Annotated in this window: 46 protein-coding genes and 2 tRNA genes; 27 read left to right on the top strand and 21 right to left on the bottom strand. The window is 55.4% G+C overall.

Annotation, left to right across the window (positions count from 1 at the left end; genetic code table 11):
* Nucleotides 1–2,851: PAS domain S-box protein (locus VMC84_RS03820; protein ID WP_325378301.1), on the bottom strand; the 2,851-nt coding region annotated here is incomplete at its 3' end.
* 176 nt (nt 2,852–3,027) lie between these two features.
* On the opposite strand from VMC84_RS03820, the gene msrB reads away from it, so the two are divergent.
* Together msrB and VMC84_RS03810 are read left to right on the top strand one after the other, a co-directional pair.
* Nucleotides 3,028–3,465, top strand: coding sequence for a peptide-methionine (R)-S-oxide reductase MsrB (gene msrB / locus VMC84_RS03815; protein ID WP_325378299.1), 438 nt, complete (start codon nt 3,028–3,030; stop codon nt 3,463–3,465).
* Nucleotides 3,466–3,514: 49 nt separating this feature from the next.
* Complete coding sequence (locus VMC84_RS03810) at nt 3,515–5,239, top strand: ATP-dependent DNA ligase (RefSeq protein WP_325378297.1); 1,725 nt, start codon at nt 3,515–3,517, stop codon at nt 5,237–5,239.
* Nucleotides 5,240–5,318: 79 nt separating this feature from the next.
* On the opposite strand, the gene VMC84_RS03805 is transcribed toward VMC84_RS03810, so the two are convergent.
* Nucleotides 5,319–5,909 (bottom strand): Lrp/AsnC family transcriptional regulator, encoded by a 591-nt coding sequence (locus VMC84_RS03805; RefSeq protein ID WP_325378296.1) that lies wholly within the window; start codon nt 5,907–5,909, stop codon nt 5,319–5,321.
* A 182-nt stretch (nt 5,910–6,091) separates the two neighbouring features.
* Between VMC84_RS03805 and VMC84_RS03800 the strand changes: the two genes are divergently transcribed.
* Nucleotides 6,092–6,169, top strand: a tRNA-Pro gene (locus VMC84_RS03800).
* A 95-nt stretch (nt 6,170–6,264) separates the two neighbouring features.
* Entirely contained in the window at nt 6,265–6,996 is a 732-nt protein-coding gene (locus tag VMC84_RS03795) for a peptidase MA family metallohydrolase (protein ID WP_325378294.1), read from the top strand.
* Nucleotides 6,997–7,021: 25 nt separating this feature from the next.
* On the opposite strand, the gene VMC84_RS03790 is transcribed toward VMC84_RS03795, so the two are convergent.
* Nucleotides 7,022–7,537 (bottom strand): protease inhibitor I42 family protein, encoded by a 516-nt coding sequence (locus VMC84_RS03790; protein ID WP_325378292.1) that lies wholly within the window; start codon nt 7,535–7,537, stop codon nt 7,022–7,024.
* Between the two features lie 679 nt (nt 7,538–8,216).
* Between VMC84_RS03790 and VMC84_RS03785 the strand changes: the two genes are divergently transcribed.
* The 4 genes from VMC84_RS03785 to VMC84_RS03770 all read left to right on the top strand — a co-directional run bounded on the left by VMC84_RS03785 (nt 8,217) and on the right by VMC84_RS03770 (nt 11,251).
* Nucleotides 8,217–8,663 (top strand): hypothetical protein, encoded by a 447-nt coding sequence (locus tag VMC84_RS03785; protein WP_325378291.1) that lies wholly within the window; start codon nt 8,217–8,219, stop codon nt 8,661–8,663.
* Nucleotides 8,664–8,880: 217 nt separating this feature from the next.
* Nucleotides 8,881–9,204 carry a translation initiation factor eIF-1A gene (gene eif1A / locus VMC84_RS03780; protein ID WP_325378303.1) on the top strand — a complete coding sequence of 108 codons (324 nt, stop codon included), beginning with the start codon at nt 8,881–8,883 and terminating at the stop codon, nt 9,202–9,204.
* 68 nt (nt 9,205–9,272) lie between these two features.
* Complete coding sequence (locus tag VMC84_RS03775; protein ID WP_325378289.1) at nt 9,273–9,434, top strand: hypothetical protein; 162 nt, start codon at nt 9,273–9,275, stop codon at nt 9,432–9,434.
* Between the two features lie 305 nt (nt 9,435–9,739).
* Entirely contained in the window at nt 9,740–11,251 is a 1,512-nt protein-coding gene (locus VMC84_RS03770) for a PAS domain S-box protein (protein WP_325378288.1), read from the top strand.
* A gap of 6 nt (nt 11,252–11,257) precedes the next feature.
* Here the strand turns inward: VMC84_RS03770 and VMC84_RS03765 are convergent, their stop codons facing one another.
* Nucleotides 11,258–11,503 carry a KGG domain-containing protein gene (locus tag VMC84_RS03765; RefSeq protein ID WP_325378286.1) on the bottom strand — a complete coding sequence of 82 codons (246 nt, stop codon included), beginning with the start codon at nt 11,501–11,503 and terminating at the stop codon, nt 11,258–11,260.
* 160 nt (nt 11,504–11,663) lie between these two features.
* On the opposite strand from VMC84_RS03765, the gene VMC84_RS03760 reads away from it, so the two are divergent.
* Nucleotides 11,664–12,476: a flavodoxin family protein gene (locus VMC84_RS03760; RefSeq protein WP_325378285.1), complete on the top strand. Its 813-nt coding sequence runs from the start codon at nt 11,664–11,666 to the stop codon at nt 12,474–12,476.
* A 49-nt stretch (nt 12,477–12,525) separates the two neighbouring features.
* On the opposite strand, the gene VMC84_RS03755 is transcribed toward VMC84_RS03760, so the two are convergent.
* The 5 genes from VMC84_RS03755 to VMC84_RS03735 form a co-directional block, all read right to left on the bottom strand.
* Nucleotides 12,526–13,155, bottom strand: coding sequence for a hypothetical protein (locus tag VMC84_RS03755; RefSeq protein ID WP_325378284.1), 630 nt, complete (start codon nt 13,153–13,155; stop codon nt 12,526–12,528).
* Between the two features lie 180 nt (nt 13,156–13,335).
* Nucleotides 13,336–13,938, bottom strand: a complete 603-nt coding sequence (locus tag VMC84_RS03750) for a hypothetical protein (RefSeq protein ID WP_325378282.1) — start codon at nt 13,936–13,938, stop codon at nt 13,336–13,338.
* A gap of 183 nt (nt 13,939–14,121) precedes the next feature.
* Nucleotides 14,122–15,315 (bottom strand): DUF362 domain-containing protein, encoded by a 1,194-nt coding sequence (locus tag VMC84_RS03745; protein WP_325378280.1) that lies wholly within the window; start codon nt 15,313–15,315, stop codon nt 14,122–14,124.
* A 16-nt stretch (nt 15,316–15,331) separates the two neighbouring features.
* Nucleotides 15,332–15,970, bottom strand: a complete 639-nt coding sequence (locus tag VMC84_RS03740; RefSeq protein WP_325378278.1) for an MBL fold metallo-hydrolase — start codon at nt 15,968–15,970, stop codon at nt 15,332–15,334.
* A gap of 55 nt (nt 15,971–16,025) precedes the next feature.
* Nucleotides 16,026–16,691 (bottom strand): TMEM175 family protein, encoded by a 666-nt coding sequence (locus VMC84_RS03735; protein WP_325378276.1) that lies wholly within the window; start codon nt 16,689–16,691, stop codon nt 16,026–16,028.
* A gap of 85 nt (nt 16,692–16,776) precedes the next feature.
* On the opposite strand from VMC84_RS03735, the gene VMC84_RS03730 reads away from it, so the two are divergent.
* The 3 genes from VMC84_RS03730 (at nt 16,777) to VMC84_RS03720 (ending at nt 20,265) form a co-directional block, all read left to right on the top strand.
* On the top strand, nt 16,777–18,096 hold the full coding sequence (locus VMC84_RS03730; RefSeq protein WP_325378274.1) for an MFS transporter: 1,320 nt from the start codon (nt 16,777–16,779) through the stop codon (nt 18,094–18,096).
* A 42-nt stretch (nt 18,097–18,138) separates the two neighbouring features.
* Nucleotides 18,139–18,618, top strand: coding sequence for a MarR family winged helix-turn-helix transcriptional regulator (locus tag VMC84_RS03725; protein WP_325378272.1), 480 nt, complete (start codon nt 18,139–18,141; stop codon nt 18,616–18,618).
* Between the two features lie 195 nt (nt 18,619–18,813).
* The gene (locus tag VMC84_RS03720; RefSeq protein ID WP_325378270.1) at nt 18,814–20,265 is read left to right on the top strand and encodes an MFS transporter; all 1,452 of its coding nucleotides are present in this window, start codon (nt 18,814–18,816) and stop codon (nt 20,263–20,265) included.
* Nucleotides 20,266–20,269: 4 nt separating this feature from the next.
* On the opposite strand, the gene VMC84_RS03715 is transcribed toward VMC84_RS03720, so the two are convergent.
* Nucleotides 20,270–20,452: a hypothetical protein gene (locus VMC84_RS03715; RefSeq protein ID WP_325378268.1), complete on the bottom strand. Its 183-nt coding sequence runs from the start codon at nt 20,450–20,452 to the stop codon at nt 20,270–20,272.
* 154 nt (nt 20,453–20,606) lie between these two features.
* On the opposite strand from VMC84_RS03715, the gene VMC84_RS03710 reads away from it, so the two are divergent.
* From VMC84_RS03710 to VMC84_RS03685, 6 genes are all read left to right on the top strand, one after another.
* Entirely contained in the window at nt 20,607–21,248 is a 642-nt protein-coding gene (locus VMC84_RS03710; RefSeq protein ID WP_325378266.1) for a TetR/AcrR family transcriptional regulator, read from the top strand.
* A 110-nt stretch (nt 21,249–21,358) separates the two neighbouring features.
* Entirely contained in the window at nt 21,359–22,432 is a 1,074-nt protein-coding gene (locus VMC84_RS03705; protein ID WP_325378264.1) for a radical SAM protein, read from the top strand.
* A gap of 613 nt (nt 22,433–23,045) precedes the next feature.
* The gene (locus tag VMC84_RS03700) at nt 23,046–23,693 is read left to right on the top strand and encodes a TetR/AcrR family transcriptional regulator (protein ID WP_325378262.1); all 648 of its coding nucleotides are present in this window, start codon (nt 23,046–23,048) and stop codon (nt 23,691–23,693) included.
* A gap of 52 nt (nt 23,694–23,745) precedes the next feature.
* Nucleotides 23,746–24,324 carry a hypothetical protein gene (locus VMC84_RS03695; protein ID WP_325378260.1) on the top strand — a complete coding sequence of 193 codons (579 nt, stop codon included), beginning with the start codon at nt 23,746–23,748 and terminating at the stop codon, nt 24,322–24,324.
* Nucleotides 24,325–24,339: 15 nt separating this feature from the next.
* Nucleotides 24,340–24,831, top strand: coding sequence for a methyltransferase family protein (locus VMC84_RS03690; RefSeq protein WP_325378258.1), 492 nt, complete (start codon nt 24,340–24,342; stop codon nt 24,829–24,831).
* Nucleotides 24,832–24,848: 17 nt separating this feature from the next.
* Entirely contained in the window at nt 24,849–25,430 is a 582-nt protein-coding gene (locus tag VMC84_RS03685) for a CDP-alcohol phosphatidyltransferase family protein (RefSeq protein ID WP_325378256.1), read from the top strand.
* Between the two features lie 88 nt (nt 25,431–25,518).
* Here the strand turns inward: VMC84_RS03685 and VMC84_RS03680 are convergent, their stop codons facing one another.
* The 7 genes from VMC84_RS03680 to VMC84_RS03650 form a co-directional block, all read right to left on the bottom strand.
* Complete coding sequence (locus VMC84_RS03680; protein ID WP_325378254.1) at nt 25,519–26,790, bottom strand: TIGR00300 family protein; 1,272 nt, start codon at nt 26,788–26,790, stop codon at nt 25,519–25,521.
* A 116-nt stretch (nt 26,791–26,906) separates the two neighbouring features.
* Nucleotides 26,907–27,263 carry a P-II family nitrogen regulator gene (locus tag VMC84_RS03675; protein ID WP_325378252.1) on the bottom strand — a complete coding sequence of 119 codons (357 nt, stop codon included), beginning with the start codon at nt 27,261–27,263 and terminating at the stop codon, nt 26,907–26,909.
* A gap of 163 nt (nt 27,264–27,426) precedes the next feature.
* Nucleotides 27,427–28,317, bottom strand: a complete 891-nt coding sequence (locus VMC84_RS03670) for a CPBP family intramembrane glutamic endopeptidase (RefSeq protein ID WP_325378250.1) — start codon at nt 28,315–28,317, stop codon at nt 27,427–27,429.
* A 191-nt stretch (nt 28,318–28,508) separates the two neighbouring features.
* A complete protein-coding gene (locus VMC84_RS03665; RefSeq protein ID WP_325378248.1) occupies nt 28,509–28,838 on the bottom strand; it encodes a P-II family nitrogen regulator in 330 nt (109 codons plus the stop codon).
* Nucleotides 28,839–28,848: 10 nt separating this feature from the next.
* Nucleotides 28,849–30,090 carry an ammonium transporter gene (locus VMC84_RS03660; protein WP_325378246.1) on the bottom strand — a complete coding sequence of 414 codons (1,242 nt, stop codon included), beginning with the start codon at nt 30,088–30,090 and terminating at the stop codon, nt 28,849–28,851.
* A gap of 199 nt (nt 30,091–30,289) precedes the next feature.
* The gene (locus VMC84_RS03655; RefSeq protein WP_325378244.1) at nt 30,290–30,610 is read right to left on the bottom strand and encodes a P-II family nitrogen regulator; all 321 of its coding nucleotides are present in this window, start codon (nt 30,608–30,610) and stop codon (nt 30,290–30,292) included.
* 9 nt (nt 30,611–30,619) lie between these two features.
* Nucleotides 30,620–31,825 carry an ammonium transporter gene (locus tag VMC84_RS03650; RefSeq protein ID WP_325378242.1) on the bottom strand — a complete coding sequence of 402 codons (1,206 nt, stop codon included), beginning with the start codon at nt 31,823–31,825 and terminating at the stop codon, nt 30,620–30,622.
* A gap of 280 nt (nt 31,826–32,105) precedes the next feature.
* Between VMC84_RS03650 and VMC84_RS03645 the strand changes: the two genes are divergently transcribed.
* Nucleotides 32,106–32,669, top strand: a complete 564-nt coding sequence (locus VMC84_RS03645) for a ribbon-helix-helix protein, CopG family (RefSeq protein ID WP_325378240.1) — start codon at nt 32,106–32,108, stop codon at nt 32,667–32,669.
* A gap of 341 nt (nt 32,670–33,010) precedes the next feature.
* Here the strand turns inward: VMC84_RS03645 and VMC84_RS03640 are convergent, their stop codons facing one another.
* Nucleotides 33,011–34,822: a hypothetical protein gene (locus VMC84_RS03640; RefSeq protein WP_325378238.1), complete on the bottom strand. Its 1,812-nt coding sequence runs from the start codon at nt 34,820–34,822 to the stop codon at nt 33,011–33,013.
* 194 nt (nt 34,823–35,016) lie between these two features.
* On the opposite strand from VMC84_RS03640, the gene VMC84_RS03635 reads away from it, so the two are divergent.
* The 5 genes from VMC84_RS03635 to argS all read left to right on the top strand — a co-directional run bounded on the left by VMC84_RS03635 (nt 35,017) and on the right by argS (nt 41,436).
* Nucleotides 35,017–35,856, top strand: a complete 840-nt coding sequence (locus tag VMC84_RS03635) for a hypothetical protein (RefSeq protein ID WP_325378236.1) — start codon at nt 35,017–35,019, stop codon at nt 35,854–35,856.
* Between the two features lie 545 nt (nt 35,857–36,401).
* The gene (deoC, locus tag VMC84_RS03630) at nt 36,402–37,055 is read left to right on the top strand and encodes a deoxyribose-phosphate aldolase (protein ID WP_325378234.1); all 654 of its coding nucleotides are present in this window, start codon (nt 36,402–36,404) and stop codon (nt 37,053–37,055) included.
* 189 nt (nt 37,056–37,244) lie between these two features.
* Nucleotides 37,245–38,219, top strand: a complete 975-nt coding sequence (locus VMC84_RS03625) for a 5,10-methylenetetrahydromethanopterin reductase (protein WP_325378232.1) — start codon at nt 37,245–37,247, stop codon at nt 38,217–38,219.
* A gap of 261 nt (nt 38,220–38,480) precedes the next feature.
* A complete protein-coding gene (gene prf1 / locus VMC84_RS03620) occupies nt 38,481–39,728 on the top strand; it encodes a peptide chain release factor aRF-1 (RefSeq protein ID WP_325378230.1) in 1,248 nt (415 codons plus the stop codon).
* Nucleotides 39,729–39,741: 13 nt separating this feature from the next.
* Nucleotides 39,742–41,436 (top strand): arginine--tRNA ligase, encoded by a 1,695-nt coding sequence (argS, locus tag VMC84_RS03615; RefSeq protein ID WP_325378228.1) that lies wholly within the window; start codon nt 39,742–39,744, stop codon nt 41,434–41,436.
* A 7-nt stretch (nt 41,437–41,443) separates the two neighbouring features.
* Here argS and VMC84_RS03610 read toward each other — a convergent pair whose 3' ends face one another.
* Nucleotides 41,444–42,409 (bottom strand): DUF4349 domain-containing protein, encoded by a 966-nt coding sequence (locus VMC84_RS03610; protein ID WP_325378226.1) that lies wholly within the window; start codon nt 42,407–42,409, stop codon nt 41,444–41,446.
* Between the two features lie 118 nt (nt 42,410–42,527).
* On the opposite strand from VMC84_RS03610, the gene VMC84_RS03605 reads away from it, so the two are divergent.
* A tRNA-Arg gene (locus VMC84_RS03605) sits at nt 42,528–42,601 on the top strand.
* A gap of 4 nt (nt 42,602–42,605) precedes the next feature.
* Here VMC84_RS03605 and VMC84_RS03600 read toward each other — a convergent pair.
* On the bottom strand, nt 42,606–43,436 hold the full coding sequence (locus VMC84_RS03600; protein ID WP_325378224.1) for a pantoate kinase: 831 nt from the start codon (nt 43,434–43,436) through the stop codon (nt 42,606–42,608).
* On the bottom strand, nt 43,433–44,647 hold the full coding sequence (gene coaBC, locus VMC84_RS03595) for a bifunctional phosphopantothenoylcysteine decarboxylase/phosphopantothenate--cysteine ligase CoaBC (protein WP_325378222.1): 1,215 nt from the start codon (nt 44,645–44,647) through the stop codon (nt 43,433–43,435). Before coaBC ends, VMC84_RS03600 begins: the two co-directional genes overlap by 4 nt.
* A 134-nt stretch (nt 44,648–44,781) precedes the next feature.
* Here coaBC and spt4 point away from each other — a divergent pair, with 134 nt between their 5' ends.
* Together spt4 and VMC84_RS03585 are read left to right on the top strand one after the other, a co-directional pair.
* The gene (gene spt4 / locus VMC84_RS03590) at nt 44,782–45,006 is read left to right on the top strand and encodes a transcription elongation factor subunit Spt4 (RefSeq protein ID WP_325378220.1); all 225 of its coding nucleotides are present in this window, start codon (nt 44,782–44,784) and stop codon (nt 45,004–45,006) included.
* 2 nt (nt 45,007–45,008) lie between these two features.
* Nucleotides 45,009–45,533 (top strand): GTP-dependent dephospho-CoA kinase family protein, encoded by a 525-nt coding sequence (locus tag VMC84_RS03585; RefSeq protein ID WP_325378219.1) that lies wholly within the window; start codon nt 45,009–45,011, stop codon nt 45,531–45,533.
* Nucleotides 45,534–45,732 lie beyond the last annotated feature (199 nt).

Below are 45,732 nucleotides of genomic sequence, written 5' to 3'. Positions count from 1 at the left end.
TATCTTCTACGGCTATCCGGCAGTATTTTTCCCCGCGCTCTTCCGCTATCCTGGCATCGATGCTGACGGCGAGCGGGCCTGTCGAATGCTTGACGGAGTTGCCCAGGAGGTTGATGAATACGTCCTTGAGTAGTGCGTTCGCCCTGACCCGGTACGTCTCCGGCGGCCGGTAATCGATGCGGATGTCCCGGCCCGGCACATCGCGGAACTGCACGGCCACATCCTCAAGCAGGGCTGTCACGTCCAGGATCTCGGGCTCGTACTGCCCCATCTTCTCCCGCTGCATCTTCCGCACGTTGTCGATGAGCTGAGAACTATTCTTCAACGAATCCATCGCCTTATCCAGCAGAACAATGTTGTCCTCACCGAGCCTGCCATTCATCTCGATAATATCATGGGCCAGCTCCAGGAAACCCATGCTGACCTGGTTCATGTTGTTAATGTCATGGCCCATCAAATCCACATAGAGCTCAGCCTGCAGCTTAGCGGCTTTTAACTCTTCCTCAACTCGCTTACGCTCGGTGATATCGCGGACAAAAGCGAAGCAATATTCCTTTCCCTCATATTCGAAATAATTGGATGTTATTTCCACCGGGAATACCACTCCGTCCCGGGTCCTGTGCTTTGTTTCAAAGGTAAGAAAGCCGTTCTTCTTCAGATCACTAAAAGAAGCGAGCCATATTTCAGGGGAATAAGTAGGATCGAAATCCCAGACGCACATGCCCAGCAGCTCATCCCTCGAATAGCCGAGAATATTGCAGGTGACATCATTAACATAGATGACCAGGCCATTCGAGTCCATCCAGAATATCTCGTCCGAGGCCTTATCGACGGAAAACTGGGTAAGCTGTAATGCTCGTTCTATCCGCTTACGCTCGGATACGTCGAGGGCCATTGCCAGCCCTGCCGGTTTTCCCCCGTACTCGATGATGCCCGTCGTGAAGTCCACCCAGCCCTCCCGGCCGTCCTTTGCACGGTACTTCACCTCGTATTGGCCGGGTAATCGATCGCCCTGCTGCCTTCTCTTCGACCTATCCTTCACCAGCTCTTGAAACTCGGGGTGGACCCACCCCCAAGAGTCCCCAGCTAAAAGTTCGTCCCTCGAATAGCCGGTCAATGCCTCGGCCATGGGGTTCACGTAAATGTACTTATCGCCCTGGTAGAGGAAGATCGAGGCGGGGGATGTTTCCGCCACCACCCGGAACTTGTTTTCGCTCTCCCGCAACGCCTCCTCTGCCCGTCTGCGCTCTGTAATGTCTAAGAAGAGTCCCACCATGACCTCCTGGCCGTTGATCGTTAGCTTCACCGCATTGATTATCACGGGAATGCGCCGGCCATCCCGGTGCTGCACCACCGTCTCGAAATTGGCGGCTTTGCCTTCACGTGCGTTGCGAGCAAATGCCTCATGGCGCTCTGCCGCCATCTCTGCCGGGTGCAATTGCGTCTGGTTCAGGCCCAGGATCTCCTCGTGGGTCCTACCGATCAGTTCTTGGGCCTTCGAGTTGCAATCGATGATCTCCCCGGTCGCAGCGTCTGCGATAAAGATCGCCGTGCCGGCGCTGTCAAACAAGGCTTTGAACTTTGCCACGGAAGCCATTAACTCCTCTTCGGCCAGCTTGCGCTCGGTGATGTCGCGCACGGCTCCTCGCGAGATCAGGTCGTTGTCTTCGAGGCTATACGTCGCTGTGACCATGAGCCAGAGGACCTTCCCGTCCGGGTGCACCACCCGGTAATCGAACTGGGCAGAAAAACCTGGCGTACTGCGGGCCTTCTCGTGTGCATCCGCCATCATGCGCCTGACCGCCTCACAGTCATCGGGATGTATCCTCCCAAACCACGTATCAAAGGTCAGCGATGAACTCGGATCGATCCCGTATAGCTCGTACATCTCGGGGCTAAAGTACATCCGGTCCCGGTCGACGTTCCACTCGTAGAGGCCGACGTGTCCGGCCCGGCTCATGCGCCGTAACCGCTCCTCGCTCTCCCGCAGCGCTTCTTCGGCCTGCTTGCGCCCGGTGATGTCCCGTGTCGTGATCAAGATACCGTCTACACCCGGTACGCCGATCATGTTCTTGCCGACCGTTTCTACGTCCAGGTACTCACCGTCGGCTTTCCTGATCCGGAACTCGGTGGGTCTCCCGGAATTTTTATTATCATAAACCTCGCCCAGGTCGTTCTGAACCCGATTCAGATCGTCAGGATGAACGAAATCAAAAGGAGACCTCCCCAGTGTGTATCCGGGCGGATACCCCAGGAGCTTCTGGGATGACATCGAATCGAAGATGATCAGCCCGTTCCTATCCAGGATCCGGATGATGTCAGACGAGTTCCGGATTAAAGCCTGGAACCGTATCTTGCTCTCCCGCAGCGCCTCTTCAGCCTGCTTGCTCCCGGTGATGTCCCGGGCGATGGTCGAGGCCCCCACGATTTGGCCGGAATGGTCGATGATGGGCGATATCGTGATCGACACGTCGATCTTGCGGCCGTCTTTCGTCTCTCTCACTGTCTCGTAGTGCTCGACGTGCTCGCCCCGCCGGATCTTAACGAGGATGTCCATGACCTCGCCCTTGCGATCACCCGGCACTATGAACTCGATCGGGCGTCCGATGGCCTCGCCGGCAGAATATCCGTACATTCGCTCGGCGCTCTTATTCCAGCTTGTGATGATGCCGTCGAGCGTCTTGCCGATGATGGCGTCGTCGCTGGAATCGACTATGGAAGCAAGCCGGTAAGGTGCTTCTTCGCAGCTACGTAAGACGGCCATCTGTTCCCTCAGGTCCTGCAATTCCGCTAAAAGCTGTCCCCTCGTCTTATACTCATCCCGTGTGACGGGAGCGTGTTGGCGGCTCATAATAATCTACTAGTAAAAAAGTGTTGAGGCCCGAATATTTATATATTTTCAGCCACCCCGCAACTGCTCGTAAAAAAAATATCGTATCCGAGAAAAATGCATGATTTTACTGTTCCAAGAATCGAAGATTATAGTACACTGTATTTATCATCCTTAAAAATGAAAAACAATATACGATGGCACAAGTCTCGAAGCCCTCACAAGAGGAGCTAAAGAAAAAACTTAACCCCATGCAATACAATGTCACGCAGGAGCAGGGGACGGAGCCGCCTTTCCAGAACGAGTTCTGGGACAACAAGCGGGATGGCATCTACGTAGACATCGTCACGGGCGAGCCCCTGTTCAGCTCGAAGGACAAGTTCGACTCGGGCTGCGGCTGGCCGAGCTTCACGAAGCCGATTGGAAAGGTCGAGGAGAGGCAGGACAAGAGCCACGGCATGGTGAGGACGGAAGTAAGGAGCAAAGACTCGGACTCCCACCTCGGCCACGTCTTCGACGACGGCCCGGGGCCGACGGGCCTGCGGTACTGCATCAACTCGGCGGCGCTGCGCTTTATACCTAAGGAAGACCTCGAAAAAGAGGGCTACGGGGAATATAAAAAGCTGTTCAAATAGCTCTAACGAAAAACAATATGCCCTATGACCCACATTATTAGTTGACTTTATGTTATTCAGCGAGCTAGTGGATGTTTTCGAAAAATTGCGCCGCACGGCGAGCCGCCTGGAGAAGACGGCCATCGTCGCGGATTTAATCCGGGGCGTGCCGGCCGACGACCTGCCCGTCATCGTCACATTCCTGACCGGCCGGGTCTTTCCCCTGTGGGATGAGCGCAAGATCGGCATTGCCAGCCAGACCATCATCAAGATCATATCGACCATCACATACAACCCGGAGGCGAAGGTCGTCGAAAGCTACAAGAATACGGGACATCTGGGCGTCACGGCCGAGGAGATGTTCCAGAAGCGCAGGCAGACCATGTTCTTCGAGGCGGAAGCGATCATGGTCAGGGACGTCTACGACACGTTCGTCGAGATCGCTAAGCTAACGGGCGCCGGCTCGGCCACCAAGAAGCAGAAAGTCCTCATCGGACTATTACGCAGGGCCACGCCCAAAGAGGCGGAGTACATCGTCAGCCTGGCAATGGAGTACGTGCTCTCGGGCGCTAAGGAGGGCGTCATGGAAGAGGCCATAGCCCGGGCGTTTAACGTCCAGGTAGACCTTGTGCGCAGGGCCAGCATGCTTACGAGTGATCTGGGCGAGACCGCGAAAGTGGCAATGGCCTCGGGCGATACCGGCCTCAATGCTATCAATATCCGCCCTATGCGCCCCGTCCGCCCCATGCTTGCCCAGAACGTGGCCAGCATCCAGGAAGCGCTGGACGTCATGGGCGGGAAGGCGGACTTCGAGACCAAGTACGACGGCGCCCGCCTGCAAGTCCATAAAAAGGGCGACGAAGTGCGGCTCTATAGCCGGCGCCTGGAGAATCTTACGGACGCCCTGCCCGAGATCGTGGCATATGTCCGGCAGAGCGTAAAGGCCGACTCGGCGATCCTGGACAGCGAGTGCATCGCGACGGACCCGAAGACCGGCCGCCCCGTGCCCTTCCAGAACATTTTAACCCGGCTGCGGCGGATCTACGGCGTGGAGGAGAAAAAGAAGCTGTTCCCCCTGTTCCTGCGGCCCTTTGATATTCTTTACATCAACGGCGAGAGCGCCATCGATAAGCCTTTCACGGAGCGCCGGCGGATCCTGGAGACGGCCGTCGTGCCGCTTGACGAGACCCTGAAGCCCGCGCTGGCGCTTATAACGGACGACGTCAAAGCCGCACAGGATCTGTTCAAAGCGTCCCTGAAGAGCGGAAACGAGGGGCTCATGGCCAAAGATTTGAGCGCCACTTATACGCCCGGCGTCCGGGGCAAGAAGATGGTCAAGATCAAGGAGGTCCTGGACACGCTGGACCTGGCCATAGTTTCCGCGGAATGGGGCCACGGCCGCAAGGCCGGGTGGCTCACGTCCTTCGAAGTGGCCGCGCTGGACGAGAACTCGGATGAGTACCTCGTCCTGGGGCGGGTCGCGAGCGGGTTCTCGGACGAGCAATTGCAGGAGATGACCGAGCGCCTGAAGCCGCTGATAACGGCGGAACAGGGGCGTATCGTGGCCGTCAGGCCGGACGTCATCGTGGAAGTGAAGTTCCAGGAGATCCAGAAGAGCCCCATCTATTCGAGCGGCTATGCTTTACGCTTCCCGCGGCTGGTCCGTGTCAGGGATGATCTGAGCCCCGAGGAGGTAAACTCCTTCGGGCGGGTGATGAATATCTACGATATATCCCACGGCATCGGCGTTAAACATGTGGAAGCGCAGCCCGATGGAGCGCCAGGAGAGCCTTGATTTTAGTTCAGTTAGCGACGCAAATAAAAACCGAACCATCCAGCGAAAGGCATAAGCACGATTGAAAAATTGTTATATCTTACCAGAAGTTACCCTTATAAGCCTTCGATGCGGCACACCCGAGGCACCGTTTGCTCGTATAGTACTCGCATAACGCGCAATCATGGCCGCACGGCGTCATACTCCCCTTCTCCACGTTCAGCTTCACGGGCTGTATCATGTCCTTGATAGTCGTTACGACGACGCCCATGTCCACGTCAGTGACCGAGGGGTCGCTACGGATGTGCTTATCGACGATGGCCTCCACGGACGAAATGTCCTCGGCGATGAAATGCATGCACACGTTCTCTTTACCGGAGACGATGAAACCATTTAAAAAGTAGGGGCAATCCTTGAACTGATTAATTAGTTTAATCGAATCTTTGGTGGTGACGTCGACCTTGGCCATCTTGAGGCCGACCTTCATCAGGTTCATGCCGGCGATGGTGGATATGACGCCAGTTTGCTTAAGCTTGGAAATGCGGGCGCCCACGGTGGGCTGGGAGAGCCCGACCTGTTCTGCGATCTCGACTTGCGATACGTCCGGGTTTGTCTCGAAGAGCGAGACGATCTTTCTATCTTTTTCATCCAGGTCGACCGTGTTCCATCTCCCCTTTATTAAGTAGAGCATTTATTTTATAGGTACTTATATGATGCGGCTTATTTTTTAATGCACACAGCGATGACATTTTTAAATAACGGGATAATTGCCTTTAAAATAATTGGCTGCTATATATATTAAGCATTCTGTCGCTTTGAATCAAAAACCATATATATGTAAAATAACACTTTAAGGCTACGTCGGATTTTTGTGGGGCCATAGGGTAGCCTGGTCCATCCTTCAAGACTGGGGGTCTTGAGACGCCGGTTCAAATTCGGCTGGCCCCACCATTTTTCCTGGTGATAAGCCGTCATTCTTTTACGATATTTTTTTACCGCTCTTTCTTGTATCACAGGATAAATCGGTGTGGGCCATATTTCTATATATGGGATGGACGGCTGTATCTTGCGCCTTAGCTCTAACCTTACTTCTCGCCGGGACGGCGTCGGCGGATGCGGGGCATTTCGGCATCAGCTTCCGGGACTGCCCGGAGACGGCAAGCTCCGGGCTCCAGGCCGCCCTTGATGCGGCCTACGGCCGCGTGAACGGCACATTCGGCACATGTCCCGACCATGTCGAAGTGGTCATCATTAGCGACGGAGCGATGGATAAGGTCGGAAAACATGTGGACTCCTTCTCGGGGTGGAACAAGGAATTCAGCGCCATCGTCCTGCGAAATAGCTCGATTAATAATTGCTCATCGCTGCCGGTCCTGGCATCCCACGAGCTAACGCACCTGGCAGTTAACGAGATGCTATCAAAAAAAGACCCCTCGGAGTACCACTGGATGGAAGAAGGCATTTGTACCTGGATCTCGCGGGAGCCACTCGACGATGCCGACGTGTCGCATTATATCGTGGGGCACGGTTTTCTGGATACTGCCGGGATCTACGATGCCATAAAGAGCGAGGACTGCGCCGTATCGAAGAACGGCTACATGCAGTCATATAGCCTGGTAAAATACATGGAAAGGCGCTACGGCCTCGAAATCATAAAAAAGTTGCTGGAGTGCCCCGAGGAAAGCTTTGACGCCGCCTTCCTGCAGTGCACCGGCGTAAGCTTCGCCTCATTCTATGGCGACTGGAAAACCCGGGTCATGGCCTCAGGGCGGGAGTGATGGGCCCGCCCGGGAGGCTAAGCCGTTAAAATTTCGGGAACTGGCTGAAGATGCTCGAAAGGTCGAACGAGAACTTCGGCATAATGTCATTCAGCGTCGGCATCTTCGGGAACGTTATCCCGGACGGTAAGCCGGTGCCGGCCGAAGGTGCTGTCACCTTTACCGTCAGCGAATATTTTTTCTCGCTGCCGGTCAAGGGCTCCCAGGGGCGCTTGTAGATGCCCTGGACTTTGTACGTGCCAGCCTTCGTGGCCTGGATCGTCCATATGTGATATCCTCCACTGCCTATCAGGCCGGTACTGGCGGAAACATAATCGTCATTGATCACCTTAAGCCCGTCTCCGACCGTCAAATTCCACGAGTAGCCCGTCGACGGGTTCTCGTCGAGCTTTACCGTGAACGCGTCTCCACTATTCACATAGATCGTCTTGCCGCTGTCGCTGGCGGTGTACGTGCCCTGGGCCAGCGCAGGCAGTGCCAGCGCCACGGATACCATCAGGATGAGCGGTAAGACGAGTAATACATCCATTAACCTCCTCATAGTTAATAACCCGCTATACAAACTATAATATTTTATTTATTGAATAATTAAAAAATTGTGGTTTTAAAGGTCATTTTAATCTTATTTATGAAAAATTACCTTTTTTATGGCTGCGTTAAGTACGGATTCATTCGTAGTTAATTTGGAAATTTGACCAAAAAGTTAAATAAACATAATGGCGATTATAGCTTGCTAAACAATAGCATGACCGGGAAGTTCATTATCCAGTTTGCCCCCTAGGACAAATGACCCACCCGGTCATAACACTTATTGCCGTAATTGCCGGCTAAACTTAAACTAACTAAGCGGTTAATAAATGTTTTCGTCATCAGTCGATTTTGACGTTAAAAATCCATTGCTTATCGATAACTTTTTACCGTATTTACCAAACAAAGAAAAATATTTCATTAATATATATGGATTATTCTTCACTAACCATATATTTCATGCCCCGGGCGCGCCCGCCACAAAAATCTCATGCGGGAGTAAAAAAGGCCGGGAAGGTATGAAAAAAGACAGACAACGAATATAATTTTCGATGTGCACCATTTCATAGAAATTATTTATCTTATAATTGGGGATAAATTCCTAAATTTCGCGGATTCAATCGAAAATATTATTAATACCTTGAACAATAATTTCTTATGTAGTAACAATATGTTCATCAGACGGTGACTAAATGAGTGAAAAAAACAGGGTATTGGCGGGTAAAGTCATCAACTATATAGAAAATTGCGGCTCTGCATCAAGCAATATTAAGGCGCTCGTGCAGGCGGGTAAGACGGTCGTCTCTATAGACCTCGAGTTCTTCCAGTACGAGTTCGTCATGCAGGAGTACCCTGTGGGAAGTGCCGTGGACATCACGTACTACGACGGCTCATGGCATTTCCAGGGTGCCCATGAAAAGAGCCTCACCGCGTTTACGAAGGCGATCCAGAAGCAGGCCTCCTATTTCAAGAAGGGAACGGCCGTGCCGGCACAGGTAGAGCTTTCCGAGCCCGCCGATATACAGGGGGACATTGACTACGTCATAGGCCAGATCGGCACCTTCGATATGGACATACAGTCCGACCAGACGCTTAAGGGCATGCGATGGCTAGAGAGAAAAAGCTTCAACTACACCTGATACTCTTTTTATTGATCCTTTATTCATTATGAATGGCTATATGCATCTTCCATAGGGCCATATCATGAGGATAATAACTCTAACTCTATGTTTTGCCATATACGGACACTATCATCACTCTGCCGGACACGCCGCCCGGCTTCAGGATTCGCGGAGTTTCCAGCAGCCACGCTTAAAGGCATGCATGACGTGAAACTACAGAGAAGAAGGTGTTTAGCTGAATAGACGGAACAGCCGGGGCCGTCCAGGCGAGAGCGAGGTTATCACCCGTGTCAGGACGCCCAACAAAAAAGACCGGGAAGTGCTTGGCACGGTCATCAGCATGCTCGGGGCCAGCCGCGTGGTCGTGCGATGCATGGACGGAGTCACCCGCATGTGCCGGATACGCGGGAAAATGAAGAAGCGCGTCTGGGTGAGGGAGGGCGACGTGGTCATCGTCGTGCCCTGGGAGATCCAGGACGAGAAGGGCGACGTTACGTGGAGATACACGGGGCCGCAGGTAAGCTGGCTGGAGCGGAAAGGATACTTGAAAAGCCCCTGAAGCATGACGTATTTTCCTCTAAAATCATTTATCCTGATGCCCGCGTACTATTATCCGGTGATAAAAATATGTGCATAAGTTGCGGATGTGGACAGCCTAATAATAATCACGGTAAAGAAGAGCTCATCACTATGGACGAGCTCCAGAAGGCGGCGAAGGCGGCCAACCAGTCGGTGGACGACGCGGCCCGGAACATCGCCGAATCGGTCGGGCTGAACTGTAAAAAGTGAAGCCCTTTTTTTATTCTCTCTGCCACTTAGCCAGGGCTACTCTAAGGATTTTTAATCTATCCGAAATTCTCGTGTTTCAAGTCCTTAACGATATTCTAACCGGATAAGTCATTTTTATGCAGAGCAGGACTGCACCGCGCCGCTTTATCGTCATGCTGCTGGCGCTTGATGAAAAATAATATCCAGCCATTTTTTTACTTATCAAAAAGATATATTTACATCTTATGAGTAATTGCCATATTATATCCCCGGGTGTCACGATGGCTGGCGATGATGACATTAATTCAAGGCTCCGTGAGGGCGATATGTCCGAAAAAAAAATCCGGCATAAGACCGCCGAGGCCGCCCTCATAGAAAGCGAGGCCAAGTTCAAGGCAGTCTTCGATAATGCCGCCATCGGGATCTCTATCTCCGGGCCGGACCGCCGCCTCATCGACAGCAACCTCGCGCTACAAAATTTTCTCGGCTATAGTCCTGGCGAGCTGCAGGGCATGGACTTTTCCGAATTCACGTATCCCGTTGACGCCGAGAAGGACGTCGAGATGTACGGAGCCCTGGTCGAGGGCCAGATCGACCATTACCGCCTCGAAAAGCGCTACATCAGGAAGGATGGGAGCTTAGTATGGGGACGCCTGACTGTATCGGCCATGAAGGGGGCAGATGGCAAATTCCAGTTCGCCGTACGCATGCTGGAGGATATCAGCGAAAGCCGGCGCATGGAGGACGAGCTCCGGGAAAGCGCGACTTTCCTGGCAAAGGCCCAGGAGCTCGCTCATATCGGCAGCTGGTCCTGGGACCTGAGGACGGGCCGCCTCAAGTGGTCCGATGAGAACTACCGGATCTTCGGGGCCAGGCCGCAGGAGTTCCCCGTCGATTACGCGACCTTTATAGAGCTCGTCCACCCGGATGACCGGGACATAGTCATGGGCGCCATTACCGCCTCCCTGCAGGGTAACATGCCCATCGATATCGAGTACCGGATCATAGGCCGCAACGGCGAGAAGCGGATCATCCGTGACGTGGGCGAAGTCGTCTTCGAGGACGGCGAGCCCGTCCAGATCTATGGCACGCTCCAGGACATATCCGAGCGTAAGCTCGCCGACGAGGCACTGCTGCTCGCCAAGAACGATGCGGAGCTGTACGTCGACCTTATGGGGCATGACATCAATAACATGAACCAGATCACCATGGGCTTCCTGGAGCTGGCCCGGGATATCCTGAGACAGGAAGGCTCGCTCAGCGCCGAGAACGTGGAGCTGCTGGATAAGGCGTACGAGTCGCTCCAGAACAGCTCGCACCTCATCGACAGCGTACGTAAGCTCCAGAGGGGAAAGGCCGGCTTTTACTGTATGTCGCCCCAGGACCTGGACGCGATCATGGGTGAGGTCGTCGCCGGGTTCAACGATGTTCAAGGTCGGGACATATCCATCGTTTATGCGCCTTCGGGCCGGTTCTTCGTGAGCGCGAACGAGCTTTTAAAGGACGTATTTATGAGCCTCGTGGGCAACTCGATCAAGCATTCCCGGGGCGCCCTCGCCATCAGCATCAGCGCCGATAAGCTGGTCCAGAGTGGTAAGGTCTATTGCAAAGTGGTGATCGAGGACAACGGGCCGGGCATCCCCGATGGCCTGAAAAAATCGCTCTTCGACCGCCTGAACCTGGCGACAACGAGGGCCAGGGGTAAAGGCTTCGGCCTCTGTTTGACAAAGATGCTCGTCGACGATTACGGGGGAAGGTTCTGGGTCGAGGACCGCGTTGAGGGCGACTACACTAAGGGGTGCCGTTTCGTGGTCTTGCTGCCCGCCAGCGGCCAGTGATCACCTTTAATCCTCGGTTCCTTTTCCTTTTTCGATCAGACTCTTCACTTTTTGCCCGCCTTTTTCACCGCCCTTATGCCCGATCTGCTTGTAGAACTCGTGGCCGTGGGTCTTCGCCGTCTTCTCTCCGCCCTTCCGCCCTATCTCCTCGTAGAACTCTTTTCCATGGGATTCGGCCGTCCTCTCTCCTCCCTTACGGCCGGCCTCCCCGACGGTTATATCGCCTTTGTTCTCGCTCTTTTTCTCCGGCATATGATAACCTCAATTGTGCTTGTGGCCGTGTGTTCATAACTACGTGCGCCGAATAAGACAATGCGGGGGGCGCTTCGCCGCGTTTTTCCCTCAGGCGAAAAGATTTCTATATATGGCTCCTTAACATGGAAAAGCTGAGAATGACTCCCGGAGTATAAGCATGAAAGTAATGGCTATTATGGGCAGCCCCCGGGGCCGGGGCGCCGGATACAAGGTAGTAAGGCTCATCGAGGAACAAATGAAGGCCATAGGCCCCGTGGAGTTCGAGTACCTGTTCCTGAAGGACGCGGACCTGAAGCCCTGCATCGGCTGTTTTAACTGTGTCTCAAAGGGCGAGGATAAGTGCCCGCTCAAGGACACACGGGCCGATATAGAGAAAAAGATGCTCGAGGCAGACGGGATCATCCTCTCGTCCCCCGGCTACGTGCAGAACGTGAGCTGGCTCATGAAGAACTTCATGGACCGCTTCGCCTACACGAACCACCGCTTAAGATTTTTTCGGCAGAAGGTGCTGCTCGTGGCCAATTCCGGCGGCGCCGGCCTCAACGAGACGCTTTCCGCCATGCGCATCGCCCTCGGCGGCGCCCGGGTTGTACACGAGCTGGGCGCGGGCACGCCCCCCTGGCCGCAGACCATCGGCGCCGTGGCAAAGAAGGAAAAGGCGATCAACATTGCAGCGAATAAATTCTACCGGGCCTGCCTGGACACGTCCCTGCCCTCGCCCATGTTCCGCGAGTATATGCGCTTCCTCATCCAGCAGCGGGTCGGCATAGAATGTAAGGAGTGGCTGCCCGCGGATTTCGAGTTCTATAGCGGCAAGGACTACTTCTACGATACAAAGATAAACCCGGTAATGGCGTCCGCCGCAAAGGCGATTGTCGGCATCGCGCTGAATATGATGAAGGACATGGGCCCGGGCGTTGTAAAGTGGCCCCTGGAAAAGAAAGAAGTAAGCCCCGTGATAAAAAATTAAAGTATATCAAGGGGCTGGCAAGGTCCGGTCAGCCCCTCGAAATTCTTTCTTATATTTTCGAGTCTATGGTCTTCAGCGGTACGGGCGCAGCATTCGCCGGGAACTTCGTCCCGCCCTTTAAGGCGTCCTGCAGGTCGGCCCGGAACTGCGCGTTACCCGTTATTTTCACCGTACGGTCGGCCCTGGACTTTATAGCCGTGACGGGCGTATCCAGCTTATAGGATTTACCCGTGCCGTCGGGCAGGTACACGGAGAAGGCCGAGAACTGTATCTGCGTGGAGTTATTATCGAGCCGCTTCATGCTGATGCCCTTCGCCGCGATCACGGCCGAGCCTCCGGCGACATTGATCTTAGCGTCGTTGTAGCTTACCGTCGGCGGCCGGTGGTGTCCGCCTCCCGTCCTGTCCTTCATGCCCATTTTCGTCTTTGAGACGACGGCCGTATCGTTCGAGAAGTAGTACTGGACCGCGACGGGCGTCGTGTAGTTCATGGTCGTCACGTTACCGGACTTATCCTTCACCGCCGAGCTCAGGATGTTGAAGGTCACTGAATTGCCCGTCATACCGGTCACCTGGATCGTATGGTACACGGTATCGACGTCCCAGTTCTTTTTGCCTCCCCAGTGGAACGCCTTTACGTTCGCATCATGCGACGCCACGGCCGCGACTGATACGAGCATAAGGGAAGCCACGAGAAAGAGAGCCAATGCTATTTTTATCTTTTGTCTCTGCACTATCTATCCCCTAGTCGAAATAAGATTGCATAATAAAAAATATATGTGAATATTGTAGCGTATGTTGGTACGGACTTAGCACTCCTATATTAGACTTCTAAATAAATATTAATAATAAGTCGGGCTCTATGTCTTTTTGAATAGTGGGTTTTTTATCATGGATTCGGCCCTTAAAATTTTTATTAGCTCTACGACGTTTCTCTCCTGCCCACGACCATAGTAGAATACGTCCTTATCCATGAGCGTTGTCAATACCAGTACTCTTTTTATCTGAATGAAGAACGCCAGTAAAGATAGCACGGAAAGGGCGACAGCCAGGATCGTTAAATCCGTGAAAGCGCTCCCAATAGCCGTACCGATCGCCCCGGCGGGGCCCGAAAAATCGGCCACGGACGAAATGCTCTGCATACCAGGCATCAGGCTATAGTCAAAGCCTCCGGAACCCTGGTATGCCGGAGGAATGGTGGCCGATGTGATCTGGCCTACGAGCGAATTGGTATATTCTGACAGGCTATTCGCTCCCTGAGCGACAAGTGCGGGCAGGGCGAGGCCGATACAGGCGAATATGATCGATGCCAGGATCGCGTACATTGCCCTCTTGCCCCACTTCCAGTCAATGGACCAGCCGTTCTGGATCGACGTCAGGAATCCGTAGCCGATGTCCCGGCACTGCCCGTTACGCACGTGTATGATGCGCCTGTCCGTCGCCGCCAGCTCTTCGCTGCCCAATAGTGTTCTCCTGGCCAGTGAATAGACGACTTTTTCGCCCGCGCAAAGATAGCTCTCGATCGATGGTATATCCTACCCTCCTCGAACTTACAACTCTATAAAATAATATAAAAAAGCTATTATTTATAGCTGGGGCGATTTTTAATGAATTTTAAGGCATGGCAGGGCTGCCTTACGGCAGCATTATTTCGCTCTCAGGCTCATGACAGTCATTATGACTTTTCCTTTGAGGCTCCTTTCGAGGACGATGGCGTGGTCGTCGCACATCTCGTGGCAGCAATAGCAGCGGATGCATTTATTATAGTCTATAGAAGGCTTTTTATTGACGACGGTAATGGCCTTCACCGGGCAACTGCGCATGCACTTCATGCAGCCAACGCATTTGCCCTTGATGATGCGCGGCCGAAGCGCCATTTCCTTCACCATTGACGCAACTCTCGTCAGACCCTTATTGTGGCCAGTGCTGCTCAAGCTGGTGCCTGCGAAAGTGGACGGGCATTTGTAGTCTTTTACGGTGAGGCTTTCCAGGGCATCGCCGACGACGGCCACGTCGCTGAAGTCCTCTTTTAAGTATCCTCTTTCTATGGCAGCCATGAGCGTCGGTATTCTCCGGAGGTCCAGCGACATGAGCCTGGCCGTCGCCACGTCGATGGCGCTGTAGTCCCCGCTCGCCAGCACGGCTCCGATCTTCCGGGGCGTGCCGCTGTGGGGGCCGTCGCCCTCCATGCCCATGATCGCGTCCATGACCTGGAGCTTCGGCTTCGCCACCTCGTTCAGGTCGATCATGACACGGCTGAAATCGTCCGCGTTCTGGAAGTTCGCGTGGTAGACCGGCTTGTCCAGTCCGGGTATTAGCCCGAAGATGTTCTTCGCCGCCCCGCTAAGGTTGGTCAGCGAGTGTGTCTTTGCCTTCGATACGACGACGATCGCGTCCGCCTCGATGGCCGGCTTGATGATGGAAAAGCGCTTCATCAGCCTGCCCGAGGGCGCCATGACGCCTTCAAAGCCAGTGTCATAGTTCAGGGGTATTCCCAGCTCTTCCGATACCTCCTCAAATCCGGATACGGCATATGCCTTTTTGAGCACGCTCTTCGTATACGGGAGCCCTGATCCCGGGCTGTCGCCCATGACGACACGGCAGCCGTGCTCCTTGAGCAGGCGGGCGACGGCATAGACAACGTCCGGGTGGGTAGCTATGCAGGTGTCGGGCGCCGATCCCTGGAGCATATTGATCTTGAGAAAAACACTCTGGCCGGGCGATACGAACTGCCCGACCCCTCCGAGCGTCCCGATAGCTTTTTTCACCGCTTCATATACGCGGCTTCTGCCATACTCCTCGCAGCGCACAATCGATACGGTTTTAGCGTTTTTATCCATGTCAGATCATCACTTTTTACTCCAGGCTTAATATGACAGCGCCGGAGTGCCTCGACAGCCCGCCGGCATCAAGCTCGACCTCGCTTGTGCCGAGCTTTTTCGCCCCGCCCATGGCCTCGATGAACGGCTCGACGCCCTTGATGGGCAGCTTAATGCCGCCCGTGTTGTAGTGCATCGGTATTATTACCGGGGACTTGAGCTGCTTCCCGACCTCTGCCGCGGTCTTCGCATCGATGGTGAAGAACCCGCCGACCGGCAAAAGCAGCACGTCAACGCGGCCGATATCTTTAACCTGTTCCGCCGTCAGCAGGTGCCCCAGGTCGCCGCAGTGGCAGACGCTGATGCCATCGATATCTACCTTGAAGATGATGTTCTTGCCCCGCTGGGAGCCACCGGACGCGTCATGGGCTGTCTGTATGCCCTTGATCTCGATGCCGCCCTTTTTGAAAGTGCCCGTCTTATCGACCAGCGTATAGGGCCCCTTTACGGCCTTAACATAATTATGGTCCCCGTGCTGGTGGCTGACAGTGACGATGTCGGCCTCCGTATCCGGCACTGCCTTGCCTATCATCTCATCATACGGGTCCATGAGCACGCGGACGCCCTTCGAGGACGTCAAAAGAAAACAAGAATGGCCTAACCACTTGAGCTTCAATCCATAAGCCTCCTCTACTTTATTATTGATGTTAAGCCTTAAATCCTTATTGTGCTCACTCGTAGAACGGCGCGTCCACGACGCCATAGTATTTTTTCGCAAAAAATGTGAGCGGCAACATTGAGAGCCAGCATATCTCCGGCAGCACCGGGGAAACGAAGGCAAGCGGTATCGTGGAGAGGAAAACGGCGGCCGGGATCAGGTTCCGGGCCATGACCATGCCGACGAGCCTCCCGTCGAGGTACGGGTCTATCAGTCGATGCCCCCGGACTGCATAATACCACATGGCGGACATGATGATCGACGTAATTGCCATGATGACCTGGTAGAAGACGACGACGTAGCTGCTGCTACTGCCATAGTCGCCGATCATCGAGGTTGGGAAGGGCATGAAGACGATCATAAAAAGGAAAACGATGTTCATGAAGAGCATAGTGCCATCAAACCTATGGAAATAACCGACCATGCGATGATAGCCCCGCCAGTAGAGGGCGATCACGAAAAAGCTGATGGCAAAGCCCAGGAGCCTGGGGAGCGTCTGGGCGAGGCTCTGGAGAAATATCGGATTGATATCAGCAATGCCCACTGGCAGCTCGGGCAGCCGGATATCGAGAACGAGGAGCGTAATGGCGATTGAAAAGACGGCATCGCTGAATAGTACTATGCTATCCCTGTTCAATCCCGGCTTATCTACCAGCAGCTTTTGTTTTACCTGGCTCATGAGGTCTAATCAAAAAATATCTGGCAGGCCCATATAATATACTTTACCGGCGCCCTATCCAAAATCGTTATTTAGTAACAGGCTAATGGCAGACTTATCAAGTGTGGAGAGGATCTACATAGAAAAACCGGGTACCAGCCAGGCGACCGCTCAAAGTACTGTGGAAAAGCCGAATCTTTTTAAAAACCGTAACTTCATACTGCTATGGCTCGGCCAGGGCACCTCGCTCATCGGAGACCAGTTCAACATGATCGCCCTGCCATGGCTGGTATTGCAGCTTACGGGCGACTCCGTCGCCCTGGGGCTGGTGCTCGCCCTGATGGGCATTCCCCGTGCCATTTTCATGCTCGTCGGCGGCGCATTGACCGACCGCTTCTCCCAGCGCACCGTCATGCTCGCCTCGGACATCGGGCGCCTGGTACTAACGGCCGCCCTCGCGGGCCTGATCCTCTACGGCCACGTCGAGATGTGGATGCTGTACGCTTACGCCCTCGCCTTCGGCACCATATCGGGCATCTTTCTTCCCGCTTCCTCGTCCATCGTGCCGAAGCTCGTCACGCGGGACGAGCTGCAGACCGGGAATTCCCTGGTCCAGGGTACCTCGCAGCTTAGCCTTTTCGTCGGCCCGGTGCTAGCCGGCGCCGTCATCGCATTTTTCGCAGCTGGCGGCGCAAAGTCGGCCATGGAAGGCATCGGGCTGGCCATTGCCATCGATGCGCTCACGTTCGTCGTGTCGGTGGCCACCCTGTGGCTGATGAAAGTGGATGCGGGAAATACTGCGAAAAACGATGATATCATCGGCTCAATCAGGGAAGGGATCGTCTTCGTCTTCGGCGACCCCACACTGCGTGCCCTGTTCGTCGTCCTGGCAGCGGTCAATTTCCTGTTTGTCGGCCCGTTCCTGGTCGGAGTTCCCGTCATCGCCAACGACCGGCTTGTCGAGGGAGCTGCCGCGTTCGGCCTCCTGATGTCCGCCTATGGCGGCGGGAATCTCGCGGGCATCCTCGCGTCGATGTCGATCAAGCCCAAGCCATCGATCACGGGATACCTGACCATGGGCATCATCGCCCTCTTCGGCATCGGCATCATCATCGTCGGCTCCATAACGTCGACGTGGATCGGCTGTATCGTCATGGCGATACTGGGCATATTCAACGGTTTCCTCGCCATCATGCTCATCACTATGCTCCAGAAGATCGCGCCGATGGCCATGATGGGCAGGCTCATGAGCCTGGCGATGCTCGCGTCGACCGGGCTCGTACCCGTATCACAGGCCCTCTCGGGATTTTTAATAAAATACGGGGTAGGCGAGCTGTTTGCTGCCTGCGGCCTGCTCATCATCGTCATGGCTGCCGGGATGCTCCTGCTACCGGAAATAAGGGGCATCGGCTCGAAGCTTCTATAGGCCGCAAAGCCTATAAGTAGTAGTACGACAATTCGTACTATTATGGCCCATAAGGAACCCGACATCGTGAGGATGGAAAAGTCCGTCGTCCTCCTGCAGATCATCGCCGAGAGCATCATGATCGGCAGCACCCGCAAGGACGGGCTTTCCCAGACGTACGCGGGCATTCTTTATCTCTCTTACTGGTGGGAGATGAAGATGCAGGACATCGCCAGGATCAGCGGCGTCACCAAGAGTACGGCCACACACTACATCGACTTTCTTGAGAAAAAGGGCTTCGTCAGGCGCGTGCACGACCAGGGCGACCGCCGGGATATCTATATCGAGCTGACCGACACGGGCCGGCAGTGGGTCGAGACGAACCACCAGCGGATGATGGATTACCTCAAGGAGTCCGAGTCCAAATTCACTAAAGATGAGTGGAAGACACTGATAAGCCTGATGGGCAGGCTCGTCGGCGGGCTCGACGAGAGGCCTTACGAAGAGCTTATCGAAGAAGCCATCTGCCTTAAACTCCATTAGCTGTTTTTTCCTTAACGTTGTCGCCATTTGCTTATTCTATATGTCTTAGCGCTAGTTTAGTACGATAATTATAACTGTATCATATATCTTATAGTACGAACAATCGAACATTATATATACTAGTACGAACTATCGTACTATCAGCGCCCGGCGTTATTCACGAACCGCATGCGGCACTAATTACGGTGATATCTCATGGAACAAGCATATGTCAAACAACAGGAGCGCGACAGCGCTTTCAAGGACCGCTACATAATCCTTGGCATCATCCTCGCGGGCATTCTCATGTCGGTGCTGGACGGCAACGTCGTCGGCATCGCCCTCCCGACGATCACGAGCGAATTCCACGTCGGCCTGGCCCTGTCCCAGTGGACGGCCACGGCCTACCTGCTGACGATGACGGCAACGCTCCTCATCTTCGGCAAGCTCTCCGAATACACGGGCAAGGCGAAGGTGTACATCGCCGGATTTATCGTCTTCACGCTCGGCTCGCTGGCCTGCGGCTTCGCCCCGGGCATCTACGAGCTGATCGGCTTCCGGATCCTGCAGGCCATCGGCGGAGCCATGGTCGGCGGCATCGGTGCCGCCATCATCTTCCAGGTCTTTCCGACTGCCGAGAGGGGCCGGGCGATGGGCTACATTGGCGCCGTCTCGGGCATCGGCTGCATACTCGGCCCCGTGCTCGGCGGCTTCCTCGTCGAGCACTTCGGGTGGGGCTCGGTCTTCCTGATCAACGTGCCCATCGGCATCGTCGTCATCGCGGCCGCGCTCAAGTACATGAAGGTCAGCGAGATAAGGGCTCCCTCGCTGAGCCTGGACTGGGTCGGCGCCGTGGCCATGATCGTCACCATGTCGTCCCTAATGCTCCTGCTGGACGAGATCAGCACGGGCTTGCAGGTCTCGATGCCGATGATCATATACACAGTGGCATTCGTGCTCGGCCTTGCCGCATTCATCGTGCAGGAGACCCGGTCTAAGGCCCCGCTGCTGGACCTCTCAATATTTATGGAAGTGCGGTTCACGCTGCCCCTGGCAGCGATGTTCATCTGCTTTACCATCAGCCTGCTGATGGGGATCATCGCTCCTTTCTACTTCGAGGGGGCGCTGCACTATTCGCCGTCCTTCGTAGGCATATTGCTCTTCGTGCCCCCGGCTATCATGATCGTGGGCGCTCCCCTGGGTGGCTGGCTGGTCGATAAAAAGCCCTGGAAATACTATAGCGCCCTGGGCATGGGAATTATGGCCCTCTCGTTCCTGCTCCTCGGCTACTTCGCTTCCCGCCTGGACTTGGCGATGATGATGACCTCGCTGGTAATCTACGGCATCGGCGAGTCCATTTTCACCAGCCCGAACAGCACCGAGACCATGAGCGCGCTGCCTCGCCAAAAGACCGCCATCGCTTCCAGTGCCTCTGCAGTGGCGCGGAATCTCGGCATGGCACTCGGCGTCTCTATGGGCTCCATCATACTGAGTCTGGGCATGCCATCTGGCGTCTTCAACGCAACTCCATCGACCATAGCCGCCGTAGCGGGTAACGGCATATACCTGGCCGGCGTGCTTTGTGCGGTCGGAGCTATGCTATCGTGGCTGCTCTACGCCCGCTCCAGGTCAAAAGCCGCCTTCATGGCCCCTCACACGGCCCAATAAAACACTATTTTTTATTTTCTTTTATCCATTCCCGGGCCTTTTCTTCTATCTGCTCCTTAGGCAGGTCTTGCGTATTCAGCTCTTTCAGGTAGCTGCGCAGCTCGAAGACCGACAGCTGCTTATGCTCCCTCACAACTTCTTCCCAGAGCTTGAAGGCCATATGGTAGATCTCGCCGTTGCTTAACATAATTATAAGTTTAGAGCGGTAAGCCTTTAATCCCTTCTACGATAAATTGCATTTTTACTACCGACCGGTCGGTAGCTTTATATACTTTAACCATATAAAGGGGCTCGTGGAATACTACCGACCGGTCGGTAGTAAAAGTACAGGTGTGTAGTATATGCCCATCATGAATGATATAGAAATGATTTCGAACGATAAGACCACGAAGCAGCGCATCTTTGAAGTGGCTCTCGATCTGTTCGCGCATAAGGGCTTCGACGGGGTGTCCATGCGCGAGATCGCCGAGGCTGTTGGTATAAAAAAGGCATCGCTTTACAGCCATTTTGAGAGCAAGGACGCGCTGATCGAGCAGATATTTAACTATCCCGCCATGGCGCTGGAGACCGTAGGCCCTGAGGGCGAGGACGCGGAGAAGATGATGGTTTCCATGGGCGTCGAGGGCTACATGGCGATGGCCGGCAGCGTGTTCAACAAATGGATCGCCGCGCCCGGGATGGAGAAGGTCTGGCGTATCATCTGCATCGAGCTATACCACGACCCGCGCATCAAGGAGTTCTACGACCAGTTTACGGGCGAAGCCATCGCCTTCTGGACGTCGAATTTCAGGACCATGGGGAAGCATGGCCTCATCAAGGCCGTGAGCCCGGAAGTTCTTGCCCGGGAGTACCTGGCGTTCTACATCTATACGTTCATGGACTACTTTATCGCACACTTCGACGGCGAGGGCTCATTCCTAGGGGCTAACGAGAGGATACTGGACGAGCATATGAAATTCTTAGTCCGATCGATCAAGGCATAATTAGAATAGTATGGATAGTAGCAATCAATATATACTAGTATTAGGTATATGTCAATAACAAGTACCTTCCCAAAGTCTTGCTCAGGATAAAAATGATGGGGGAATAGAAAATGGAAGATAATTCACAGATGAATGAAATGGTAAACCGGATGATCCGGGGCATATTCAGCGATGCGCTGGGCGTCTCGATGAGGGACCCCGCCATGGCGACGTTCTTCGTAAAGGCGACGCTCGCCCAGAAGAAGGCAGCGTCCGTCCGGCAGAAGAACGAGGAGCAGGGCCTCCATGTGCCACCCGTGATGATCCTCAGCGTCACTAATAAGTGCAATTTGCATTGTGCCGGCTGCTATTCCCGGCTCGTGCCCCGTGCCATCAAGCCCGAGCTTGACGAGGCTGGCATGAGGAACGTCCTGAAGCAGGCAAGCGAGCTGGGCACGTCCATCGTACTGCTCGTGGGGGGCGAGCCTCTGACAAAGCCGGAGATATTCAACGTCACGAAGGACTTCCCCGATATGATCTTCACGCTGTTCACGAACGGCACGCTCATCGACGAGGCCGTGCTACAGAAGTTCAAGGAGCAAAAGCACGTCATACCGATCCTCAGTATGGAGGGCCACGAGAATATCACCGACCTGCGCCGGGGCTCCGGCATTTATGACCGGCTCATGAGAGACATGGCGAAGCTGTGCGAGCGGGGCATCTTCTTCGGCACGTCGCTCACCGTCACCCGTATGAACTACGACGAGGTGACCGGCGAGCCATTCGTCCGCCGCATGCGGGAGCACGGCTGCAAGGCGTTCATCTACGTGGAGTACAATCCCGTCAAGAAGGGCACCGAGGACTGGGTGGTCACCGATGCGCAGAGGGATGAGATTCTCGCCAAGATGGCCGCATATCGTAAAAGCCAACCTGGAGTATATATCGGCTTCCCGGGCGATGAGAAGGCCTTCGGCGGCTGTCTATCCTCGGGAAGAGGCTTTATCCACGTCAGCGCCTCGGGCGATATCGAGCCCTGCCCGTTCGCGCCGTTCTCCGACAGCAGCGTCCTGGACATGCCTCTAAAAGACGCCTTGAACTCGAAGCTGTTCAGGACATTAAGGGCTAACAGGGACCGGCTCATGGAGTCGAACGGCGGCTGCGCTCTCTGGAAGAACCCCGAATGGGTCAAGTCGCTGATGAGCTAGAAAGGTAATATTTTTTTTACAGTGTGGAATTACTCCCGTATTTTAAGCTTCATAAGGGCACTGAGGGCACTATTTTCACCACAGAGACACAACGGCACAATGGTCCACAAAGTCTTTTTTATAATTAAGTTACAAAGGTCACAGAGCCCGGTTCATTGGCGATCAGGGCATGAAGGATACAAGGGCATAGTAGAATGGACAAGAGCATTTTGCCATCGTGCCTTCATATCCTTTGTATCTTATAAGTTCAAAAAGCGGCTCTGTGTCCTTTGTCTCTTAATTATAAAAAAGGCTTTGTGGGCCCTAGTGAACTCCGTGCCATTGTGGTGAGAATAGTGCCTCCGTACACTCCGTGCGCTTAAAATCAGATATTCAACACAGTAATTTTCTTAAATGAAATAATGATCGTAAAAATCCCATGTAGCCCCAATAAATCATTTATCGAAAAACAAGATTCACGGTTCTCTTTTACCATCAGCGATCATATAGTAATCTGGCCCCTTCTTTATCATATCTACCGACCGGCCGGTAGATTTATATACTTTAATGGTCTATTGTTCTCTACCGGTCGGTAGGTAGAGAAGTACGAACGGCCGGTAAAGGCATGGTTTACATGGACGAGAAAACAACAGTATCGGGCGAAGTGACGACGAAGGAACGGATACTGAACGTCGCCATCGACCTGTTCGCCGTAAAAGGGTTCGACGCCGTATCGCTACGCGAGATCGCGGACGCGGCGGGCGTCCGGAAGGCAACGCTATACTACTACTTCAACACCAAGGACGAGATCCTCGAGAAGATCCTGGAATATGTCCTGGAGATCTGGGATCAGAGCAAGATAGGTAAATGGTCGGATAGCGATGATGCTGAAGCACAGATCCTCTCGATGGGGCTGGACGGGTTCATGGCCATGGCCAGCGGCGTATCCGGGAGCTGGCTGGAGGATCCCCGCATGGAGAAGATCATGAGGATCTCGTTCATCGAGCTTTACCATAATGACCAGATAAAAAATTTCATGCTGGCGTTCTTTGGCGATGGGCCGCGGTTCTTCGAGTCGAGCTTCGCTATCATGATGAAGCATAAGCTCATCAAGCCTGCGGACCCGAAAGTCCTGACCGATGAATACATGTCGTTCTACATGATGGCGCTTGTAGACCATTTTCTCCTGCGCTACGGCAGTACCCGAAACTCGTTTATCGAGGACTACGGTTCCCGCATCGAGGAGCACAATGAGTACTTTAAGAACACGGTAAGACCGTGAGAGATCAAGACAGGAAAATATTACAACAGTAAGTGAAATAGGAGGCATATAAATGGATGGATTAATGATCATAGGATTGGTCGTCATTGGCATCGTATTGATAGTCGCGGTGATAGGAATTGTCATGGGCGTCCTCTTTTGCGGGGACGTCATGAGCCTTACGGACACGAGCAGCAAGGTCCTGAGCCCGGCCGGAACGCCCGCTGGTAAAGCGCTCGTCGTATACAACCCGGGCCTTTCGGGAGCCCCGAAAAAGGCCGCCGCCGAGATCGCGGATGACCTGCAGTCGAAGGGATACACGGTTACTCTGGCCGGTATAAAGAGTTCGGCCGCCTCCAATACGTCGGGCTATGACGTGGTCATCGCCGGCGGGCCGATGTACTTCGGGAGGGTGAGCAACTCGGTCGATTCATACCTGAAGGCGCTCAAGCCGCAAAAGGACGTGGCCGTGGGAGTATTCGGGACGACCGGCTCGCCGCAGTTCAATGACGGTGATATCGCAACATTCGGCGAACAGGTGGCGACCGACCTGGGCAGCGTCACACTCGATAAAAAGGCCGCCACTAAGACGATCCGCTCGGGCGACGCCGGTAACATGGACTGCTCGGACCTCGTATCCGCCGTGGCGTAACAGGAAAGGATGTGCATGAGCATGCTTAACGAGATAAAACCGCAAAACACAAAAAAGCTGAGGATCGAGGGCGCCGGCCCTAAGATAATGGTGCCGCTGCTCGTAACGTTCGCCGCGACGGCAGGGATAAGCTACGTGTACCGGCCGGCGTTCGATTATCCGCTGGTGCCCGCCGGATGGACGCAGGCGCTCGGCGCCCTGTTCCTGGTGGTCGGCGTGGCGTTCTGGCTCCTGTCCACCGGGATGTTCCTCCTCGCATACTTCCAGGGCCGTCTGGAGACGCGGGGACCCTTCGCCATCATGCCGAACCCCATATACGGCAGCTGGATCGTCCTCGTCATACCGGGCATCTCGCTGGTGCTCAACTGGTGGCCGATCCTGCTGACCTCTGTCGTCATGTACGCCGCCCAGCGGATGTTCATCCACGAGGAGGACGATGCGCTGAGGGAGAAGTTCGGCGGGCAATATGAGGAATACCGTAAGAAGGTACTCATCAGTTTCTTATGATATAGAAGGTTAAAGATATGAGCATGCTTTATGCGCTTAAGCCTCAGAAGGACAGTCTGCTTTGCAGTTTTTCCCGCGCGCTGCTGTCAGCAGGAGTGACGCCGAACGTAGTCACCGCGGCCGGCCTGCTCATATCATTGATCGCCGGGCTGTTCGCCGCATCCGGCCATCTGTACGCGGGCATTTTCCTTTTTATCATTGGCGCCTGCCTGGATGCCGTGGACGGCTCGCTGGCGAGGTCCTGCGGGCTCACGTCTGAGTTCGGCCGGTATTTTGACAGCGTGTGCGACCGGCTCTCCGAGCTGGCATTTATCACGGGCGCGGTCGCCGGAGGCACGCCTGTCATGGCCTTTGCGGTTATCGCAGGCTCAATGCTGCTGCTGGCATCCAGGATATACAATCACAGGAAGGGTCTCAACTCGAACGCCGCCATGTTCGGCCGTCCCGAGAGGCTGGCGCTCCTGATCCTGGGCCTCTTATCGTCAGGCCCGTATAGTATAGCGTTTTTCATGCTGGCAGGCCTCCTCTGCCTCGTCTCGTCGGTTCAGGCTCTTGCATCGGGGATAAAACAGCCAAAATTGGTGAAGCCCTCGACATAGAAATATTGATGTGTAGAATGCTCGCTCGACAAGCAATGGTATGATAACGTAAAAATGAATACTTCACGATGGGCAAAAGCCCATCGTCTTATCGATTTTTCTTTTTCGGCGCCTTGACCGTAATAGCCTGCTTTTTACGGCTCTTCTCCAGGCTATCGATCTCTTCCGCGAGCCAGGGCAGGAACGTGCCCACGTCGGTGACGATGCCGATCGCCTGGGCGGTGCCGCGGTCCATTAATTTCGTGACGGTCGCCGGGTTGATGTCCACGCAAATAGTGCGCACGCTCGAGGACAGGCAGTTGCCCGTCGCGATGGAATGGAGCATGGTGGCCATCATGAGCACGATATCCGCGTCCTTGACCTGTTCCCGCATGAGGTCCTGCGCCTTCATACTGTCAGAGATGACGTCGGGCAGCGGCCCGTCGTCCCTTATCGAGCCCGCCAGCACGTAAGGTATATCGTTCACGATGCACTCGTACATTATGCCGCCTGTGAGGACGCCCTGCTTTACGGCCTCTTTCAAAGAGCCCGCGCGGGTGATCTCGCTGATGGCATACAGGTGGTGCTTATGGCCTTCCGGCGCCAGCTCAGCGGTCCTAAGGTCCATTCCCAGCGAGGTGCCGTATAAGTTGTACTCCACGTCGTGCACTGCCAGGGCGTTGCCCGCTAACAGCGCATCCACGTAACCTTTTCTTACGAGTTCCGCCAGCGCCTGCTGGCCGCCCGTGTGCACGATGGCGGGGCCGCCGACCACGACGATCTTTCCGCCTCTCTCGTGGGCCTCGAAGATCTCCTCCGCGATCTCCCTTATGAGCGACTGGGACGGCCTCTCGGACGAGACCTGGCTCCCCATGAAATCGAATATTGTGTGGCCGCGGGGCCTCTCCGGCGGCACGACGCGGATGCCGCTGTTTCCGATGACAACGCGGTCGCCTTTCTTGATATGGCCCAGAGTGGAGCAGACAGCGCTGCCGTTCCGGAGCACGATTAGCGAGTCCATCTTTTGATTCTTGACTCTGAGCCACTCGCCGTCCACCTTCACGTAGGTGGTGTGGTTTGTGGTCGAATAGAACCCTTTGGGGACGACCTTATCCTTGGGGGCTTTTACGAAGACCGCGTCCTCCGCCTCGGGCACGTAGGCACCGAGCCGGTGCAGCTCGCCGAAAATGTCGTCCAGGTGCTCCTGGTCCTTGCCCCGGATCATGAGCCTGGCGTAGCTGGTATCCGTCTTATGCTTTCCGATCTCGAACTCGAGTATCTCGAACTCGCCGTTCATGTCCATGACTTTGTCGAAGACTTTGGGTAGGAGGAAAGAGTCGATGATATGGCCCCTCAGCTCAATCTCCCGCATCGCTTCCATAAAATTCACCAATGACATTGTGGCTATTCGTAGCCGATACTGTATTGGCATCATACTATGTATATTTATATCCTGCGATGCCTCGAAGAATTCAGTAAATGAAAAAAAGGGTAGGCCTATAAAGCTTTTTCATCCATTTCGCCGGTCCGGATCTTTATGACGTTATCTACTGGAAGAATAAAGATCTTGCCATCGCCTATATCGCCTGTCCAGGCCGAGGTAGATATTGTATTAATGACTTTTTGTGCCTCGTCATCGTTTACGAAGATTTCCACTTTGACTTTAGGGAGTATTTCCCTGCGATACCAGGTATACCTGGACTCGCCGTCTTCCTTTATTTGCTGGACGGTGCCTTTCTGTTTGCCTCTGCCGTTGATCTCCGTGACGGAGATACTGTTGTATTTCGCGGCGGATAAGGCTTTTTTTACTTCTTCAAGCTTTGTAGGCCTGATAATCGCTTCGATCTTTTTCATGTCTATACACCCTGAGCCTTCGACTGTATGGTATACGTCTATATTTATAGTACCTATACAAGAAGTATGTTTCCTTGTTACTATATATAAATATTTCTCATGCTATGAACTTGTTAAACTCTAAAATACAACGGACCCTATGAAAAATAAGAGAGCATTCGCCTCAGGACGAGAGGCCAGTGACCAGGGGCAACAACAGTAAAACGTAGAGGCCCACGTGCAATAAAGCGGGAGCTGCCAGGCTGTCCGCTTTTATGGTCGCCCTGCCCCAGTAGTATCCCATGAATATCCCGATGATGAATATGACCGGAATGTAGGCGGCCTGCCCCGTGATCATATAGAACAAGACCGTCTCGAAGGCGCCGAAGACCGCCGCCTGGTAGATGTTCCCGCGTGATTCGCCCAGGATGGGAACAATGCGGGTCAGGAGCAGCCCGCGGAACCAGGCCTCCTCGACGATGCCCGCCAGGACACCGAAGATGATGACCGAGGCCGCAATCCTTAAAAATTTATCCTGGCCGAGGATGCTGCCGCCAAAGACAAAATATGCACCCGCGAGCCCGGCCACAAGACAAATTATGAGACCTGCAGCGCCTAGCCACATCGCTTTCACGTCGCCGGCATGGATATACAATTTTTTTAGCTCGTCCTTTTCGATATATACGAGTACAGCGATCGCGATGACCGATGCGATCGCGATGGCCGCTCCCAGGGCACCGGCCCAGAACGTTCCGGCCGCGGCCGGAATATCCAGGTAACGGAGAAGCTCCACGATAATGGACAGCAGGGAGAGCCCAATAAACACTAAAACGAGCGACCTGAACTGCCTCTGCTCCTTCTTTGAGCCGCCCAGTAGATAGGCCATCAGCACCAGGATGCCAAAAAGGATTATGGAAAAGGCCAGGCCCAGCAGGCTGCTTTCCCAGATCGTCTCCACCAGGAAAAGGCCATACAGTACGGCGACCATCACGGATATGCCCAGCTCCCGCGAGACCTTCGCGCCCGCCGTGGAACCGCCCTTCTGCTTTCGTGCGCCTTTTTTAACGTCGCTCATATGCCCATCTAGATGTTAACGTTCCCAATAAAGCTTGCCATACGTCAATAACGGAATGATAAAAAAGCATTCCCGCTTTTCTCCTATGCCTATTCGGAGTCCCATAGTACATAGGGGCACTCCAGGAAGAATTCGCATTACCCCAAAAACGCGTTAGAGGCAAAAAAAGTAAGAGCCCTGTGACAGGGCTCTTATGTCCAGACTTCATCTGTCCGCACTTTCGCCATCAACTCGACGGGCAGGACGAAGATCTTGCCATCGCCGAACTTGCCGGTCCTCGCGGCTCCCCGGACGACGCTAATGACCTTATCCACCTGGTCGTCTTTGATGACGACTTCTATCTTTACCTTGGGAAGCGTGTCCACTTCGACCTTCTTCCCGCGGTATTCCAGGGTGATGCCTTTTTGCTCCCCCCGCCCCTTGCTCTCGATGATCGTCAAAGCGACAAATCCCTGTTCCTCAAGGGCTTTCTTCACCGAGTCCAGCCTTTCCGGCCGGATGATCGCCTGTACCATCTTCATTCTGATCGCCTCACGAGTAGGCCCGCTCGCCATGCTGCGAGATATCCAGGCCGACATATTCTTCTTCTTCCTTTACGGTCATGCCGATCGTCGAGTCCAGGATCTTGATCAGGACGTAGGTAACGATGAACGAGTAGCACACCGATACCAGGACCGCGATGACCTGGAAGATGAACTGGTTCACGTTGCCGTACAGCAAGCCCGAGTAGCTGTTGACCGCAGTCGTGGCGAAGATGCCCGTGAGCAGGGCGCCCGTCAGGCCGCCCATGCCGTGCACCGACCAGCAATCGCAGCTCTCGTCCAGGCCCTTCTTGATGCGGAAGAGCATCGAGTAGTAGCAGATGCACGAGGCGATGACGCCGATTACGATGGCCGCCAGGGGGTCCACGTAACCCGAGGCCGGCGTGATCGCAACAAGGCCCGCTACGGCGCCGCTGGCAAAGCTCAGCGAAGCCGGACGGCCGTTCCTCCAGCTCAGGAGCATCCACGTCAGGGCGGCCGCCGCGGCCGCCGTGTTGGTCACGACGAAGGCGCTTGCGGCCAGGCCGTTCGCGGCGACCGCGCTCCCCGCGTTGAACCCGAACCAGCCGAACCACAGCAGGGATGCGCCCAATAGCGCTAACGGTATGTTACTGGGCTCCATGAGGTCTTTGCCAAAGCCGGCGCGCTTGCGTATGACGAGGGCGATCGCCAGGGCCGAGAAGCCCGAGCTGATGTGGACGACCGTGCCGCCCGCGAAGTCCAGGGCGCCGCCGGTCATCCCGATGTAGCTGCCGAGGTTCGCCAGCCAGCCGCCGCCCCACACCCAGTGGGCCAGCGGGTCATAGACCAGCGTAGTCCAGATGAGCCCGAATATGATGAACGAGGAAAGCTTGACCCTCTCGGCGAACACCGACGTAACGATGGCCAGCGTGACCGTGGCGAAGACCAACTGGAATACCATATATGCCAGAGCAGGAACGGTCAGCGTAACTCCCGCGATGACCGCCGCATCCTGGCCGACGCCATGGAGCCCCAGGAAGCTGAGGTTCCCGATGAGGCCTCCTACGTCGGGCCCGAACGCGAGGCTATACCCGAAGAGCACCCACTGGAGGCTCACCAGGGCGAACGCGACCAGCGAGAGAGTGATCATCGAAACGAGGTTCTTTCTTCGCACCAGGCCGCCGTAGAAGAACCCGACGCCGGGCGTCATGATCATGACCAGCGCCGTCGAGGCCAGCAGCCATGCCGTATCTCCTGAATTGATTACCATGTTATGTTTCACCTACAAATATGATCGATCCTGGCCAGATAGGGACGATATTATGAGCCGTTGTGTTATGAGCCAGGTATTACCGTAGGATATGTAATTCCTACAAGTTATATATATAACTTATTAATAAGTAAAATTCATAAAATCTCTTAACGTACTTGATAAACCGATAAAAAAAGAAAAGAGCAACAATAAGCCCTTAATCGTCGATACGCACTTTGCACATCTTATCCACGGGCAGGACGAAGATCTTGCCGTCCCCGACCTTGCCCGTGCGGGCACTCGCCCGAATGGTATCGATGATCGTACCGACGTCTTCGTCTTCCACGACCATCTCGAGCTTCATCTTGGGGATGGTATCGACCTCGACCTTTCTTCCCCTGTACTCCAGGGTGATGCCCTTCTGCTCGCCCCGGCCCCGGACCTCGATGATCGTCATGGCGATAAAGCCCTTATCCTCAAGGGCCTTTTTTACCGCCTCCGTCTTTTCCGGCCGAATTATCGCCTGCACCATTTTCATATATTCACCTTATGTATAGGCCCTCTCACCATGCTGGGAAATGTCGAGCCCGACATATTCCTCTTCCTCTTTGACCCTCAGGCCCATGGTCATATCTACTCCCTTAGCGAGGATAAAGGTAACTATCAGGGAATAAAGGACCGTCGCCACGATGGCGATCACCTGCACGAAGAGCTGGTGGACATTGCCCTCGAGCAGCCCGGAATAGCTGTTAATGGCCGTGGTCGCGAAGATACCGGTCATAAATACGCCCAGCAGGCCGCCTACGCCGTGGATGGACCAGGCGTCCAGGCTCTCGTCCCAGCCGCTCCGGATGCGGAACGTGAGCGCGATGTAGCAGGCGGCGGCCGCGACGATACCGATGACGAGCGCGCCGAAGATGTCCACGTAGCCCGCGGCGGGCGTGATGGCGGCCAGGCCGGAGATGGCCCCGCTGGCGACGCCCAGCGAAGCCGGCCTTCCGTCTTTCCAGCTTAACATCATCCAGACGAGGGCGCCCGCGGCGGCCGCCGTGTTCGTGACCACGATGGCGTTGACCGCCAGGCCGTTCGCCGCCAGGGCGCTGCCGCCGTTGAACCCGAACCAGCCGAACCAGAGCATGGCCATGCCGATTAAAGCGATAGGAATGTTGTTCGGCTCCATCAGGTCTTTGCCGAAGCCGATGCGCTTGCCGATGACCATGAGGATCGCGAGCGCCGAGAAGCCTGCGCTGATGTGGACGACCGCGCCGCCTGCAAAGTCCAGGACGCCTAACTGTGCCAGCCAGCCGCCGCCCCATACCCAGTGGGCGATCGGGTCATAGACGAGCGTAGTCCAGAGGAGGCCGAACACGATGAACGACGACAGCCGGACCCGCTCGGCAAATACCGAAGTGAGGATCGCCAGCGTGACCGTGGCGAAGACCATCTGGAAGAGCATGAAGAGCATCTGCGGGATGGTCAAGCTGCCCGTCGCCCCCAGGCTTACGCCATTGAGGGCGACGTTGTCGAGGCCGCCGATGAGGCCGCCCACGTCGGGCCCGAAAGCCAGGCTGTAGCCATACAGCACCCACTGGACGCTGACGAGCGCGAACGCGATGAACGACAGCGCGATCATCGATATGACATTCTTCCTCCGGACGAGCCCTCCGTAAAAGAACCCTACGCCGGGGGTCATGAGCATTACGAGCGCCGTAGCGGTTATGATCCATGCGGTATCTCCCGCGCTTATGGGCATGTTATCACCTGTTGAGCCTTGGTCATCACAATTCACCTATATTAAACACTAGCGGATAGTTATCGCCCGACGGTTTGTTATATACCGAGTATCACCATAGGATTTCCTTTTCCTATAACTCATATATATTTCTTACTATTTCATAACAATCATAAGTTATCATAATTTGTATGATTTTTTATGAAAAGGCTAAAGTTGGTTTGGCTCGTGCTTGCGCAATCAATGCATCCGGTTAATTTTAGATAAATATAAATAACATAACAAGGCAATGTTCTTCCTGATGAACTCTCCCATCCGGGTAACAGTCTCTTTCGACGAGAAATCTTACCGCAATTTCGAGGCTATGAGGGATGAGCTCGACGTGTCCCAGAGCGAGCTGATACGTCGCGCCATTAACTTTTATTACGACAATCGCGCTTCTCTTAACGGCCCGCCCGACGAGCGCGTCGCTGAGTATAAGGACATGCTCGGGAATGGGGAGCACATCATCCTCGACATAGACCACTGGCTGCTATTCCTGAAAACGGTGGAGAGCTCTTCCAGCCAGTCGGAGTTCTGGAATACGCACCGGGATATCGCGCGGTCCCATGCAGAGCAGCTTGCGAAAAAAGTCACGACGCCCGTGGAGATGATGAAGCGCCTTGAGACGTGTAACCTGCTCAAGATCAGCCGTTCCGACAGTGCCCCCAACGAGTATACGCTTTTGACCGGCTCCGGCACCCAGCGGCGTTTCGTGCGCGAGTTCCTGGAAGAGACCTTCGCGGGCATGGGATTTAACGCCAACATCAAGGAAGACTATTCTAAGCTTCGCATTACGCTGAATGGCGAAAAGAAAATACCATGACTGACTATTTCTAACTGATCTGAAGGAATACGGCACAACGGGCAAAGGAAGACAACAAATTATTAATAGTCAGAAAAACATTGTAGGCTCAATTCGGTGGGGTGGTTGCGCTTTGGTTCTATATCGGCAACCACCTCGCACCTGTCAAGGTTTAGCTGCCCGCAGACGAGAGTCGAAAACCTTGAGACAATCAATATTTTTGAAAGTCTCAATATTTATACTTATTTTAGTAAGGCTTATATCACATTGGATATTAATTATATATTCAGTCGTTTTCCAGGTCTCCCGCCGCTATTCGCATAAAATTATTTTCATGTTTTTGTGATATAACAGAGGGAGGGCTATCTATGCCGCCCCCCTCCACTTGCCGCCGGCCGCGATGCCGCATGGGAAGCGCCCGAAGGCGCCGAATGGGCCATAGTGCGGGCCGGAGAATGCTGCACTGATGTCGTCTTTGGGGCAGATACGGCCCGCCCACGCTGGGTCGACGCGGCCTTATTCGCCGGGGCGGCCGCCTGCCTGACAGTCTGAGGCGACGAGACCGACTTATACGTCGGCGTCGAGCTTTTTACCGTCTGCCTGGCCGGCTGTATATTCGTCCTTGTAACCGCGGGCGGGCCCGCGGACTTTACGCTCGCCGGCACCGTCCTGGCGTTCGGCCGGCTTTGAGTTAATGCCGCCGGGTTAGCGGCCCCCGTCACCGCCTTAGTGGCCGCATTATTCGAGGCCGGCGCCGACTTCACCGTGGTATGCTTTACAGGAGCGCTTTTTAGATGATTCGATGAAGTCCTCTGTACCGGCGTGTTCTGCAAGACTTTTGAAGACGGCTTAGACACCGCATTTAAGCCTTGCGCCGACTGCGCCACAGTCCGCTTCGCCGCATCCCCGCCAGACTTCATGCCCGCAAGAGCGGCGCCCGTATCAGGCTGTCTCTGCGATGCCCCTGATAGGCGATTTGCCGCGTGGCCCGCCGCATAGTCTGTCGCTAACCTGCCGCCGGGCACTGACCCAGGCCGGGTATTAGTTAAATCCCGGCCGGATATGGCACCTCTGTCGCCCGAAAGTACTCCTTGCCCGGTATGAGTCGTATCTCTACCGGATATGCCGCCCCTGTCGCCCATGGCATCCCGGCCTTTACCGCCATCAATGCCTCCCAGATCACCGTTTCTATTGCCGTGATCCCTTCTCGCGGCGATGGGCCTGTCATCGCCGGGCTTATCCGAATGCCTTGCGCGATATACGGACACATCATGCGGTATCCCCAGGGGCGCAACAGGCTCGGGATTCGCCAGCGGCAGCGGGTCACAGTAAGGCGTGAACCCGCCTCCATAGCCGCCGTAGCCTCCATAATCACCGTAGCCGCCGTAGCCGCCGTAGCCTCCATAACCGCCATAACCGCATGGTATGCCTCCCCATCCACAGCCTCCGAAGTCCGCGACGTTCACCACATTGACCTCGTTCACCACGTTGACCACGTTAACGTATGTATTCTCCTGGACCAGGACGTAGTTCTGCTGCAGGACACTGGCCATCTCAGGGAACCCTATAGTCGAGAAGCGGTCCGTCTCCGGGCTGTAATAGGCCGGCACCGCTTCGGGCAGCGAGAATTCGTCCAGCGTACCGTCCGGCTGCAGCAGCGACATGTCCGAGATCGAGAACCTGACCTGGGACGCGTCGGCCGACTGCACCGACATGACAGTGTTAAGGACCATCGAGTTCTTCGTCTGCAGGAGTACCTTATTCACGTCGGCCTTGTCGATGATGCTCACGGACTTCAGCCCCGTGTCCAGGGGCGAGAAGTCGATCTGGAGCGCCTTTTTATCCTGGTCAAGCACGCCCGGCAGCGGCTTATTTAATAGGTGTAGTATCGCGTAGTCCGACTCCGGGTTGCCGACGCAGAACGCGTTCACCTGGAAGTTGATCTTGTTCGCATCCTGCGAGATCACGCTGATCGAGTAGCTCATATTGTTATCGCCCTGAACGAGCCCCGTCACCTTCTCCATGCCGGGCACGCTCACGGTCTGCGGCCAGTCTTCCGGCAGCGCCTGCTGGGCCGTCGAGCATGCGGCGCATATGACGATCAGTGCCGAGACCGCCGCCATAACGCATGCGAACCTGGCGAAAACTAGCCTTGTATTCGTGCATTTTAGCATATACCATCCCCATGTGCAAAGATATGGGGCGGTTTTATATATTTATGGGCAGGTTTTATCCCTTAATGGTATTTTTTTGTAGAATAATTGTTAATAAAAGCCGCTCAAGGCTTTATCCGGCATCCGCAGGGTCCAAAAAATATATGACGACCATGCTCATTATAGGGTAAGGGATCGGATTGGCGCGTGCTCGCTTGAACCAGAGGACTTTGCTGAATATCGCCGCGGTCGCGATATTGCTGATGATCTTACTCGCGATCGGTATATTCGTGGGCAGGACGCTGACGATGAATAACGGCGACGACACGCCGACGGCCAACCCCACTGTTACTATTGTCCCTTCGTCTGTCCCGACGGCTTTGCCGTCCTACGCTCCTTCGGCCACTGCCAGTGCCACGCCCGTGCCTCCGGCTTCCGTCACGCCTTCTCCCACGGTGACTGCTACGGCTACTCCTACTGCGACGCCCACTGCGACTCCTACGCCTTCTCCTAATCTTACTCCGACTCCCACGCCTACGCCCACGCCGACTCCTGTGCCGTCGATAACGCCGACTCCTACGCCTGTCCCGATAGCCGATACGCCCTTCTACGAGAGCATCACGCCTCTCAAGCAGAAGGACCAGTTCAGCCTGGCGCCGGTGGAGAATTCCTATATTTCCGGTAATGGCCCATTGTACCTGGACCTTGCTCATTCCAACATGGGCTCGGGCTGGGCCTATCCGGGCGATACGGTCGGCGTCAGCGTGAAGATGTATAACGACGGCCCCGCCCTCGATACGACGGCGCACATGACGATGGGCCTCCAGAAATACATATACACGGACTATGGCTCCTTCTGGAGCTCGGACCTGGTCTCGGAGGAAATCGATACGCCTCTTACGGTCGGGGAAAAGACCTCGTTCACCAGGAATTTCAGCTATTCTGTGCCGAATACGACGGGCCTGAAAGGGTTCTATCGCATCACCGTGAAGTATTACATCAATGGCCAGTTCAATTGCGGCTTCGTCAAAGAGCTGAACATACTGGACCCATAAAAAAATTTGTTGTGTTGAATTACTCCCGTATTTTAAGCTTTTTAAGAGCACTGAGGGCACTATTTTTCACCACAAAGGCACGAAGAGCACGGAGGCCCACAAAGTTTTCTTTTTAGATTAAGTTACAAAGTACACAAAGCTGGTTCATTGGCGATCAGGGCACGAAGGATACAAGGGCATCGTGGAATTAATAAGAGCACTTTTTGCCATCGTGCCTTCATATCCTGTATCTTATAAGTTCAAAAAGCGGCTCGGTGTTCATTGTCTCTTAATTATAAAAAAGTCTTTGTGGGCCTCCGTGCTCTTCGTGCCTTTGTGGTGAAAAATAGTGCCCTCCGTACACTCTGAGACTTAAAAGGGCATATTCAACAAAGCATAAAACTTGAAAATGATAATCGGAAACTATCGATAAATTTGGCTATTACGCAAACGATAAAAATAAGACTACTTGCTAAACAATGACCTATCAATATTCAACGCAGCAAATATTTTGTTTTCTGGATTTTAAAAATAACCTTTTATCATAATAATGCATATCATCGGCCATGAACGCACGGGAGTTCGCCCGCCACATCGACCACACGCTACTCAGGCCCGACGCCACCGATAAAGACGTTTTATTGCTGTGCGACGAGGCCGTGGAATATGGCTTCGCCTCTGCCTGCGTGGCCTCGTGCTGGGCGGGGCTGGCGAAAAAGCGGCTCGGGGATACCGGCGTGAATACCTGCTGCGTCGTCGGGTTTCCGTTCGGCTCGGGCGCCTCGTATGCAAAGTCGTCCGAGGCATGGGCGGCCGTGGACGCGGGGGCGGATGAGATCGATGTCGTCATGAATTTCGGGTACCTGAAGACCGGCCTCATCGAGGAGGTTAAAAGAGAACTGTCCTCCGTCGTCGCAGTGGCCCAGGGCGCCACGGTCAAAGTCATCGTCGAGACGTGCTACCTGACGGACGAGGAGAAGGTGCTGGCCGCGCGCCTCGTAAAGGGCTCGGGCGCGAACTTTGTTAAGACTTCGACGGGCTACGGCCCGAAGGGCGCGACCGTCGAAGATGTCCGGCTGATCGCCCGGGAGGTGCCGGGCATAAAGATCAAGGCTTCGGGCGGCATACGCACCTTCGATGACGCGAAAAAGTTCCTGGACGCGGGCGCCTCGCGCATCGGCGCCAGCTCCGGGCCCGCCATCATGAAGGGCTTCCACTAGGCAAATAACCGGATCCTGTACCACGCCATAATACAATAAAAATATAACTATTAATATAATAAATAATGGCGATTTTATTAGAGTAGAAAAAATATTTATCACTAATAAGCTATAAAACCGATATTCTTTTAAGTAAGTAGTTTCATTACACTATATTTAGGTTAAAAAGACCTAAGTGAGGTATAATTTATGGCTACTTTCGGTATAGAATTCGTTCCGAACGTTCCAATAAAGGAACTGATCAACTATTGTAAGTTTGCAGAAGATGCTGGTCTGAACTATCTATGGATCACGGACCACTACAACAACCGCAACGTCTTTGAGAGCCTTGCCCTCATCGCGAACAACACCTCGAGGATCAAGATGGGCCCGGGCATCACCAACGCGTTCACCGCCAGCCCGGCAGTGACCGCCTCGGCGATCTGCACGCTCGACGAGATATCCGACGGCAGGGCCACCCTGGGTATCGGCCCCGGCGACCTGAGCACCCTCCCGAAGATCGGCATCCCGATGGAGACCCCCGTCGCGAGGCTTACTGAGGCCGTATCGGTCATCAGGAACCTGTGGACCGGCGCGCCTGTCAGCACCCCGGACAACAAGGTATTCAAGTTCGCCGGCGCAGGGCTGGCATACAAGCCCAAGCAGAAGGCAATCCCCGTCTACATCGGCGCACAGGGCGAGAAGATGCTCGAGACCGCCGGCAAGATCGGCGACGGTGCGTTAATTAACGCGTCCAACCCCAAGGACTTCCAGTTCGCGGTGCCCATCATCAAGAAGGCCGCCGGCGAGAAGAAGTTCGACATCGCCGCGTACACCTCGTTCGCGATCGACAACGACGCAAAGAAGGCAAAGGGCGCAGTCAAGCCCGTCGTGGCGTTCATCGCCGCGGGCGCACCCGTACCCGTCCTGCAGAGGCACGGCCTCGACCTGAACGCCGTCAACACCATCAAGGGCGGCCTGGCGAAGGGCGACTTCAAGACCGCGTTCGGCGCAGTCAACGACGCGATGATCGACGCGTTCTCAATCTACGGCACGCCCGCCGACCTGAACGCCAAGATCAAGGGCCTGACCGACATGGGCGTCACCCAGATCGTTGCCGGCTCCCCGATCGGCGCGGACAAGAACAACTCGATCCGCCTCATCGGCAAGTACGTAATACCGTAAGTGGGTTAACCTCCCACTTTCTTCTTTTATTTATTAGCGCTTTTTCCTGCGTAAGCTTTATATATCGGGTCTGGCCATTCTCAGGGATGTGCGCAACCATGGTTTATTTTCCACCGGCGGCCTGAGGCATGTTTTAACGCAGCCAGCCCGCCTCATCCTGGATTAGCGCATCGACCTGATTTTCATGATTATAACGCTTAGCTGTGCGTTTTAAACAGCCCCGTAACGTTTTCGAACTTCATTAAAAAGGATACAACTCACATGACCGAAGAAGCAAGGCACAAGTATGAATTCAAGAAACAGCTCGAGGAATTAAAGAGCAAGCAGGGCCAGGGCACCGAGCTTATCTCCCTTTATATCCCGCACGACAAGAGGATATCGGACGTTGTGGCGTACCTGCGGGACGAGCACGGCTCGTCGGCGAACATCAAGTCCAAGTCGACCCGGGACAACGTCCAGAGCGCCCTGGAGTCCATCATGTCCCGCCTCAAGTATTACAAGGAGCCCCCGGAGAACGGCATGGCCATCTTCTGTGGGGCCATCAGCATCGGCGGCGACCGCACCTCGATGGAGGCCATCACCATCGTCCCCTCACAGCCCATCACCTCCTTCTCATACAGGTGCGGCAGCAGCTTCGAGACGGATAAACTCGACGAGATGCTCGTAGACCGGAAGACCTTCGGGCTCATCGTGCTGGACCGCCGGGAGGCGACCATCGGCACGCTAAAAGGCAAAAAAGTCACGGCGCTGCGGCACCTGACCAGCACCGTCCCGGGCAAGCAGCGGAAGGGCGGCCAGTCGTCCCACCGTTTCCAGCAGCTTCGTCTCATCGCCATCAACGACTTCAACACGCGGATCGGGGACGCGGCCAACGATATCTTCCTCGCCATCGACCGGAACGACTTTCAGGGCATCCTCATCGGCGGCCCCACCCCGACGAAGGAGGAGTTCGTTAAGGGCGAGTATTTACACCACGAGCTGCAGCCCAAGATCCTGGGCCTTTTCGACATCGCCTATACGGACGAGTCCGGACTGGGCGAGCTAATGGACGCGGCCAGCGATACCCTGACCAGCCTCGAGGTGGTCAAGGAGAAGAAGCTCATGGAACGCTTCATGAGGGCGCTGGTGAGCGAGGACGGCCTGGCGGCCTACGGCGAGGACTCGGTGCGCAGCAACCTGAACATGGGGTCGGTTGACGTACTGCTGCTTTCCGAGGACCTGAGGCGCAGCCGGATCACGCTGAAGTGCCAGAACTGCGACTATGCCTCGACCACGACGGTCAAGCACCGGGCGGGCGAGAAGGCGACCCTCGACTATGGCAAGTGCCCGAAGTGCCAGTCGACGCTGAACATCGCGGAGCAGGTCGACGTGGTGGACGAGTTATCCATCACGGCCGAGCAGATGAACACCGAGGTCGAGTTCATCTCCACCGAGTTCGAAGAGGGCGAGCAGCTGTATAACGCGTTCGGCGGCATCGCGGCCATCCTGCGCTACAGGACGGGCGTGTAAAGGGGTTGTGAGTATGTACCTGGAACTTCTGGAAGAGGCCCGCTCGCTGATGGAGAAGGCCGTGGCCGATTCGGGCTACGCGTCGCCCGATATGTACCTGGGCGAATCGGCGCACGCCGACGTGAGCTCGGCGCTGCCGTTCCGGCTGGGCAAGGAATTAAAGAAAAACCCGGCGCAAATAGCAAAAGAGATCGTCTCCAGGATGGGCACGAGCGAGCACATCGGAAAGGTGGAGGCCGCCGGCCCGTACGTCAACTTTTACGCTAATGAAAAGTACCTGGCCGAGTCCCTGGACGCGATCGTTAAAAAGGGCAGGAACGGCGTCCTGCTGCCTCCTAAGAACATTAAGGTCGTCCTGGAGCACACGTCTGCCAACCCGACCGGGCCGCTGCACGTGGGCCGGGGCCGGAACCCCGTCATCGGGGACACGCTGGCCCGGGTCATGCGGAGCGGCGGCTACGATGTGCAGGTGCAGTACTACGTGGACGACATGGGCAAGCAGGAGGCCACTATCGTCTGGGGCTACGACCACCTGAATATGCTTGACGTGAAGCCGCCCGAGATAGAAAAGCCCGACCACGCCGTCGTGGAGGTCTACCGTGCGGCGACCGACATGCGGAAGTCCAACGAGGCCGTCGAGAAGGAGATCTCGGAGATACTGAACAAGTACGAGCACATGGACGCCGAAGTGGCCGTAAAGTTCAAGAAAATGGTCAACACGTGCATGGATGGCCAGAAGACTACGCTGGCCCGCATGAACGTCTTCTATGACCTGTTCGTGTGGGAATCCGACTTCGTCAGGAACGGCTCGGTTAACGAGATCGTTGACCGGCTGGCGAAGACTCCTTATGCTGAGCGCAAGAGCGGGGCGCTTGCCCTGAATCTGTCATCCTTCGGCATGGACAAGGAGTTCGTGCTCACCCGCGCCGATGGGACTTCGCTGTACACGACCAGGGACATCGCCTACCATATGTGGAAGCTCTCGAACTGCGACGAGGCCGTGAACGTTTTAGGCGAGGACCAGAAGCTCGCCATGCAGCGCCTGGACGCCACGCTAAAAATTTTAGGCGAGAAGAAGACGCCCCGGATCGTGTTCTACTCGTTCGTCTCGCTGCCCGAGGGCCGCATGTCCACCCGCAAGGGAGTCGTCGTTAACCTGGATGACCTGCTGGACGAGTCCGTGGCCCGCGCATACGTCGAGGTCGACAAGCGCCGGAATGACCTTCCAGAGGACAAGAAGCGGAAGATCGCCGACCTGGTCGGCATCGGGGCAATACGCTTCGGCATCATCCGCGTCGCCCCGGAAAAGTCGATAACCTTCAAGTGGGAAGAAGCCCTGGACTTCGAGAAGCAGGGCGCGCCGTTCATCCAGTACGCCCACGCCCGGACGTGCAGTATCTTAGAGAAGGCAAAGCCCGGACAGTTCGACGCCACCGTATTGAAAGAAAAAGAGGAGGCCGCCCTCATCAAGAAGATGGCCATGCTTCCCTACGTGGTCGATACTGCAGCGCGCGACTTGAAGCCCCACCTGATCGCCAACTATGCCCGGGAACTGGCTGAGGACTTCAATCAGTTCTACCGCTTCGTGCCCGTGCTTAACGCCGAGCCGGAGCTGCGGGAGGCCCGGCTGGCGCTGGTGGACGCGGCGAGAGTTACGCTTGCCAACACGCTGGAACTCCTGGGCATCGCCGCCCCCGAAGAGATGTAAGCCGTCCTTACGGCTTACCCGATTTTTTATTCTGCCACTTCTTGTACTGCGCCCAGAGGAACTTTCCTACGAAGTACACGATAGCCAGCCCGATGGCCAGGTAGAGTATCAGCGGTATGAGGTAGCCCGTCACGACGATTAGAGCCCCGATCATGCCGATGAACGCCCGGATGCCGTCCTTGAAGGCCGTGTCGATGCCCCAGTCGTAGGAGACCGCGGGCTCCGGCTCGGCCACGCTCGCGGTGATGGTCGAGAAGTCTACCTGGCTGCCGAGATAGTTCAGCTGCTGCTGGGTGCTCTCGATATCGCCCCTGACGCGGAACAGCTGTTGCTCAACGGCCAGCACTTCCGTCACGTTCTTGGACATGCCCATGATATCATTAAGCTGTTTTTCTTCCGACTGCAGGTTCTTGAGGCGGGCGCTCAGGTCGATGTACTGCATGGTGACGTCCGACCCGGAGCTCGACTCGGCCTTGACCTTGCCGAGGGCCTTGATCTGCGCGAGGCACGACTCGTACTGGGCTGCGGGCACCTTCACGGTGATGCTCGACTGCTTCTGGTTATTCCCGGAGAGCCAGGTGCTCGACGATTGGACGTAGCCGCCGGCCCCCTGTGCGATGTTACGGATGCCGGTGACCGTATCGTCGACCTTGCTCGTCTCCAGCGTGACCGAGGCGGTCATGATGACTTTCCGGTCGTTCACGTTTGTATAGACGCTGCCGGGGGTGCCCGTCGCCACGGGCGTCGTATAGCCTGTGTACGATGACGACGAGTCCTGGGTGCCGCCATAGCCCGGCGCCGCAAGCGGCGGAGCATAGTTCGAAGAGCCGCCCGTGTAGCTTTTCTCGCCGGGCGAGGACGTAGGCGATCCACCGCCAAGGCCGGAAGTGCAGCCCGACAAGAGAGCGAACGATACGACGCAGAGTATCGCTATAGCCATTAATCCCTTTTTGATCGATGAATGAGAGTTCATAATAGTTTATGATGCCATCTGTTTATATAAAAATGGCTTTGACTGCAAGCCGATTCGTAGCTATTAAGCCAAAAGAGAAATATATGTGCACGTATCTGTTTAGTGCATTCATCTGTGTGGACTCGTGGGGTAGCCAGGATATCCTACCGGGCTTCGGACCCGGAGACCCGCGTTCGAATCGCGGCGAGTCCGTTTTCTATTTTAACAGGCGCGCTGGCTCCAGGCTTATCCTGCTTTTTATGACGGTCCCGAAGCTTGAGAGCCCTTCGGGCGTCGTCGAAAAAACCGTATCGCCCAGCATCGCCATGGACGCCATGCCGTCGAACGCCTCGACCGTCTCGATCGCATCCAGTGCTTTTTTACTGATGAGGCCTGTATCGACGGAGAACTTCCTGGAGAGCCGCATAAAATGATCAAACGTCGGGGCCTTCAGCAGCTCTTTCAGGCACTTCTTCCCGGCTACATTGATGAGGGCTTTCTCCTTCGGGTCCGACAGGACGCTCTTCGTCGATATGGGGCCGAAGTGTACGCAGTAGACGTCCCTCGCATCGATGGGGATACGGTCCAGCGTGAACGGCGTGCCCGGCCGTGTCCTGATCACGATGCCTCCCAGCGTCATGCCCGCCACGTCGCCCAGCCCCGTCCTGTTCTTCACTTCTGCCACGTGAGCGGCGTATGCGAGCTCATTATAAGTCTTGCCCAGCCCGAGGGCGCTGTTTATGGCCAGCGCCGTGCTGAACGCCCCGGCGCCGCTGGCGCCGAAGCCGCCCCCGACGGGCATGTCCAGGTCGCTCTCGACGTGGACGGGCTTATCCGCCAATAATTCGATGACCGTCCTTGTCGTCGGCGCATCCGAGGGCACGCCGTCGACGTAGACTTCGGCCGTGTTCGAGGGCCAGGCCGTCGTGCTCACGCCCCCTTCCAGCGTGAAGCCGCAGCCGCAGGAGCCTGCCTTGAGCGGGTCCGGATCGTCGTGGGCGTAAAAGAAGCCCGTGATGTGGGAAGGCGCGAACGCCTTGCCGATCATTGGAAGTACTCCGAGACGGCGTCCAGGATCTCGCCGGCCACCAGGCTCTTCAGGCCTGAGACGTGCCCGATGCCGCCGTCGGCCTTTATGATATAGACGTCGTTATACTCCGGGTCCCGGATGCCGCCGAACTTATTGGCGACCACCAGGTTCGCCATTGAGCGGTCCATGGCTTTAAATGCCTTATCGATGAGCGCATCGTCGCCCAAGGACTCGGCCTTGAACGCCACGATGAAAACCCCGGGAAAGTCGTGCCGCACCCGGTCAAGCAGTTTCTCCGCCGGCTTCAGCTTCAGCGTGACCGGCTTTTCGGAGCTCAGCTTTTCCAGCGCCGGATCCACGGTAAAGTCGGAGATTGCCGCCGCGCTGATGTAAATATCATAGCCCTTCCCGAGCTCGTCCATGACGGCCTTTTTCATGTCGCTGAAGCCGTCGGCGAACACGTCCCGGATGCCCCGGACGTTCATCTTCGTACGGTGTACGACAGTCACGTCGGCACCGCGGCGGTATGCTTCCAGCGCCAGCTCCTCGCCCATGCGCCCGGTGCTCCTGCTGGTCAGTACCCGTATCGGGTCTATTGCCTCAAAGTTCGGGCCGCCCGTAATGAGGGCTTTCAAGCCCTTCAGCGGTGAATCGGCGAGCGTCCTTTCCACGGCGAGCACGATCTCGTCCACGGAGGGCATCTTGGCCGCGCCCTCCTCTATTTTTGGCATGATGAACTTGATGCCTGCCGATTCCAGCTTCCGGATGTTCTCTTTCACGATGGCATGTTCGAACATGGAGCCGTGCATGGCGGGGACGATGATGATGGGTATATTCGAGCCGATGGCGGTCGTGGCGAACGTGGTCACGGGCGTGTCGTCGATGCCCGACGCGATCTTGCCGATGGTGTTCGCGGTGCACGGCGCGATCAAAAGCAGATCGCAGGCCTCCTTCCGGCGCCCGCAAAAGGCGACGTGCTCCACGTCGCCCGTAATTTCAGTGATCGCCTTTCTCCCGGTCGCGTACTCCAGCGCATAGGGGCTGATGATGGCCTGCGCCGCCTGGCTCATCACACCCTGAACGTCGGCTCCGTGCCTGATTAATTCCCGGGCCAGCTTCACGGTCTCAACGGCCGCGATGCTGCCCGTGACGCAGAGAACGATGCGCTTATCATCCAGAGAATGGCTTTTCGTGGACTTCAGGTCCAGCGTGGGGTGCGAGACATCCATTGCTAAGGCCTCGAACTAATATCTGGCATGAAAGACATTAACATTTCTATCGGGCTGACCTAATCTATTTATACTTCAAAGATACAATCACGACACAATTACCTGAGGCAATCAATATTTTAGGAGTATTTCAAATGGCAAAAGGCAAGGATTCCCGTGCCCGGAAGAAGGGCAGCAACCTGAAGGCATGCAGGGAGTGCCACAGCCTCGTCGAAGGCGACGTGTGCCCCATGTGCCAGTCGAGCTCGCTGAGCGAGGACTGGAGCGGCTACTTAGTGATCGTCGACCCGCTGAAGTCCGAGATCGCGAAGCTCATGGGCATCAAGAGGCCCGGCAAGTTCGCGCTGAAGGTGCGGTAAAGTTGGCCTACAGGCTGACCGCGGCGCTGCGCGATCGGCTGAAGACGCCGTTCGGTAAGCTCTATCGCTGTAACAGTGACACGTGCCTCAGGGACATCGTCCGGAGCTACCGGAGTCTGCCGAAGGTCATCGCCATCGGCGATGTGACCGCATATCATCTTTTACGGGCCGGCATCGTGCCGGACATGTGCATCGTGGACGACATGACCATGCGCCTGCCCGTGGACTACGAGATCCGGAAGGGCACGGCCCACGAGTCCTTTAAGGACATCGTCGTGAAGAACCCGGCCGGCGTGGTCTCGCAGGAGCTCATCGACGCCATTAAGGATAACATGCTCTCCAGGGGCCACGTCCGCATCTTCGTGGACGGCGAGGAGGACCTGGCCGTCATCCCCGCGTGCGAGTACGCGCCCGTCGGCTCTTTAGTCCTATACGGCCAGCCGAATGAGGGCGTCGTGGCCGTCGAGGTCACGCCCGAGAAGAAGCGCGAGACCCTTCTGCTCATGCAGCAGATGGTCAAAGAGTAGTGCCCGGGCCAGTAAAATTATATATACATTGTACGCCCGTAATATGAAAACACAACTGGAGCAATCTGGTGATAGAAATGGACATAAAAGTACTTGAAGAAAAGAAGAACCCGCTCCTCCAGAGGCGCGAGGTAAAGTTCAGCGTATCTCACAACCTGGGCACCCCGTCCAGGGACGAGATCAAGGCGAAGATCGCCGC

The organism is Methanocella sp. (assembly GCF_035506375.1).
Classification (GTDB): domain Archaea; phylum Halobacteriota; class Methanocellia; order Methanocellales; family Methanocellaceae; genus Methanocella.
The sequence above is the reverse complement of the archived record's forward strand: the minus strand, read 5'-3'. Positions and strand labels throughout refer to the sequence as shown.

Bases quoted from the DNA above. Each gene is read 5' to 3' on its own strand.
- msrB (WP_325378299.1), top strand. From the start codon at position 3,028: ATGGCACAAGTCTCGAAGCCCTCACAAGAGGAGCTAAAGAAAAAACTT.
- VMC84_RS03810 (WP_325378297.1), top strand. From the start codon at position 3,515: ATGTTATTCAGCGAGCTAGTGGATGTTTTCGAAAAATTGCGCCGCACG.
- VMC84_RS03805 (WP_325378296.1), bottom strand. From the start codon at position 5,909: ATGCTCTACTTAATAAAGGGGAGATGGAACACGGTCGACCTGGATGAA.
- VMC84_RS03795 (WP_325378294.1), top strand. From the start codon at position 6,265: ATGGGATGGACGGCTGTATCTTGCGCCTTAGCTCTAACCTTACTTCTC.
- VMC84_RS03790 (WP_325378292.1), bottom strand. From the start codon at position 7,537: ATGAGGAGGTTAATGGATGTATTACTCGTCTTACCGCTCATCCTGATG.
- VMC84_RS03785 (WP_325378291.1), top strand. From the start codon at position 8,217: ATGAGTGAAAAAAACAGGGTATTGGCGGGTAAAGTCATCAACTATATA.
- VMC84_RS03775 (WP_325378289.1), top strand. From the start codon at position 9,273: ATGTGCATAAGTTGCGGATGTGGACAGCCTAATAATAATCACGGTAAA.
- VMC84_RS03770 (WP_325378288.1), top strand. From the start codon at position 9,740: ATGTCCGAAAAAAAAATCCGGCATAAGACCGCCGAGGCCGCCCTCATA.
- VMC84_RS03765 (WP_325378286.1), bottom strand. From the start codon at position 11,503: ATGCCGGAGAAAAAGAGCGAGAACAAAGGCGATATAACCGTCGGGGAG.
- VMC84_RS03760 (WP_325378285.1), top strand. From the start codon at position 11,664: ATGAAAGTAATGGCTATTATGGGCAGCCCCCGGGGCCGGGGCGCCGGA.
- VMC84_RS03755 (WP_325378284.1), bottom strand. From the start codon at position 13,155: ATGCTCGTATCAGTCGCGGCCGTGGCGTCGCATGATGCGAACGTAAAG.
- VMC84_RS03745 (WP_325378280.1), bottom strand. From the start codon at position 15,315: ATGGATAAAAACGCTAAAACCGTATCGATTGTGCGCTGCGAGGAGTAT.
- VMC84_RS03735 (WP_325378276.1), bottom strand. From the start codon at position 16,691: ATGAGCCAGGTAAAACAAAAGCTGCTGGTAGATAAGCCGGGATTGAAC.
- VMC84_RS03730 (WP_325378274.1), top strand. From the start codon at position 16,777: ATGGCAGACTTATCAAGTGTGGAGAGGATCTACATAGAAAAACCGGGT.
- VMC84_RS03725 (WP_325378272.1), top strand. From the start codon at position 18,139: ATGGCCCATAAGGAACCCGACATCGTGAGGATGGAAAAGTCCGTCGTC.
- VMC84_RS03720 (WP_325378270.1), top strand. From the start codon at position 18,814: ATGGAACAAGCATATGTCAAACAACAGGAGCGCGACAGCGCTTTCAAG.
- VMC84_RS03715 (WP_325378268.1), bottom strand. From the start codon at position 20,452: ATGTTAAGCAACGGCGAGATCTACCATATGGCCTTCAAGCTCTGGGAA.
- VMC84_RS03710 (WP_325378266.1), top strand. From the start codon at position 20,607: ATGCCCATCATGAATGATATAGAAATGATTTCGAACGATAAGACCACG.
- VMC84_RS03705 (WP_325378264.1), top strand. From the start codon at position 21,359: ATGGAAGATAATTCACAGATGAATGAAATGGTAAACCGGATGATCCGG.
- VMC84_RS03700 (WP_325378262.1), top strand. From the start codon at position 23,046: ATGGACGAGAAAACAACAGTATCGGGCGAAGTGACGACGAAGGAACGG.
- VMC84_RS03695 (WP_325378260.1), top strand. From the start codon at position 23,746: ATGGATGGATTAATGATCATAGGATTGGTCGTCATTGGCATCGTATTG.
- VMC84_RS03690 (WP_325378258.1), top strand. From the start codon at position 24,340: ATGAGCATGCTTAACGAGATAAAACCGCAAAACACAAAAAAGCTGAGG.
- VMC84_RS03685 (WP_325378256.1), top strand. From the start codon at position 24,849: ATGAGCATGCTTTATGCGCTTAAGCCTCAGAAGGACAGTCTGCTTTGC.
- VMC84_RS03680 (WP_325378254.1), bottom strand. From the start codon at position 26,790: ATGGAAGCGATGCGGGAGATTGAGCTGAGGGGCCATATCATCGACTCT.
- VMC84_RS03675 (WP_325378252.1), bottom strand. From the start codon at position 27,263: ATGAAAAAGATCGAAGCGATTATCAGGCCTACAAAGCTTGAAGAAGTA.
- VMC84_RS03670 (WP_325378250.1), bottom strand. From the start codon at position 28,317: ATGAGCGACGTTAAAAAAGGCGCACGAAAGCAGAAGGGCGGTTCCACG.
- VMC84_RS03665 (WP_325378248.1), bottom strand. From the start codon at position 28,838: ATGAAGATGGTACAGGCGATCATCCGGCCGGAAAGGCTGGACTCGGTG.
- VMC84_RS03660 (WP_325378246.1), bottom strand. From the start codon at position 30,090: ATGGTAATCAATTCAGGAGATACGGCATGGCTGCTGGCCTCGACGGCG.
- VMC84_RS03655 (WP_325378244.1), bottom strand. From the start codon at position 30,610: ATGAAAATGGTGCAGGCGATAATTCGGCCGGAAAAGACGGAGGCGGTA.
- VMC84_RS03650 (WP_325378242.1), bottom strand. From the start codon at position 31,825: ATGCCCATAAGCGCGGGAGATACCGCATGGATCATAACCGCTACGGCG.
- VMC84_RS03645 (WP_325378240.1), top strand. From the start codon at position 32,106: ATGAACTCTCCCATCCGGGTAACAGTCTCTTTCGACGAGAAATCTTAC.
- VMC84_RS03640 (WP_325378238.1), bottom strand. From the start codon at position 34,822: ATGCTAAAATGCACGAATACAAGGCTAGTTTTCGCCAGGTTCGCATGC.
- deoC (WP_325378234.1), top strand. From the start codon at position 36,402: ATGAACGCACGGGAGTTCGCCCGCCACATCGACCACACGCTACTCAGG.
- VMC84_RS03625 (WP_325378232.1), top strand. From the start codon at position 37,245: ATGGCTACTTTCGGTATAGAATTCGTTCCGAACGTTCCAATAAAGGAA.
- prf1 (WP_325378230.1), top strand. From the start codon at position 38,481: ATGACCGAAGAAGCAAGGCACAAGTATGAATTCAAGAAACAGCTCGAG.
- argS (WP_325378228.1), top strand. From the start codon at position 39,742: ATGTACCTGGAACTTCTGGAAGAGGCCCGCTCGCTGATGGAGAAGGCC.
- VMC84_RS03610 (WP_325378226.1), bottom strand. From the start codon at position 42,409: ATGAACTCTCATTCATCGATCAAAAAGGGATTAATGGCTATAGCGATA.
- VMC84_RS03600 (WP_325378224.1), bottom strand. From the start codon at position 43,436: ATGATCGGCAAGGCGTTCGCGCCTTCCCACATCACGGGCTTCTTTTAC.
- coaBC (WP_325378222.1), bottom strand. From the start codon at position 44,647: ATGGATGTCTCGCACCCCACGCTGGACCTGAAGTCCACGAAAAGCCAT.
- spt4 (WP_325378220.1), top strand. From the start codon at position 44,782: ATGGCAAAAGGCAAGGATTCCCGTGCCCGGAAGAAGGGCAGCAACCTG.